We start from the raw sequence: 57301 nt of genomic DNA, 5'->3' as shown, positions 1-57301 counted from the left end.
GCCCTTCCGGTCCGCCGGTCAACGCGATCAGTCCGGCGCTCTCGCCGTCCAGCCACGCGATCTTGATGTGCGGGGTCTCGTTGACCGGTGTTTCCAGGAACGCACGGGAGTTCAGTTTCATCAGGCTACGGTAGCCGTCCTCGCTGGTTGCGAGGAGAACGAGCCGCGCCGGCGCCAGTGCATTACGCGCACTCGGATCCTGATCGCCGAAATCGGTTGTCATCGCGCAGCCGGTAATCGGCTGGATGCCGTAACCGGCGAGTTTGTCGGAAAATTCCAGCGCGCCGAACATGTTGTCATTGTCGGTCAGCGCCAGCGCAGGCTGATGGTCAGCCTTGGCCAGTTCCAGCAGCTTACCGATGGTCATCGACCCCTGCAGCAGCGAATAGGCCGACTGCACGTGCAGATGCACGAATCCGGGATCGAGTGCGGACGACTTCGGCGAAGCGGTTTTGGACATACGGACCCTGGCAACCTTCGCAGGTCTGATTCATCGAACCAATGAACCGACTGCGATAAAAGAACGACTCATTAAACGTCGATGGTGGTGCCTTGTACTATGGGTGTCCACGCAGAAGACGCGGACCCGTCCGACAATGCCGGGTCCATCATCGTTTTCCCCAGCCCCGGCTGTTCCGGGGCCGGCAAGTTCCTACATCTGAGGAATGACCTGCGCCCAGATCGCAATCATTCCGACGAAAAGCACAACCGAGGTCAGCGCAGCAGCTTCTTCAACGAATGTCTTCAACATGACCGAACTCCCTATCGACGCTCTATCGACTCTATGAGAACGTAATAAGAACATTGTTCCTTTTTTGTTCTCAGAGTCAAGGGTCGGGAATCCGCCCTGAAGAGCAATGCTAACGAAACGTAAACGGCCCGCGACTTTCGTAAATCCATCAACAGCTACGCAGTAACGTGAGTTGACGGACGCAGCTGGAAACGGTCTGGCTTCACCACCAAGAAATCCGGGGATCGACCCGGCAGGAGAACACCATGCGCAGCTACCTTTTGGCCCTCGCCGTGCTCGGCGCCGGCTTCGCCGTCCAGTCCGCTCCTGCGGAAGCCGGGGGAAATTATCCGTTCTGCCTTCAGGGCCGCGACATCTCCACCGGCCAGGGCGATTGCAGCTTTGCGACCTATCAGCAGTGCCAGGCCACGGCGGCAGGGACCTACGCTGGCTGCTACGCCAATCCGTACTACGTGTATGACGAAGAGCGGGTCTATCAGCCGCGCCGCCGCCCTGCACCGCGGCCGTACTACTGAGCTGCCGGGTTCAGTCGAGCTCGATGACGTGACCGTCCTGGAGCGAAACTCGGCGATCCATCCGCGCAGCCAGATCCATATTGTGCGTCGCGATCAGCATCGCGACGCGCGTCGCCCGCACCAACTGGGTCAAAGCTTTGAAGACATGATCCGCGGTATGCGGATCGAGATTTCCCGTCGGCTCATCCGCGAGCAGGACCCGAGGCGCGTTGGCCACCGCGCGCGCAATCGCCACGCGCTGCTGCTCGCCCCCCGATAACTCCGCCGGCCGGTGGGTCACGCGTTCCGCCAATCCGAGATAGGCCAGGATTTCCTTCGACCGCTTCACGGTTTCCTTTTTCGGCAGGCCGCGGATCATCTGCGGCATCATCACGTTCTCAAGCGCCGAGAACTCCGGCAACAGCCGGTGGGACTGGTAGACGAACCCGATATCGGTGCGGCGGATCTGCGTCCGCTCAACGTCGGACAGCCCCGAGGTCGCGGTGCCGCCGACATAGACCTCGCCCTCGTCGGCCTGCTCCAGCAGACCGGCGATATGGAGCAGCGTCGATTTGCCGGTGCCCGACGGCGCGACCAGCGCAACGGACTGCCCCTCCCACAGCGCCAGACTGGCGCCGTCGAGAATGGTCAGCGTGGCTTCGCCCTGTTTGTAGCGCCTGCGGACGTCGTGCAGATAAACGACCGGAACGCCATTTTCCCCCTGCTCCATCTGTGCGCTCATTCGTACCTGAGCGCTTCGATAGGATCGAGACGCGCCGCCCGCCATGAGGGGTACAGCGTCGCCAGGAACGACAGCGTCAATGCCATGATCACCACCGCGGCGGTCTCTCCGACATCGACTTCAGCCGGAAGCTTGGAGAGGAAGTAAAGCTCGGGCGAGAACAGTTCGGTGTTGGTCATCCAGGAGATGAACTGCCGGATGGTCTCGATGTTGAGACAGATCACCAGTCCCAGCAGGAAGCCCACAAGCGTGCCCACCACGCCGATAGCAGCTCCGGTAATCAGAAACACCCGCATCACCGAACCCTGCGACGCGCCCATGGTGCGCAGGATCGCGATGTCCTGGCCCTTGTCCTTCACCAGCATGATCAGGCCTGAGACAATGTTCAGCGCCGCCACCAGCACGATCAGCGTCAGGATCAGGAACATGACGTTGCGCTCGACCTGCAGCGCATTGAAGAACGTGGAATTGCGCTGCCGCCAGTCGACAAGGAAGATCGGCCGCTGCGCCGCCTCCGTCACCGACTTGCGGAAGACGTCGATCCTGTCGGGGTTGGTCGTAAAGACCTCGATGGCGGTAACGTCATTGGCGCGGTTGAAATAGGCCTGAGCTTCCGTCAGCGGCATGAACACGAACGACGCGTCGTATTCCGACATACCGATCTCGAACACCGCCGCCACCTTGTAAGGCTTGATGCGCGGCGTCGTGCCCATCGGCGTGACCGCGCCGCGCGGGGAAACCAGCGTGATGCTATCCCCGGCCCGCAGCGACAACTGGTCGGCCAGCCGGCGGCCGATGGCGACGCCCTGACCTTCGTCGAACCCTTCGAGCGTGCCCTGCTTGATGTTCTTGGCGATCGACGTGACGGCGTTGAGATCCTGTGCGCGGATGCCCCGGATGAAGACGCCCGCGGCATTGAACGGCGACGAGCCGAGGCCCTGTCCGTCGACCACCGGCGCCGCGAGGCGGATGCCGTCGGCCTTGCTGATGCGCTCGGCCACGTCCTTCCAGTCGGTCAGCGGCGATTCAAGCGGCTGGACAACGATATGGCCGTTCAAACCGAGAATCTTGTCGAGCAGTTCCTTGCGGAAGCCGTTCATCACCGCCATCACAATGATGAGCGTCGCCACCCCGAGCATGATGCCGAGAAACGAAAAGCCGGCGATGACGGAAATGAAGCCTTCCTTGCGGCGCGCCCGCAGATAGCGGGTCGACAGCATCCATTCGAATGGCGCGAAAGGTGGGGTCCGAACTGGCTCGCTCATGTTGGTTCCATAGTCCGGATTTTCACACGAATCGGGCTAATTCTAGTCGCGGCCCGCAGCGACCGCGACCTTACCGAAGATTATTCAGTGGACGGATCAGGACTGGGTGAATCGGTTGATCGCCTCATCCAGGCTCATGAACTCGCGCGATCCGTCGCTGCGGCGCTTGATTTCCACCTTGCCCTCGGCGAGCCCCTTAGGGCCGATCAATACCTGCCAAGGGATACCGATCAGGTCGGCAGTGGCGAACTTGCCCCCCGGCCGCTGGTCGGTGTCGTCGTAAAGTACGTCGACGCCCTTGGCATTCAGCGCCGCATAAAACTTCTCGCAGGCCGCCCCGGTCTCCGGGCTGTCCTGCTTGAGATTGAGGACCGCGACCCTGAATGGCGCGACTTCCTCCGGCCACTTGATGCCGTTCTCGTCGTGGCAGGCCTCGATGATCGCGCCGACCAGACGCGAGACGCCGACGCCGTAGGAGCCGCCATGGATCGGCTTCTCCGCGCCGTCCGGGCCGGACACCAGAGCCTTCATCGTGTCGGAATACTTGGTGCCGAAATAGAATATCTGCCCAACCTCGATGCCGCGGGTCTGCACCCGCTTGTCGGCGGGCACTTCGCTCTCGTAGCGCGCCGCGTCGTGGACATCCTCAGTGGCCGCATAGAGATCGGTCCACTGCTTGATGATCGGCGTGAGATCGCCGTTGTAGTCCACGTCCGCGCCCGGCACCGGCAGATCGAGAACGTCCTTGTTGCAGAACACACCGGACTCGCCGGTTTCCGCCAGAACGATGAACTCGTGGGACAGATCGCCGCCGATCGGACCGGTCTCGGCCCGCATCGGGATCGCCTTCAGGCCCATGCGCGCGAAGGTGCGCAGGTAAGCCACAAACATCCGGTTGTAGGACAGCCGCGCCGCCGCTTCGTCGATGTCGAACGAATACGCATCCTTCATCAGGAATTCGCGGCCGCGCATCACGCCGAAACGCGGACGCTGCTCGTCGCGGAATTTCCATTGGATGTGATAGAGATTGAGCGGAAGGCTCCGGTATGACTTCACGTAGGACCGGAAGATTTCCGTGATCATTTCCTCGTTGGTCGGACCGTACAGCAACTCGCGCTTGTGGCGGTCCTGGATGCGCAGCATCTCCGGCCCGTAGGCGTCGTAGCGTCCGCTCTCGCGCCACAAGTCCGCAAGCTGCAGGGTCGGCATCAGGAGTTCGATGGCGCCGGCGCGATTCTGCTCTTCGCGCACGATCTGCTCGATCTTCTTCAGCACCCGGAAGCCCAGCGGCAGCCATGCATAGATGCCAGCCGCCTCCTGCCGCATCATCCCCGCGCGCAGCATCAGGCGATGCGACACGATCTCGGCCTCCTTCGGCGTTTCTTTGAGAATTGGCAGAAAAAAACGCGACAATCGCATGGGAACACTCAGAGTTTCGGGATTGATCCGGGAATCGGCGGGAAAGCTTGGGAACCTTTTCAGTGAAAGCGGATCAAATGGCAAAACACAAGAGGAAGCATGGGTGTGGCTTTTGGGGGATTTGCGGTTCCCGCCCCCCATGGTAACAGCCTGATGGGGTTTCATATGGCTGCAACACGGATCAGATCGATAGGACGATGGGCTGCGTTTGTCGCGGTCTATGCGCTTGTCTTCAACGTGATGCTGACCAGCGCCCTGCTGGCCTCGATCTCGCCGCTCAAGTTCAACGCCCTCCACGAACTCTGCCTCAACGGCAGTTCAGCGATTCCCGACGCCGACGGCAACAGCGATCCCGCCAAGCCGATCGTCCGCTGCCCGCTGTGCCTGTCGAGTGCCGTGGCAACGGCTGACCAGCCGCCGCAGACCCCTGCGCTGGCGATCCGCATCGCGCTGCGCGTTCTGTTCGAACCTGCGCCCAACGACCCTGTCGCTGTCCGCTTCGCGCAGAGCGATCACCAGCCCCGCGGCCCTCCCCACCTGAGCTGACGACCTGGCGCTTTCGCGCATCCGTTCAATCGTCAACATCATTGGTGGGACTTAAACCCATGTTTTCCGTTTCCATACGGGCGCGCAGCATCCTGCTGGCGTCCGCCGCGACCGTCTCAACGATCCCGCTCGCCCACGCGCAAACCGCGCCTCAGGAACTTCCGCCTGTTGTGGTGCAAACCGAACGACAGCCGCGTCCGGTTAGGAACCGCGTCGCAACGCCGGCACCGGTTCAGTCCGGTTCAGCCTCAACCGCGCCCACCGCTGCACCCGCACCGCTCGGCGTAAAGACTGCGGATCAGGCGCGTCAGGACATCCAGCAGACACCCGGCGGCGTCGCCGTCGTTGCGGCGGAAGAGTACAAGAACAACTCTGTCGCCAGCACCATCAAGGACATCCTCGGCTACGTGCCCGGCGTGTTCGCACAGCCGAAATGGGGCGACGACACCCGGCTTTCCATTCGCGGCTCGGGCCTGTCGCGCAATTTCCATCTGCGCGGCATCCAGCTGTACATGGACGGCATTCCGATCAACACGTCCGACGGCTATGGCGACTTCCAGGAAATCGACCCGACCGCCTACAAGTATGTCGAGGTCTACAAGGGCGCGAACGCCTTGCAGTTCGGCGCGAACTCGCTCGGCGGCGCGATCAATTTCGTGACGCCGACCGGCCGCGATTTTGGCGTCAACAGCGCCGGGATCGACATGGGCTCGTTCGGCTATCGCCGCTTCCAGGGCAGCGTCGGTGGCGCGAACGGTCCGTGGGACGCGTTCTTCACCGCATCGAACCAGAGCGCCGAAGGATTCCGCGATCACAGCTACGGCCACTCGACCCGCGCCAGCGGCAATATCGGCTATCAGTTCTCGCCGGATTTCGAGACGCGCTTCTATATCAACGCCAATGACATCCGGCAGCGCATTCCGGGCTCGGTAACGAGGGCATCCGCGCTCACATCGCCCGAGACTGCGGCAGCCGGCAACGTCATCAACGACCAGCAGCGCAACATCGACAGCGGGCGTCTGGCTAACAAGACGACGGTCCGGTTCGGTGCGACCACGGTGGAGTTCGGCGCTTTCGCGGTGGACCGCCACCTGATGCATCCGATCTTCCAGTGGCTGGACTATCAGTACAAAGACTACGGCGGCTTCGGCAAAGTCACCGACGACCGGGTCATCGGCGGCTTCCGCAACCGGCTGGTGGCGGGCGTCAACGTCGTCAACGGCGAGATCGACAACAAGCAGTATCAGAACATCGGCGGCTACAAAGGTGCGCTGCTGTCGTCATCGCTCGACAAGTCGAAGAATACCTCCGCTTATGTGGAGAACTCGTTCTACTTCCTGCCGAACGTCGCTGCCATCGGCGGCACCCAGTTCCTGTACGCGACGCGCGATCGCACGGCCCGGTTCGGTGCGACATCGAGTGGCTCGACGGAGTTCAACCTGTGGAGTCCAAAAGCCGGACTGCTCTGGGATATCGATCCGACATGGCAAGCCTTCGCCAATATTTCGCGCAGCGCCGAAGTGCCGAGTTTCGGCGAAAGCTCGGCTGCTCCCGCGATTCCGTTTTACTTGATCCAGCCACAGACGGCGACGACCTACGAGATCGGGACACGCGGCAGACGTCCCGATCTGACTTGGGAACTCACCGGCTATCGCGCAGAGATCAAGAACGAACTGCAATGCATGTATGGCGCGCCGGGACAGTGCAACGTGGTCAATGCCGACCGCACGGTCCATCAGGGGATCGAGGCTGGCCTCGGTGTCGCGGTGCTCAAGAATGTCTTCACGCCTGACGCGGACAAGGTGTGGATCAACCTCTCCTACACCTACAACGACTTCCGCTTCGACAACGATCCGGTGTTCGGCAACAACCAGCTTCCTGGCGCGCCGCGTCACTTCCTGCGCGCCGAAGCGCTCTACAAGCATGCCAACGGCTTCTACATCGGGCCGAATATCGAATGGGTTCCGCAGGCCTATTACGTGGATAACGCCAACTCGTTCACCACGCAGACTTACGCGATCTGGGGCCTGAAAGCTGGCGTCGATGACGGCAAGTACTCAATGTATCTCGAGGCACGCAACATCGCGAACACAGCGTATATCGCGAGTACTAGCATTGCGCGAAACGCAAACGCCACGTCCGCGTTGTTTGAGCCCGGCACCGGCCGCGCGGTGTATGCCGGCATGAAGGTGCGATGGTAGCCATCTGGGGCGGACAAAGCGCTTCCCGGCGGTGAGTAATCGCCGGGAAGAAATGTTTCACGAAGCACGCGGTGGATATTCTTCGATGCAAGTACGTCTCATAGGATTTTTGCTGTTGCTCGGGCTGGCCGTGGTGTCCGGCAACGCAAGCGCGGGACCGCAGGAAACTGCGATCTCAGCCATGCTGCACCACATGTTCGACAAACCTGACGCGAGGCTGACGGTCGGTCCTGTTGTGATGTCCGGCAATCACGCTATTGCCGACTGGTCCCAGGGTGAGATGGGCGGTCGTGCCTTGCTGCACAGCAGACACAACGAATGGCGTATCGTTCTCTGCACCGGTGATGAAATCAAAAATCAAGGCGCAATGATCAAGGCCGGTGTGCCCGCCGAAGACGCTTTGCGTCTTGAGCGCGATCTCGCCAATGCAGAAGCGGCGCTCGATCCAAAACAACGAGCTCAGTTTTCGAAATTTGAAGGCCTGGTCATGATGGACCACGATTCGGCGCACAAGCACTGACCCGGTGGCAGCGCGCGATATGCGATGGTAGTCGTCCACCATTTTTCATTCGCTCAGCGCGAGCGAGGCAAAAACGCCGCCAAACGACTCGTTTTCGACTTGAATCTGTAAATTGTGCACTGCCGCAAAAGTAGACATTTAGTGCTGAAAAACGTGACAAGTCAGAATCCTTCCGCTACAAAAACGCGTCAGCGCGATACGGCTATTCGTCGCATCGTCTGGTGGTCCAAGTCTCGGGAGGAGCCCCTGACGCGCATAAGCAGCGTCGCCCCGTCTAACCAAGGATAAATCCAACTTTTTCGGGGAAAATAGGGTCGACACAATTTTTGGAGCAGGGCTTAGGCCCTGCTCTTTTTTCTTTCGCGCATGTTTGATCGTCTGTGCGCGAACGCCGTACCCCGGAATCACAATCGATCGGGATGAATTATATCGCCGGTAGCGCAGGCCTCGTGCCTCACGGTTCGCTTCGCGAACCGCGCCGCTAAAGCGGAATGCCCATGAGCTGCGACAGGCGCTCGATATTCAGGTAACCGGCCCTGAAGGCCCACATCCCGATCGCGAAAATCACTGCCGAGATCGCCGTGGTCCACAGCAGCTTGCGTCCCATCCGCGCCACGCTGGGCGCGCCGGGATCGGTGCCGGCGATCTCCTCACCGTTCTCCATCTGGCTGCGCACGCCGAACGGCAGCACTGCGAACAGCACCACCCACCAGAGCACGAAGTAGATCGCGAACGCGGTTGAGATCGAATAGACCATCTAGTTTCTCAAGACTGTTCGATTTCGACGAGCGCGCCGGAGAAGTCCTTCGGATGCAGGAACAGCACCGGCTTGCCGTGCGCGCCGATCTTCGGATTGCCGTCGCCCAGCACGCGAGCCCCCTCCGCGATCAGCGTGTCGCGCGCGGCGATGATCTCCGGCACCTCGTAGCAGATATGGTGGATGCCGCCATCGGGATTACGCTCGACAAACTTCGCGATCGGCGAATCCTCGCCGAGCGGCTGGATGAATTCGATCTTGGTGTTGGGCAGCGTCGCGAACACGGTGATGACGCCATGCTCGGGCAGCGGCACCGCGCCGGAAATTTCCGCGCCGAAGGCCGTGCCATAGATCTTGGCTGCTTTCTCGGCATCCTTCACCGCAATCGCCACGTGATTGAGACGGCCCAGCATGTCTTGCTCCTGACTATCGAACGGAAATCAAACCATCAGCACGTGCACGACGCAAAGCGGCTTCTTGCCCCACTGGTCGTTGATTTCGGAGCGGACCGCGCGCCGCACGGATTCGGAAATCGCATCGGGATCGCGGCGCCGCGCGCGCGGGAGGTTCTCCACTGTGGAAACAACGAGGTCGAACACCTCGTCCGCGATGACCTCGCCTGCCTTATTCTTTTCCGGAATGCCGACGAGATCAACCTCGGGATCGTCGGCCAGATCGCCCTTGTCGGTGACCGCGATGGCGACGAAGGCGCAGCCGGCAAATGCCAGCCGCCGCCGCTCGATCACGGCGCGGGCCTTTTCCGCTTCAAGAATGTTACCGTCCTTGTAGATCCGCCCGCTCGGCAGCTCCTCGATGATCGCCGGATCGCCCGGACCCAAGCGCACCAGATCGCCGTTCTTGCAAATCAGCACCTTCGGCACGCCGCACTCGCGGGCGAGCTTGGCATGCTCGGATAAATGCAGCGCCTCGCCATGCGCCGGGATCAGCAGCTGCGGGCGCACCCACGAGATCATGTCGCGCAGTTCGTCGCGCCTCGGATGGCCGGAGACATGCACCATGTGAGTCCGGTCGGTGATGACCTCGACGCCCTGCATGATCAGACCATTGATGATCGCACCCACGGCCTTCTCGTTGCCGGGAATGGTCCGCGACGAAAAGATCACGGTATCGCCCTTGTTCAGCGTTACCTGCGGATGATCGTCGTTGGCAATGCGGGCCAGCGCGGCGCGCGGCTCGCCTTGGCTGCCGGTGCACAGCGCCAGCACCTTGTCCGGCGGAAAGTTTCCATAGTAGTCGGCGCTGCGAAACGCCTGCACGCCGTCGAGATAGCCGGTTTCGCGTGCGACCTGCACCACCCGCTCCATCGCGCGCCCGACCACGACGACCTCGCGGTCGGCTGCCTTCGCAGCGTCCGCAACGGCGCGCAGCCGTGCCACGTTGGACGCGAACGTCGTCACCGCGACGCGCCCCTTCGCTGCCTTCACCAGTTCGGTGATGTTCTTCGCGACTTCCCGCTCCGACGGCGAGCGGCCTTCGCGCACCGCGTTGGTCGAGTCGCCGATCAGCGCCATGACGCCCTCATCACCAAGCTCGCGCAGCCGCTTCTCGTCGGTCGGTTTGCCGATGATCGGCGTCGGATCGATCTTCCAGTCGCCGGTGTGCAGCACGGTTCCGGCGGACGTGCGGATCGCCAGCGCGTGTGACTCCGGAATCGAATGCGCCACCGGAATGAATTCCACGCTGAACGGACCGATCTGGACGGTGCCGCCCGACGGAATCACGGTGACAGGAATCTTCGGCGGATTGCGCTCGCTGGCGCATTTGGCCTCGAACAGCGCCGCGCTGAACTGGGTCGCATAGATCGGGCATTTCAGTTGCGGCCACAGATCGATAATCGCGCCGAAATGATCCTCATGGGCGTGGGTCAGAACCAGCCCGACCAGATTCTTCCGCTCCTTCACCAGGAAGCGAATGTCCGGCATCACCACATCGATGCCCGGCAGGTGTTCCTCGTTGCCGAACGACACGCCGAGGTCGATGGCGAGCCAGCTTCGCTGCTGTCCCTTGCCGAGGCCGTAGATCGACAGGTTCATGCCGATCTCGCCGATACCGCCGAGCGGCGCGAATGTGAGTTCGTCAGGTCGCGACATATCAGGCTGCTCCAGACGATTTGGCGGATCCGAAATGGACATCGCCGGCGGCGATGGGCGTGCGCTTGCCGTCATGGCCGGCGATGATCAGGCATCCGGTCTCGTCGATGGTTTCGAAGATACCCTCGACGCTTGTTCCGCTCGACTGGATCGAGACCGCCTCGCCGAGCCCGGCCGCGCGATCCAGCCAACGGCTGCGGATTTCACCGAAGCCCCGGCCGTTGTCCCAGATGCCGCGAAACTCGGCCCATGCATCGGACAGCGCCATGAACAGGTCCCCGGCCCCCGCAGTGATGCCGAGCGCCGCCAGCGAGGTTGCCGGATACGGCGTCCCTTCCGGCGCGGAGATTACGTTGGTTCCCATGCCGACGGCGACGCACAGATCGCGCCCAAAGGTTTCGGCTTCGAGCAGGATGCCGGACAGCTTTTTGCCGTTTGCCAGAACATCGTTCGGCCATTTCAGCAGAAACTGGACGGACGCCCCTGATCGCATCCGGTATTCCATGCTCATCGTCTGCAAGGCAGCTTCGAGCGCGAGCCCGGCAGCAAATCCCAGCGTCGCGGCGACAGGTGGCTGAACATCAACCGATTCAAGAATGGTCGCGGCAAGGTTTCCCCGCGGAGAAACCCATTCGCGCTGGCGGCGGCCACGTCCGGCGGTTTGCAGATCTGTCACCAGCCAGAGAGGCCCGCGCTCGCCTGCCCTAGCCCGCTCGAGCGCCTCGGCATTGGTCGAACCAATGCTGTCGAACGCCTCAACGCGATAGTTCTGGGCTCTGGCCCGTGGACCGAGCGCGAACGCCATTAAAACAGCGACTTCGCGGCCACCGTGGCAGCATTCACCAGCGGCGCGGGATAGACGAAGAACAGCAGGTTGAAGATGCCGGCGACAGCCAGCACCACCCGAAGCTCGATACGCATCGGCTCCATCCCTTCCTTCGGCTCGTCGAAGTACATCACCTTGACGATGGTGAGATAGTAGAACGCGCCCACCACGCTGGTCACCACGCCGATCACCGCGAGCGTAAACAGCCCCGCCTTGATCGCAGCCAGGAACACATAGAACTTCGCGAAGAAGCCGGCGAGCGGCGGAATGCCAGCCAGCGAGAACAGTAACATCGCAAAGAAGAACGCCAGCATCGGGTTGGTCCGTGACAGGCCCGCGAAATCGCTGATGGTTTCGACCGCCCGGCCATTGCGCTTCATGGCCAGGATGATGGCGAAGGTGCCGAGCGTCATGGCGACATAGATCGCGATATAGACCAGCACCCCCTGCGCGCCCTGCTGCGTTCCGGCAGCGAGACCGACCAGCGCAAAGCCCATGTGGCCGATGGACGAATAGGCCATCAGGCGCTTGATGTTCTTCTGGCCGATGGCCGCGAACGAGCCCAGCGCCATCGATGCGATGGAGACGAACACCACGATCTGCTGCCACTGCGGCACGATTCCGGGGAACGCCGTCAGCGCCACGCGGGTGAACACGGCGAGCGCGGCGACCTTCGGCGCGGACGCAAAGAACGCGGTGACAGGCGTCGGTGCGCCTTCATAGACGTCCGGCGTCCACATGTGGAACGGCACCGCGGAGACCTTGAAGCAGAGACCTGCCAGCAGGAACACCAGTCCGAACACCAGGCCGATGTTGCCGCTCTTCGCTTCCGCGGCGATGCCTGCGAAGCTCACGGTGCCCGTGAAACCGTAAATCAGCGACGCGCCGTACAGCAGCATGCCGGACGACAGCGCGCCGAGCACGAAATACTTCAGGCCCGCTTCCGTCGATTTGGTGTCGTCGCGATGGCTTGCGGCCACGACGTAAAGCGCAAGGCTCATCAGCTCGAGGCCGAGATAGAGCATGATCAGGTCGCCGGCGGAGATCAGCACCATCATGCCGGTGGTGGAGAGCATCACCAGGATCGCATACTCGAAAATCTTCGCCTGCTCGGCGAGGTACGCACGCGACAGGATCAGCGTGACGCCGGAGCCGATCAACGCCAGGATTTTCAGGAACCGCGCATAGTCGTCGACGATGAAACTGCCGCCGAAGGTGGTCAGCTTGCCAGCCGGCAGCCACAGTTCGAGACCGCCCGTCACAACGAGCAAAACCACAGCGATGCCGGTTACCAGCGACGTCGTCTGCGGTCCGCGAAACGCGCCGAGCATCAGGAGCGCCATGGCGCCAGCGGCCAGCACCAGTTCCGGCAGTACGGGAAGCAGCGAATATCCTGCGAAAGTCATCGACCGGGTGTCCCGTTACTGAACCAGCGCCGCCGCTTTCACGGCGGTGATGGCGGTGTTGTAGTTCGTGACGAGCTGCTGCACCGAGGCCGCCGACATATCGAGGACCGGCTTCGGGTACACGCCAAAGAGAATGGTGAGAATGACCAGCGGCGCGAGAATAATCCCTTCCCGCAGCGTCAGATCCTTGATGCTGGCGAGCGACGGCTTGTCGAGCAGGCCGAACACCACCTTGCGATAAAGCCACAGCGCATAGGCCGCCGACAGGATCACGCCCAGCGCGGCCACCGTCGCAGTCGGAATGCTGACCTTGAACGTGCCGATCAGGGTCATGAACTCGCCGACGAATCCCGATGTGCCCGGCAGACCGACGTTCGCCATGGTGAAGACCATGAACACGAAGGCATAGAGCGGCATCCGGTTCACGAGGCCACCATAGGCGGCAATCTCGCGGGTGTGCAGCCGGTCGTAGACCACGCCGACACAGAGGAACAGCGCGCCCGAGACGATGCCGTGCGACACCATCTGGAACACGCCGCCGGCGACGCCCTGCATGGTGCCCGCGAAAATGCCCATGGTGACGAAGCCCATGTGAGCGACGGACGAGTAAGCAATCAGCTTCTTGATGTCTTCCTGCATCAGCGCGACCAGCGATGTGTAGACGATCGCAATCGCAGACAGCGTGAAGACCAGCGGCGCAAAGTCATGTGACGCCAGCGGGAACATCGGCAACGAGAAACGCAGGAAGCCGTAGCCGCCCATCTTCAGGAGAATCGCCGCCAGCACGACGGAGCCCGCGGTCGGTGCTTCGACGTGTGCGTCCGGCAGCCAGGTGTGCACCGGCCACATCGGCATCTTCACTGCGAACGAGGCGAAGAACGCCAGCCACGCCCATGTCTGGAGGCTGCGCGGCACGGCGGTGTTCATCAGCGTCGGGATGTCGGTGGTCCCGGCGTTCAGATACAGCGCCATGATGGCGAGCAGCATCAGCACCGAGCCGAGCAGCGTGTAGAGGAAGAACTTGAAGCTGGCATAGACCCGGCGCGGGCCGCCCCAGACGCCGATGATGAGGAACATCGGGATAAGGCCGCCTTCGAAGAACAGATAGAACAGCACGAGATCGAGCGCGGAGAACGTACCGACCATCAGCGTTTCGAGGAACAGAAACGCCATCATGTATTCGCGCACGCGCAGCGTGACCGACTTCCAGCTTGCCAGGATGCAGAACGGCATCAGCGCCGTGGTCAGGATCACGAACGGCAGCGAAATGCCGTCGACGCCCATGTGATAGGTGATGGTGTTGGCGAGCCACGGCGCCTTCTCGACGAACTGGAAGCCGGGATTCGACGGATCGAACCGCATCACCAGAATGAGCGACACCGCGAAAGTGATGATCGTGGTCCACAGCGCGATCCAGCGCGCATTGCCGCGCGCGGCTTCGTCGTCACCGCGGCTGAGGTAAATCAGGATCGCGCCGACGATCGGCAGGAACGTGACGACGGAAAGAATGGGCCAGGTTGTCATCATTGGCCCCCGAGACCGAAGATAAACCACGTGATGAGACCGGCCACGCCGATCAGCATCGCGAATGCATAGTGATAGAGATAGCCGGTCTGGAGCCGGACGACGTTGCGCGTGACATCGAGCACGCGCGCGGATACGCCGTCAGGACCGAACCCGTCGATGATGAAGCCGTCGCCCTTCTTCCACAGGAAGCGCCCCAGCCACTTGGCCGGCCGCACGAATAAGAAGTCATACAGCTCGTCGAAGTACCACTTGTTGAGCAGGAAACGGTACAGGCCCGGATGCTGGTTCGCGAGTTCGACCGGCAGATAGGGCTTGCGGATATAGAACAGCCACGACACGAAGAAGCCGACCACCATCATCACCGTCGGCAGGAACGCAATCGTCGCCGGAATATGATGCATCTCCTCGATGATCTTCGGATTCATCTTCAGCGACTCGCGGAAGAATTCATGAATGCCGTGGCCCGCGAACAGTTCCTTGAACGGGAAGCCCGCGAGGATCGAGCCCACCGCCAGCACCGCGAGCGGGATCAGCATGGTGTACGGGCTCTCGTGCGCGGCCTCGTAGTGCTTCTGGTCGTGCGGCTCGCCATGGAACGTCTTGAAGATCAGGCGCCATGAATAGAAGGAGGTGAGGCCCGCGGCGATCACGGTGCAGAGAAAGCCGTAAAGAGCGAACGGATTGTGCGCCACGAAGGCGGACTCGATGATCGCGTCCTTGGAGAAATAACCGGCCGTCAGCGGGAAGCCCGTCAGCGCCAGCGTGCCGATCACCATGGTGATGTAGGTGAACGGGATCTTGTCCTTCAGGCCACCCATGTTGCGGATGTCCTGCTCGTGATGCATCGCGACGATCACCGAGCCCGATCCCAGGAACAGCAACGCCTTGAAGAAGGCGTGGGTGAACAGGTGGAACATGCCGACCGAATAGGCCCCTGCTCCCATGGCCACGAACATGTAGCCGAGCTGCGAACAGGTCGAATAAGCAACGATGCGTTTGATGTCGTTCTGCACGAGGCCGATGGTGGCGGCGAACAGCGCAGTGGTCGCGCCGACCAGCATCACGGCGGCCTGCGCGTTCGGAGCGAGTTCGAACAGCGGCGACAGGCGCGCCACCATGAACACGCCGGCGGTGACCATGGTCGCGGCGTGGATCAGCGCCGACACCGGCGTCGGGCCTTCCATGGCGTCCGGCAACCAGGTGTGCAGCAGGAACTGCGCGGACTTGCCCATCGCGCCCATGAACAGGAACAGGCAGATCAGCGTGAGCGCATCGACGTTCCAGGCGAAGAAGTGAATGGTCTTGCCTGTCAGGCCGGGGGCCGCGGCGAAGATCGTGTCGAAATCGACCGAGCCGACCATCATGAAGATCGCGAAGATACCGAGCAGGAAGCCGAAGTCGCCGACGCGGTTGACCACGAACGCCTTGATGGCGGCGGCATTGGCCGACGGCTTCTGGAACCAGAAACCGATCAGCAGGTAGCTTGCCAGGCCCACGCCTTCCCAGCCGAAGAACATCTGCACGAGGTTGTCGGCGGTTACCAACATGAGCATCATGAAGGTAAACAGCGACAGATAGGCCATGAACCGCGGACGGTTCGGGTCCTCGTTCATGTAGCCGATCGAATACAGGTGCACGAGCGACGACACCGAGGTGACCACCACCAGCATCACTGCGGTCAGCGTATCGACGCGCAGCGCCCAGTTGACGACGAGATCACCCGAGCCGATCCAGGTGAAAAGCTGAGCGCGCGCGTCGTGATGCAGGAACCCGACATCGACCAGCGTCATCCATGACAGCGCGGCGGAAATCAGCAGCAGCGCGGTCGTGACGATCTCGGCGGTGCGTGAGCCGGCCGCCGGCGGTTCGACCGGACCATGATCGTCATGCCCGTGGTCGCCGTGTCCGTGATCGTCATGGGCCGCGTGAGCGTGAGTTGCGCCGTGCCCGTCATGACCATGGGCGTGATCCATCTCGTCGCCGCTCGGATTGCGTGCATGGGCGCCCAACAGCGCCACCGCGCCCGCAATGAGCGCGCCGATCAGCGGCAGGAAAACAATAGCCTGAATCATGGCGCGATTCTCTCAAGACGCATGATCTGGTCCGAAAACCGGTGTCCACCCGCCGGGTCGTTGCCCGAGGGCATGCTTTTCGGGATCATGCGTTAACCCTTCATCAGATTGATGTCTTCGACCGCGATCGAACCGCGATTCCGGAAGAACACCACCAGTACGGCAAGCCCGATCGCCGCTTCAGCCGCGGCAACCGTCAGCACCAGAAGCGCGAACACCTGCCCCACGATGTCGCCGAGGAACGACGAGAACGCCACCAGGTTGATGTTCACGGCAAGCAGAATGAGTTCGATCGACATCAGGATGACAATGACGTTCTTCCGGTTCAGGAAGATGCCGAGAATGCCGATCGTGAACAGGATAGCGGCGACCGCGAGATAGTGACCGAGACCGATTGTCATCGCACCCACTCCCCGGAGTCCGCGTCCTGAAGTCCCTGCCCCGGCGCGACCTTGCGCACATCCATCGCAGCAGCCTTGGTGCGCGCGTTCTGTGCGTTGATGTCCTGCCGCTTCACGCTCGGCTTGTGCCGCAGCGTGAGCACGATGGCGCCGATCATGGCGACCAGCAGCACCAGACCCGCCAGTTGGAAGTAAGGCAGATACTTCGTGTACAGCACGAGGCCGAGCGCCTCTGTGTTGGTGACCCCGCCGGGGATCGGAGACGTGATCGCCTTCGAGATCGTTGGGTTGATCGCCCAGCCAAGCGCCACAAGAAGCAGTTCGGCGAGGAACACCGCGCCGATCAGCAGGCCGACCGGCAGATACTCGATGAAGCCCTGCCGGAGTTCGGCGAAGTCCACGTCCAGCATCATAATGACGAACAGGAACAGCACCGCGACCGCGCCGACGTAGACCACGATCAGGATCATCGCGAGGAATTCCGCGCCGAGCAGCATGAACAGTCCCGCCGCGTTCACGAACGCAAGGATCAGGAACAGCACGGAGTGCACAGGGTTGCGCGAAGTCACAACCATGATCGCCGACGCCACGCAGACGCCAGCAAAGAGATAGAAAAAGAGCGCGGGACCGATCATACCCTCACCTCACCGGTACGGCGCGTCGAGTTCGATGTTCTTCGCAATCTCGCGCTCCCACCGGTCGCCGTTGGCGAGCAGTCTCGCCTTGTCATAATAAAGCTCCTCGCGCGTTTCCGTCGCGAATTCGAAATTCGGGCCCTCGACGATGGCATCGACCGGACATGCCTCCTGGCAAAGCCCGCAATAGATGCACTTCACCATGTCAATGTCATAGCGCACCGTGCGGCGCGTGCCGTCATTGCGGCGCGGACCGGCTTCGATGGTAATGGCCTGCGCCGGACAGATCGCTTCGCACAGCTTGCAGGCGATGCAGCGTTCCTCGCCGTTCGGATAACGGCGCAGCGCATGCTCACCACGGAAGCGCGGCGAGATCGGCCCCTTCTCGAAGGGGTAGTTCAGCGTCGGCTTCGGTTTGAAGAAGTAGCGCATGGCGAGAACGAACGCCGAGACGAACTCTTTCAGCAGGAGCGAATTGGCTGTGGATGCTATGCCCATGATGCCCTCACTTCGGCGCCAGGTTCGCGAATTGCAGGACACCGGCGACGATGACGACCATCGCCAGCGACAACGGCAGGAAGACCTTCCAGCCCAGCCGCATCAGCTGGTCGTAGCGGTAGCGCGGCACGATCGCCTTCGCCATCGCGATCAGGAAGAACATGAAGAACAGCTTCAGCACGAACCAGATCACGCCCGGCACCCAGGTGAACGGCGCGAACGGGATCGGCGACAGCCAGCCGCCGAGGAACAGGATCGTCGCCAGCGCACACATGGTGCAGATCGCGACGTATTCGCCGAGCATGAACAGCAGATAAGGCGTCGAGCCGTATTCGGTCATGAAGCCCGCGACCAGTTCGGATTCCGCTTCCACCAGATCGAACGGCGGACGATTGGTTTCCGCCAGCGCCGAGACGTAGAAAATCACGAACATCGGGAACAGCGGCAGCCAGTACCAGCCGAGAATGCCGAGCTTGGTGTCCTGCGCCGCGACCACCGCCGTCAGGTTCAGCGAACCGACGCACAGCAGCACGGTGATGATGACGAAGCCGATGGAGACTTCGTAGGACACCATCTGGGCTGCGGAGCGAAGCGCGGCAAGAAACGGATACTTCGAGTTCGACGCCCAGCCGGCCATGATGATGCCGTAGATCGACAGCGACGAGATCGCGAAGATGTAGAGAATGCCGACATTGATGTCGGCGATCACCCAGTTGAGATTGACGGGGATCACCGCCCACGCAGCCAGCGCCAGCACGCAGGTCACCAGCGGCGCAAGAAGGAACACGGCCTTGTTCGCGCCGTCCGGAATGGTCGGCTCCTTCAGCACGAACTTCAGAAGGTCCGCGAAGGATTGCAGCAGACCCCATGGACCCACCACGTTGGGGCCGCGGCGGATCTGCACCGCCGCCCAGATCTTGCGGTCGGCCAGCAGAATGTAAGCGATGGCAACCAGCAATAGCACGAGCAGCAGCAGGCTCTGCGCGACCATGATGATGATCGGCCACAGATAGCCTGTCCATAACTCGCTTGCGAAGAATTCGGTCATCGGGTCACGCTCACTCCGCCGCCGTTAGAATCTGCCCGGAGGCGAGCTTGGAACATTCGGCCATCACTGCGGATGCCCGCGCAATGGGATTGGTCAGGTAGAAGTCCTCGACCGGGCTCTTGAAGGCGCCCTTCTCGACCGAGCCGCCGCGCGCCGCAAGCGCTTTCACGCCTGCCGCATCGCCCGCCTCGATCTGGTCGATCCGCATCAGGTGCGGTGCGGCCTTGAAGATCGCCTGACGCAGTTGCCCGAGCGAGTCGAACGGCAGCTTCTTGCCGAGAACATCGGACAGCGCGCGGATGATCGCCCAGTCCTCGCGCGCGTCGCCCGGCGGGAACGCGGCGCGGTTGGCCATCTGCACCCGGCCTTCGGTGTTGACGTAAAGACCGGCCTTCTCGGTATAGGCGGCACCCGGCAGGATCACGTCGGCGCGGTGTGCGCCCTTGTCGCCGTGCGTGCCGATGTAAACCACGAAGGTGCCATCCGCCGGGCTGACATCGTCTGCGCCGAGCGAGAACAGCACATCGAGCGTGCCGAACGCGGTCATCTGCGCGACGCTCAGGCCGCCCGCCCCCGGCGTGAAGCCGATGTCGAGCGCACCGACCCGCGAGGCAGCATTATGAAGCACCGCAAATCCGTTCCAGCCGTCCTTCAGCGCGCCGAGATCGACGGCGAGCTTGGCCGCCTGCGACAGCACCGCTGCGCCATCGTGACGGGCGGCAACGCCCGCGCCCACCAGCACGATCGGATGCTTCGCGCCCTTCAGGACATCGGCGAAGGAATGCTTGCCGGCAGCGAGGTCGCTCAGCGTATCGGTGCCCGCGCCGAGATGCTCGTAATCATAGGTCAGGTCGGCGCTGTCGCCGATCACGCCGATCTTGAGCGCGCCCGTGCGCCAGCGCTTGCGGATGCGTGCGTTGAGAACAGCCGCTTCCTTGCGCGGGTTGGAACCGACGATCAGCAGCGCGTCCGCCTGTTCGATTCCTGCGATAGTCGGATTGAAGATGTACGACGCGCGGCCCGCCTTCGGATCGAACCCACCGCCGTCCTGGGTGGCGAAATTCGCCGACCCGAATGAGGTGAGCAGTTCCTTGAGCGCGAACATCTCCTCGACCGCGGCGAGGTCACCGGCGATTGCGCCGGTGCGACGGCCGTCGGAGCGCGCAACCGCCTTGGCGATGGTCGCGAAAGCCTCGGTCCAGCTCGCTGCGCGCAGTTTGCCGTTCTCGCGAATGTACGGCCGATCCAGGCGCTGCGTGCGCAGACCGTCGACGATGTGGCGCGTCTTGTCGGAGATCCACTCCTCGTTCACGTTTTCATTGACGCGCGGCAGAATGCGCATCACTTCGCGGCCGCGTGTATCGACGCGGATCGCGGAGCCAATCGCATCCATCACGTCGATGGACTGGGTCTTGCCCAGTTCCCACGGACGCGCGGCAAATGCGTATGGCTTCGAGGTCAGCGCACCGACCGGGCAGATGTCGACGAGGTTGCCCTGCAGTTCGGACGTCAGCGCACTCTGGAGATACGTCGTGATCTCGACGTCCTCGCCGCGGCCGGTCAGGCCCAGTTCCGGCACGCCGCAAACTTCAGTGGTGAAGCGGACGCAGCGCGTGCACTGGATGCAGCGGTTCATCGAGGTCTTCACCAGCGCGCCGATGTACTTGTCCTCGACCGCGCGCTTGTTCTCCATGAAACGGCTGGTGTCGACGCCGTAACCCATCGCCTGATCCTGGAGATCGCACTCGCCGCCCTGATCGCAGATCGGGCAATCGAGCGGATGGTTGATCAGCAGGAATTCCATCACGCCTTCGCGTGCCTTCTTCACCATCGGCGATTTGGTCTTGACCGCCGGCAGTTCGCCGTTCGGACCCGGGCGACAGTCGCGCACGGCCCAGGCGCAGCTTGCGACCGGCTTCGGCGAACCGGCGACCTCAACGAGACACATGCGGCAGTTGCCGGCGATCGACAGCCGCTCGTGGTAGCAGAAGCGCGGAATCTCGGCGCCCGCCGCCTCGCACGCCTGCAGCAGCGTGTACTCGGCAGGAACGTCAATTTCTTTTCCGTCGACGAGAATTTTGGTCATCGCCATTACTCCGCCGCGACCATGTTGATCGGATCGAGAACGCCGACGTCATCGATGGTCGACTTGCGCGTGAAATCGTCAATGCGCCGTTCGATCTCCGGACGGAAGGCGCGGATCAGACCCTGGATCGGCCAAGCCGCCGCGTCGCCGAGCGCGCAGATGGTGTGGCCTTCGACCTGCTTGGTGACTTCCAGCAACATGTCGATCTCGCGCTTGTGGGCGCGGCCTTCGACCATGCGCGACAGCACGCGCCACATCCAGCCAGTGCCTTCACGGCACGGCGTGCACTGGCCGCAGCTCTCATGCTTGAAGAAGTAGGAAATGCGCGCGATGGCCGCGACCACGTCCGTCGACTTGTCCATCACGATGACGCCGGCGGTGCCGAAGCTCGACTTCACTGCGCGGGTGCCGTCGAAATCCATGATCAGATCCTGGCAATCCGCCGCCGGGATCAGCGGGCACGATGCGCCGCCGGGAATGATCGCCAGCAGATTGTCCCAGCCGCCGCGAATGCCGCCGCCGTGCTTCTCGATAAGTTCCCTGAACGGAATGCTCATGGCGTCTTCGACGACGCACGGCGTATTGACGTGACCGGAGATGCCGTAAAGCTTGGTGCCGACATTGTTCGGACGGCCGATGGCGGCGAACCACGCCGCGCCCCGGCGCAGGATGTCCGGCGCGACCGCGATCGACTCGACGTTGTTCACGGTGGTCGGGCAACCATAAAGACCGACGTTGGCCGGGAACGGCGGCTTCAGGCGCGGTTGACCCTTCTTGCCTTCGAGGCTTTCGAGCAGCGCGGTTTCCTCGCCGCAGATGTACGCGCCGGCGCCGTGGTGAACGTAAAGATCGAACGGATAACCGTGAACGTTGTCCTTGCCGATCAGCTTCGCCTCATAGGCCTGATCGACCGCCGCCTGCAGATGCTCGCGCTCTCGGATGAACTCGCCGCGCACATAGATGTAAGCGACATGCGCGCCCATCGCGGCGCTGGCAATCAGGCAGCCTTCCACCAGCAGATGCGGATCGTGCCGCATGATCTCGCGATCCTTGCAGGTGCCCGGCTCGGACTCGTCGGCGTTGACGACGAGATAGCTCGGACGTCCGTCGGCGTTGTCCTTCGGCATGAACGACCATTTCATGCCGGTCGGGAAGCCCGCCCCGCCGCGCCCGCGCAGGCCTGACGCCTTCATTTCGGCGACGATCCAGTCGCGGCCCCGGTCGATGATCGCCTTGGTGCCGTCCCATGCGCCACGGCGGCGCGCGCCCTCCAGGCCCCAGTCGTCGAGCCCGTAGAGATTGCGGAAGATGCGGTCCTTGTCGTCGAGCATGATCGCTACCTTAAGACCCCGAGCGCTTCGATTGCTGATAGGCGAGCCCGCCCGCCATCGCACCAAAGCCGATCGCCCAGAACACGGCGGACTGGAGTTCGGTTTTCAGAATGTAGAAATTCAGAAAGAAGATGAAGACGGCAGCGCAGGCCGCGTGAAGCGCGATGTAACGAATTGTGGCGCCGGTCATGACTTGTCTCCCTTCGGAGAACTCGCCGCTTCGCCGTTTAGCGAGGTCAGACCGGCGACCGGTGCCGCGAACTGGCGATCGATCTGCGGGCCGGGCTTGGGCGGATTGCCGGTCTCGAAGCCGTCGAGCACTCTGTTCAGACTATCCGGCGTCAGATCCTCATAGGTGTCCTTCCAGATCATCACCATCGGCGCATTCACGCAGGCGCCGAGGCACTCGACCTCTTCCCACGAGAAGTTGCCGTCGGCCGATACGTGGAACGGATCGTGATGGATACGGTTCTTGCAGACCTCGATCAGGTCTTTCGCGCCGCGCAGCATGCACGGCGTCGTGCCGCAAACCTGCACATGCGCCTTCTTGCCGACCGGCTCGAGCTGGAACATCGTGTAGAACGTGGCGATTTCCAGCACGCGGATGTAGGGCATGTCCAGCAGGTCGGCGACCGCACGGATCGCAACCTCGGACACCCAGCCGTCATGCTGTTCCTGCACACGCCACAGGATCGGGATCACCGCGGACTGCTGACGGCCCGGCGGGTATTTCTCGATCTGGGCTTTCGCCCACGCCAGATTCTCCGCGCTGAACGCGAAGCTTGCGGGCTGCACCTCTTTCGGAGCCAAACGGCGGACGGCCATCGTTTAAGTCTTTCGATCTTTCATTGCGCCAAGTCTTGTTGCGTCAAATCTCATTGCGTCATGGCGCGGCGCGCGTTGCCTGAATTCATGCTGTAGATACGCTGCTCCCAGAACGCGCTCGAGGTCGCGAACACGTTATAGCCAACGTGCGAGGCGACCTTGATGCGGTCGAGCGTGGACAACTGGGTCAGCGCTTCGAAGCGATCCGTTGCCGGATCGTGGATGATTGCCTTCATCGGCGTCTGCTCGAGAATGTAGCGCGACACGCTGTGGGTCGGATCGTTGCCGTGTTCCTCGCAGACCACGACCGAATCCGTCTCCAGAATCCGCTTGCCGCCCTTCATGGCATCGATCTCGACGCCTTCGACGTCGAGCTTGATGATGTATTTGCCCTGCGCCGGGATCTTGCCATCCTCGATCAGGTTATCGAGTGCAAGCACCTGCACCTCTTCGCCGCCCGCATCGGGACCGCCTGCGATGCTGAACGCCTCGTGACGGTCGCCCGACAGGCGCGCCGTGCCGCGTGCGGAGCCGATGGCGGCGTTGATCGCCTCGAACCGGCCGTTGTTGATCTTCGCATTGTGCGCCAGCCGTGGATAATTCCGCGACGACGGCTCCATCGCGATCGACGGGCGCGAGCCGAAACGCTGGCTGGACACCATAACCGACCAGTAACCGTAGTTCGCGCCGCAATCGATCAGCGTATAGTTGACGTCCTTGGAGTCGAGCAGGAACAGTTCAAGCTCGTCCTCGTACTTGAAGGTGCGGTTGAGCAGCTTGCTCCAGTAGCCGTCGCCGTATGGGAATGAGAACGCAGCGTCCGGATTGAGCATGACATTGATGTCGCGCTCGGGAAGAAACAGCGTCTTCAGCAGATTGGCCGCGCTGTTGTAACCGCGATGGGAAATGTACGCGCCGACCTTCGATCCTGCGAGCAGCGCAAAGCCGATGCTGCGCTCCCACGGCGTCGCACCGGTCATTTCACCGGTGGTACGATCGAAGATGATCGGCTGCTGCGCCATCAGCGGTCCACCTCGCCGAACACGATGTCGAGCGAACCGAGAATGGCCGAGACGTCCGCCAGCAGATGGCCCTTGCAGATGAAGTCCATTGCCTGAAGGTGTGCGAAGCCCGGCGCACGGATCTTGCACTTGTACGGCTTGTTGGTGCCGTCGGCGACCAGAAACACGCCGAACTCGCCCTTCGGCGCTTCGACCGCGGCGTAGACTTCGCCGGCGGGGACGTGAACGCCTTCGGTATAGAGCTTGAAGTGGTGGATGAGCGCTTCCATCGAGCGCTTCATCTCGCTGCGGCGCGGCGGCGCGATCTTGTTGTCCTCGACGACAACCGGCCCCTGCCCCTCGGGCGCGCGCAGCTTCTCGATGCACTGCTTCATGATGCGCACCGACTGGCGCATTTCTTCCATGCGGATGCAGTAGCGATCGTAGCAGTCGCCGTTCTTGCCGATCGGAATATCGAAATCCATCTCGGCGTAACATTCGTAAGGCTGCGACTTGCGCAGATCCCATGCCGCGCCCGAGCCGCGCACCATCACGCCGGAGAAGCCCCACTCCCACGCCTGATCGAGTGTCACCACGCCGATATCGACGTTGCGCTGCTTGAAGATGCGGTTGTCGGTGAGCAGCGTTTCGAGATCGTCGACGACCTTGAGGAACGGATCGCACCACGCGTCGATGTCGTTGATCAGCGCAGGCGGCAGGTCCTGATGCACACCGCCGACGCGGAAGAACGCCGCGTGCATGCGCGAGCCGGAGGCGCGCTCATAGAACACCATCAGCTTTTCGCGCTCTTCGAAACCCCAGAGCGGCGGTGTCAGCGCGCCGACGTCCATCGCCTGCGTGGTCACGTTCAGCAGATGCGACAGGATGCGGCCGATCTCGGAATACAGCACGCGGATCAGCTGGCCGCGGCGCGGCACGGTGATGCCGAGCAGCTTTTCCGCCGCGAGGCAGAATGCATGCTCCTGATTCATCGGCGCGACGTAGTCGAGCCGGTCGAAATACGGAATCGCCTGAAGATAGGTCTTCTGCTCGATCAGCTTTTCGGTGCCGCGATGAAGCAGACCGATATGCGGATCGACGCGCTCGACGACTTCGCCGTCAAGCTCAAGCACCAGACGCAGCACGCCGTGCGCGGCCGGATGCTGCGGCCCGAAGTTGATGGTGAAATTGCGCTCGCCGGTAGCTTCGGCGTTCAGAACGTCGGTCATCAGCCACCTGCCTTTGGTGCTGGCGCCGACGCGGGCGCAGCGGCCTTCTCATCGCCCGGCAGCGCGTAGTCCGCGCCTTCCCATGGCGAGAGGAAGTCGAACTTGCGGAATTCCTGATTAAGTCGGACCGGCTCGTAGACAACGCGCTTCTCGGCGTCGTCGTAGCGGACCTCGACGAAGCCGGTCAGCGGGAAGTCCTTGCGCAACGGATGACCGTCGAAACCGTAGTCGGTCAGCAGGCGTCGCATGTCGGGATGGCCGATGAAGATCACACCGTACAGATCGTAGGTCTCGCGTTCGAACCAGTCCGCGCCCGGAAACACCGAGATGATCGACGGCACCTGCGTGGTCTCGTTCGCCTCGCCGCGCAGACGCAGCCGCGTGTTCAGCACCGGCGACATGAAGTGATAGATCACATCGAAGCGGTTCTCGCGGCCCGGATAGTCCACCGCCGTCACGTCGGTGACGTTCACGAAGCGGAAGCGCGGATCGGTCTTCAGCACGCGGACGACGTCCACGATCTTTGCAAGATCGACCGAGATCGCGAGCTGATTGAATGCAACCGAATGCCCGAGCGCCGCGCCGGGAAGCGCGGCCACGATCGTCTGGCCAAGAGCGTCTAGTTTCGCATCATCCATGTGCGATTACCGTTCAATCGTTCCGGTGCGCCGGATCTTCTTCTGCAACAGCAGCACGCCGTAAAGCAGCGCCTCCGCGGTCGGCGGACAACCCGGAACATAAATGTCGACAGGCACGATGCGATCGCAGCCGCGCACCACCGAATACGAGTAGTGATAGTAGCCGCCGCCGTTGGCGCACGACCCCATCGAGATGACGTAACGCGGCTCCGGCATCTGGTCGTAGACCTTGCGGAGCGCAGGCGCCATCTTGTTGGTCAGCGTGCCGGCGACGATCATCACGTCGGACTGGCGCGGCGAAGCGCGCGGCGCGAAGCCGAAGCGCTCGACGTCGTAGCGCGGCATCGATACCTGCATCATCTCGACTGCGCAGCATGCGAGGCCGAAGGTCATCCACATCAGCGAGCCGGTGCGCGCCCAGGTGATCAGGTCGTCGGTCGCGGCAACGAAGAAGCCCTTGTCGGACAGTTCGCTGTTGATCTCGAGAAAGTACTTGTCGTCCGCGCCGACCGGCTGGCCGGTACGCGGATCGAGAATCCCGGTTGCCGCCTGCGAGACCGCGGGCTGCATGATCGAAGGCGCCGTGTTGGGGCTCAATCCCATTCGAGCGCTCCCTTCTTCCATTCATAGGCGAAGCCGACGGTCAGCACGGCGAGGAACACCATCATCGACCAGAACCCGGCGAGGCCGAGCTTGCCGAATGCCACTGCCCACGGAAACAGGAAGGCGACTTCGAGATCGAAGATGATGAAAAGGATGGCGACCAGATAGAACCGCACATCGAATTTCATGCGCGCGTCGTCGAATGCGTTGAAGCCGCATTCATAGGCGGAAAGCTTTTCCGGATCGGGCTGCTGATAGGCGACGATGAACGGTGCGATCAGAAGCGCGAGACCGATCACGGTCGCGACTCCGATAAACACCACAAGTGGCAGGTAATTCTGCAGAATTCCGCCCATCGGCGATCCTCATGCTGCCCGAATTTGTCCCGCGGATTCGCGAAACATTGGAATGGTTCGAAAGGGATAGCGCAGCGCAACAGGGAGGGCAAGACAAGCTGTTTTGAGGCCTGATCCGCTCTGATCGCCGATCGGAAACCCGGTGGCACCGGGCCTCCCGGCACCCAAAGCTCCACCGATGGACCCATCTGCGGCGCTTATTAGCAGCGACGCGAGACGGGGGAACGACGCCGGGAACAACGCAGTCTACGACCTTCGGCGTAGACCGCGAGCATCTGCCTTTTATGACAGCAGACGCGCGATTTCCTTGCCGCATGCAACCGTGTCGGCCTGTCCGCCGAGATCGCGCGTCCGCAGCCTCTCGTCGGCCAGAACGGTCTCGATCGCCGACACAATCGCCTTGCCCGCTTCAGGCTCGCCGAGATGGTCCAGCATCATCGCGACCGACCAGATCTGGCCGACGGGGTTGGCGATTCCCTTCCCGGCGATGTCCGGCGCGGAGCCGTGAACCGGCTCGAACAGCGAGGGAAACTTGCGTTCCGGATTGAGACTGCCGGACGGAGCAATGCCGATGGTGCCGGTGCAGGCCGGGCCGAGATCCGACAGGATGTCTCCGAACAGGTTCGAGCCGACCACAACGTCGAACCAGTCAGGGTGCAGGACGAAGTTCGCGGCCAGAATATCAATATGATACTTGTCCCACTTCACGCCCGGATAGGCCTTGGCCATCTCCTCCACCCGCTCGTCCCAGTACGGCATCGTGATCGAAATACCGTTCGACTTGGTGGCAGAGGTCAGGTGCTTCTTGGGGCGGGTTTGCGCAAGCTCAAAGGCGAACTTCAGGATCCGGTCGACGCCGGTACGTGACATGACGCTTTCCTGAATCACCACCTCGCGGTCGGTGCCCGGAAACATCCGCCCACCGATGGACGAATACTCGCCCTCGGTGTTCTCGCGCACGACGAAAAAGTCGATATCGCCGGGCTTTCTGCCGGCCAGCGGCGACTTCACGCCGGGCATCAGGCGAACAGGCCGAAGGTTCACATACTGGTCGAACTCCCGGCGAAACTGGATCAGCGAGCCCCATAGCGAAATGTGGTCCGGCAGGATCGACGGCATGCCCACCGCCCCGAAGAAGATCGCATCGTGGCTGCCGATCTGGGTCTTCCAGTCGTCCGGCATCATCTTGCCGTGCTTCTGGTAGTAGTCACAGGAGGCGAAGTCGAAACTGTCGAGGGTCAGTTCAAAATTGAACTTCTTTGCCGCCGCTTCCAGCACCCGCAGCCCCTCGGGCACCACTTCCTTGCCGATGCCGTCGCCGGGAATCACGGCCAGCCTGTATTTCCTGTTGGTTCCGGTGCTGGTGGTCGGCATTAAACGTTTCCCCACATGATTTTGAGCGCGGTCGATCCTGCGTCGCCGGGCACCAATACAGGAGATAGCGTCCCGGCTGAAATGACAATCGTGCTGGGTGGGGATGCCCGTGGCGCGGCCGTAGGAGCGGTCGATCCGGCCCCGTGCGGCACGCGCCGTCCGGGGCCGGCCGAAGTCAGGCGGAAAATTCCGCCCGGTGGAGTTCGACGAACTCAGGAACCGTCAGAGGCGGACGCCCTGTGACACGCTCGATGATATCGTTGGTGCCGGCGAAGATGCCGTCCTGATAGTCCTGCGCCACTTCGCACAGGTGTTGAACCAGGTGCTGCGGCGCATGCAGGCTTTCAAGCTGCGCCTTGAAGTCCGGAATGGACTGCGCGATGTAGCTGATCTGCTTGCCAAGCACCGTGCTGACCTGTGCAGCGATCTCATGGTGGTTCATTTCGGTGGAACCGTAGAGAGGATAGGTCTTTCCGGCATGAGGTGCCGGGTCCCTCAAAATCGCAGCGATCAACCGCCCCTGATCTTCTCCCGCGATCGGCGCGTGACGCCCCTCCCCGAATGGCAGCACGATCTGGCCCGTCGAAGCGATCCCGCTGCCGCGGCCGAAATACAGAAGCCACTGGGCGAAGAAGGTCGGGCGCAGATGCACGACCGGAATGCCGGACCGATCCAGCATCCGTTCACAGACCCAGTGCTGGCGAGCCGCGTTGCTCTTGGCATCCGAACGCGCCGAAATCTGCGACATGTTCACGATGAACTTCACACCCGCTTCTGACGCCGCCTGCGCGAAATACGCTGTCGCATCGACCAATCCACTCCGGATCGGATAGACAAAATAAGCTGCCGTCACACCCCTGGTTGCGGCCCGCACGGCAGCGAGGTCCAGCAGATCGCCGACCATCACCTCCGCACCGAGGTCCCGCAACGCATCGGCCCGCGCGTCATCCCTGTGAACGAACGCCCGTACCTGGGCGCCCGCTTGTCTCAATTCGCGAACGGCGGCCTTCCCTGTCGAACCCGTCGCACCCGTCACCAGCATTAAATCGCTCATTTTCATCTCCTCCCAATATTAGGAGCATATGCTCCTATTATCCAAACCGGTCTTTGGCAAGGGCTTGACAAAAACAGGAGAATGTTCACCTAATTTTTGATCCCGGCTGCGACGGCCGGAACTCTTGAAACAGGAAGCGGACAGGTGATGGCGCAACCGGGACTGGACACGTGCAACTGCTTCGCCGTGCGCAAGGCGGCGCGCCGCATGACCCAGATCTACGACGCCGCGCTTGCGCCCTCAGGCGTGCGGGTGACGCAGTTCATGCTCCTGATGGCGCTGAACAAGGAAGGCGGCCTGTCGGTGAACCGGCTGGCCGAACTGATGGTGATGAATCGCACCACGATGGGGAAGAATCTCCGCCCCCTCGAACGCGATGGCCTCGTCGACGTCAGGGTTTCAAAAGAAGACCGTCGCAGCCGCGACATCCTGCTCACGCGAAAAGGCCGCTCCCTCCTCGACAAAGCTTATCCGCTCTGGCGGAACGCCCACGACAGCTTCGAACAGAAGCACGGCGCGAGGTTTGCGGAGCAATTTCGCTCCGTACTCAGCGCGGTCACAGGCTGATCGTGTAAAAAGTCTGCAGTGCTTGACTTGGCAGGGCGGCACCTTTAAGTCCGGGACCCTGCGGTCCGCTGATGCGGCCTTGCGGGAGTAGCTCAGTTGGTTAGAGCGCCGGCCTGTCACGCCGGAGGTCGCGGGTTCGAGCCCCGTCTCTCGCGCCAAATTATCTCATAAAAACAATCAGTTCCTACTTCGCACGTTCGCGCCGGACTACACCGTCCGTCCGGGATCGGGCCGACGCGCCGCGCCCGTTCCGAGGCCACATTTGCGAGGGTGTTGTTGCATTTCCCCTTGTGTGTCAGGCTCTTTTCCACCGCCGATTTAAATAAGGCGCTATTTACAGGCAAAACTCGTAGTCAGGACGCTCCCGAATCAAATAAGCCCTGATGTACCGTTGGTTTTGTGAAGCCTAGTATCCACGAGGAGGGCCAAATATGGCAAAGAAAGCAGCTACCCCAGCGACCATTACCCTGAAGCACCTTGCCGCTGCTCTCGCCGAAGAGCACGAGTTGTCGAAGAAGACCGCTGAAACCATCCTCGGCGACCTCGTCACCAAGATCACCAAGCACCTGAAGAAGGGCGAGCGTATCCGCATCGTCGGCCTCGGCATCCTCCAGGTTCGCAAGCGCGCCGCCCGTATGGGCCGCAACCCGGCCACCGGCGAAGCGATCCACATCAAGGCGAGCAAGAAGGTTGCCTTCCGCGCTGCCAAGGAATTGAAGGAAGCCGTCTAAGTCCGGCATCCAGACTTTAAGGCCCGACGCCATTCCGGTACCGCCGGGATGGCGTTTTTCATTGAGCCAGGGCAGGCAGCATTTCGCCGTCACCGACTGCTCGTCATTGCCGGGCTTGACCCGGCATTCCATCTTTCACGAAATGCATTTCACGTCATGGATACGCGGGTCATAGGCGAGCGGAAGCGATGCCGTTCTTCAAACGGCTATGCCCGCGTATGACGATCGAAACCGGAGCCACCATCTTGCCCGTCATCTTCTCTCATACCGTTCTTGACCGTTTCCTGCGTTACGTCCGCATCGACACCCAGTCCGACGCATCGTCACCCACCTGCCCGTCCACCGAGAAGCAGAAGGACCTCGGCCGCCTGCTCGCGCAGGAGTTGCGCGATCTGGGACTCGCCGACGCCCATATGGACGAACTCGGCTATGTCTATGCGACGCTGCCCGCCAATACCGCGAAAACCGTGCCGGTCATCTGCTTCTGCTCGCACATGGACACTTCGCCGGACTGCACCGGCAAGGACGTCAAGCCGCAGATCGTTCGCAACTATCAGGGCGGCGACATCGTCTTGCCCGCCGATCCGTCGCAGGTTATTCGCGCGGCGGACAATCCGGCGCTCAAAGACCAAATCGGCAGCGACATCGTCACCACCGACGGCACCACCCTTCTGGGCGCCGACAACAAGGCCGGCGTCGCCGAGATCATGGATGCCATGCAGGTCCTGATCGCCAATCCACAGATAAAACACGGCGCGATCAAAGTTCTTTTCACACCGGACGAGGAAATCGGCCGCGGAGCGGACAAGGTCGATCTCAAGAAGCTCGGCGCCGCGTTCGGCTACACCATCGACGGCGAAAGCGCCGGCCATCTCGAAGACGAGACCTTTTCGGCGGACGGCGTGACCATCACCATTCAGGGCGTCAGCATCCATCCGGGTTTTGCCAAGGGGAAGATGGAGCACGCGCTCAAGATCGCATCGCGCATCGTCGACCGGCTGCCGAGGGACCTTGCCCCGGAAACCACCGAGGGCCGTGAAGGCTTCCTGCATCCGGTCGGGCTTCAGGGCGGCCTCGACAGCGCGACGCTGTCGCTGATCGTTCGCGATTTCACCGTGCAGGGCCTGAAGGAGAAAGAGGCGCTGCTGGAAGACATCGTGCGCGGCGTCATCAAGGACTTCCCGCATTCGACCTATAAATTCGAGGTCAAGGAACAGTACCGCAACATGAAGGAGGTGCTCGACCGTCATCCGGAAGTGGTCGAGCATGCGCTGGAAGCGATCGGCCGCGCCGGACTCCAGCCCGTCCTGAGCAGCATCCGTGGCGGCACCGACGGCTCGCGCCTGTCATTCATGGGGCTGCCCTGCCCGAACATCTTCGCCGGCGAGCACGCCTTCCACTCACGCCTCGAATGGGTCAGCGTTCAGGACATGGAAGCGGCGGTGCGCACCATCGTCCATCTCGCCGCGATCTGGGAGGAAAAGGCATGATCCGGATTGTGAACCGCCTCGCCGCGGTGCTCTCGGTCGCTCTCCTTGTGCCGCTCAACGCACAGGCGCAGGACCAACGGTTTGACATCACCGTGACCGCGGATGCCACCAAGACCAACGGCAGCCCGTGGGACGGCGTGCCCCGGCTCGGCAATTCAAAGCTCAACCTCAATGCGGCGCCCGACATCGCCGTGTGCCTTGTGCGCGCCAATGCAAAACCCGAATGCCTGTGGCGGCCGCAAGGGCGTCGCCTTCTCTCGATGTGCCAAAACGCGCTGACCTGCAAATTCGACAATGTCGCGCTTGCGCCGCTCCCGATCGGGCTGGTGTTCGTCGATATCGACGCGCGCAATCACGACATCATCGACGTAGCCGTCCTTACCGACAGAACCGACGCTAAGGCGAATGAGGACATCGCGGATTCCCTGCGCACCGCGATGAGCGTGCTGACGCCGCACCGCTCCGAGGACACCAAGGAGCGTCTCGTTCGCGGCGCGAAACTGCTTGCCCTTGCCGATTGTGCCGGCGGCAAGCCCTGCCGCCTGACGCAATCGCAGTTCGTGCTGACGAGGCGCTAGCGCAAGCATAGTTCGACATCAGATGTGCTCCCTCTCCCCAGTGGGGAGAGGGTTGGGGTGAGGGGCTCTAGGTCTATCGAGAAATTCTACGCCCTCCGCGCTTCGCGCGTCGACCTCTCGAAGTGCCCTAGCCCCTCATCCGCAGCTGAAGCATCGGCAGCACCTCATAACGCGCGCCGATGTTGGCCTTGACCATCGGGTCCTCCGCAACGATGACGCGGACATCGTCGGCGCTCTCGTCGTCGGCCATCTCGAACAGCGACATGCCCCAGCCGCCCGCCGGATCGGCCACCGGCCCGTGCGCGACAACGCCGCCCTGCTCCAGCAAGGCCTGCAAGAACTCGCCGTGCGATTTCATCAGCACCTTTTGCTCGGGGGTCATGGTTTTGAGGAAGTCCGGCCCCGGAGGAATAAAGCGGCAAAGGAAGTACTTCATCGATCACTCCGCGCTGACAGCAGTGAGAGGGGTAAGGACTTCGCGATGCTAGGGCACGCAACATGGCGGCGCCATGACAGGATGGCAAGCGCATGGGTGGTAGGCGGTGACGGATTCGAACCGCCGACCCTCTCGGTGTAAACGAGATGCTCTAACCAGCTGAGCTAACCGCCCTCAACGTTCGCCGAACGAGCGACGATGTCCGCGTGTTTTAGCCGGGCGGACACCTTCGGCGCAACCCGGCATCGCCGTCATTTGAGGACATCGGACATAAAAACGGCGCCCGAAGGCGCCGTTTTATCATCAATTCAGCGTATCGCTCAGTGCGCGGTGGTCAGGCCGCCTGTGGCCTCATCGGCCTCAGGGGTTGCCAGCGCCTTGACGTCCTCTTCCCAGACGATCGGGGTCGGAACCCGCACCAGCGCCTTGGCCAGCACTTCGTCCATCCGCGCGACCGGGATGATTTCCATGCCGCCCTTGATGGCGTCGGAAATCTCCGTGAGGTCCTTGGCGTTGTCCTCAGGAATGAAGACCGTCTTGATGCCGCCACGTGCGGCCGCAAGCAGCTTCTCCTTCAGACCGCCGATCGGCAGCACCCGGCCCCGCAGCGTGATCTCGCCAGTCATGGCGACATCGTGCCGGATCGGAATGCCGGTCAGCACCGAGACGATGGACGTCGTCATCGCGACACCGGCAGACGGACCATCCTTCGGCGTCGCACCTTCCGGCACGTGCACGTGGATGTCGCGGCGGTCGAACAGCGGCGGCTCGATGCCGTAGTTGATCGCTCGCGAGCGGACGTAGGACGCAGCAGCCGAAATCGACTCCTTCATCACGTCGCGCAGGTTGCCCGTCACCGTCATGCGGCCCTTGCCGGGCATCATGACGCTTTCAATGGTCAGCAGCTCGCCGCCCACCTCGGTCCACGCCAGACCGGTCACAACACCGACCTGGTCCTCGCTGTCGATCTCGCCGTAGCGATACTTCGGCACACCGAGGAACTCCTCGACCACGGCCGCGGTCACCTTCACCGACTTCTTCTTCGAGATCATGAGTTCCTTCACACCCTTGCGGGCCAGTGTCGAAATCTCACGCTCGAGGTTACGCACGCCCGCTTCGCGGGTGTAGCGGCGGATCAGGAACAACAGCGCTTCGTCGTCGATCGACCATTCCTTCGAGTTCAGGCCGTGCTTGGCGATCGCGTTCGGGATGAGATGCTTGCGGGCGATCTCAACCTTCTCGTTCTCGGTGTAGCCGGCGATGCGGATGATCTCCATGCGGTCCATCAGCGGTCCGGGAATATTGAGCGTATTCGCGGTCGTGATGAACATCACGTTGGAGAGGTCGTAATCCACCTCGAGGTAGTGATCGTTGAACGTGCCGTTCTGCTCGGGGTCGAGGACCTCAAGCAAAGCCGACGACGGATCGCCGCGGAAGTCGGCGCCCATCTTGTCGATCTCGTCCAGCAGGAACAGCGGGTTCGAGGTCTTCGCCTTGCGCATCGACTGGATGATCTTGCCGGGCATCGAGCCGATGTAGGTGCGGCGGTGTCCGCGGATTTCCGCTTCATCCCGCACGCCGCCGAGCGATACGCGCACGAACTCACGTCCGGTCGCCTTCGCGATCGACTTGCCAAGCGAGGTCTTGCCGACGCCCGGAGGGCCGACGAGGCACAGGATCGGTCCGGTCAGCTTGTTGGCGCGGGACTGCACGGCGAGATACTCGACGATGCGGTCCTTGACCTTCTCAAGCCCGTAGTGATCCGAGTCGAGCACTTCCTGCGCGGCAACGAGGTCCTTCTTGACCTTGGACTTCTTGCCCCATGGAATCGACAGCAGCCAGTCGAGATAGTTGCGCACGACCGTCGCCTCAGCGGACATCGGAGACATCTGCCGCAGCTTCTTCAGTTCATGCGCCGCCTTCTCGCGAGCTTCCTTCGAGAGCTTGGTCTTGTTGATCTTCTCTTCGAGATCAGCAAGTTCGTCGCGGCCTTCGTCGTCGCCGAGCTCCTTCTGGATCGCCTTCATCTGCTCGTTGAGGTAGTACTCGCGCTGGGTCTTCTCCATCTGGCGCTTGACGCGCGAGCGGATCTTCTTCTCGACCTGCAGCACCGAGATCTCGCTCTCCATCAGGCCCATCACCTTCTCAAGGCGCTGGGAGACGGACAACGTTTCCAGGATAGTCTGGCGATCGGAGATCTTGACGGCGAGATGCGACGCCACGGTATCCGCGAGCTTCGCGAAATCCGTGATCTGCTGAACGACCCCCACCACTTCGGCGGAAATCTTCTTGTTCAGCTTCACATAGCTCTCGAAGTCGGACACGACCGAACGCGACAAAGCCTCCGCCTCGACGCTCTTGGCATCGACGTCGGCAAGGGCCACGGCTTCGGCCTCATAGAAATCGGAGCGATCGGAATACTTGCCGGCCTTCGCGCGCTCCAGGCCTTCGACCAGCACCTTCACGGTGCCGTCGGGAAGCTTCAGGAGCTGCAGCACGCTGGCGAGCGTACCGATCTCGTAAATTGCATCCGGAGCCGGATCGTCATCGGACGCGTTCTTCTGCGTCGCGAGGAAAATCAGCGCATCGTTCTTCATGACCTCTTCGAGCGCCTTGATCGACTTCTCGCGGCCGACGAACAGCGGCACGATCATGTGCGGGAAGACGACGATGTCGCGAAGCGGCAGCACCGGATAGGAGTGGCTTTCGCCGTAAACGATGACTGGACGAGGCTTTGAGGCAGTTGTCATGCCCATAATCCTTTTGTTGCGCCCCCTTGCACGCAATCCGCCTTTCCTGACGCGACTGCCACAAGGTGCCTTGTGTGCCGGACAAAGAAGGAGCTCTTTTGAGCCAGCAGCCGCGGTGCGGCCTCTCCCTGTCCGGGTAGGTGTGCTCCGACTCGATAGACTTACCTTGCCGCAGCACACCATTAGGTGGCTATGGTGCATGGGGGTGTCAAGAGAGCGAAAAACCCCTGTCAGACTTGGGTTATTCTAAAGTCGCGTAAAACACGGAACCGGCTGCCGAGGGGTCTCGGCAGCCGGTTCCTGTTGAAAACCTCGGTGGTTTATGTGGCCTGCTCAGGCGCTCGCGCTGGTCTCAGCCGCGCGGTCAGACCGGTCGGCATAGATGTACAGCGGACGCGCCGTCGCCTCGACCACTTCGCGCGAAATGACGACTTCCTCGACGCCTTCAAGGCCCGGAAGGTCGAACATGGTCTCGAGCAGAATGCTTTCGAGGATCGACCGCAACCCGCGCGCGCCGGTCTTGCGCTCGATGGCCTTGCGGGCCACCGCGCCAAGCGCTTCGTCGGCGAAGGTCAGCTCGATATTCTCCATCTCGAACAGCCGCTGGTACTGTTTCACCAGCGCGTTCTTCGGCTCGACCAGGATCTTCTTCAGCGAAGCCTCATCGAGATCCTCGAGCGTCGCCACAACCGGCAGACGTCCGACGAATTCCGGGATCAGACCGTACTTGAGCAGATCTTCCGGCTCGACCTCGCGGAAGATTTCGCCCGTGCGGCGGTCTTCCGGCGCCAGAACCTGTGCAGCGAAGCCGATCGACGTGGTCCGGCCGCGCGAGGAGATGATCTTCTCCAGGCCCGAGAACGCACCGCCGCAGATGAACAGGATGTTGGTCGTGTCCACCTGCAGGAACTCCTGCTGTGGATGCTTGCGTCCGCCCTGCGGCGGCACGGAAGCGACCGTTCCTTCCATGATCTTCAGCAGCGCCTGCTGCACGCCCTCGCCCGACACGTCGCGGGTGATCGACGGATTGTCGGACTTGCGTGAAATCTTGTCGATTTCGTCGATGTAGACGATGCCGCGCTGGGCGCGCTCGACGTTGTAGTCGGCCGCCTGCAACAGCTTCAGGATGATGTTCTCGACGTCCTCACCAACGTAACCGGCTTCGGTGAGCGTGGTCGCGTCAGCCATCGTGAACGGCACGTCGAGGATGCGGGCGAGCGTCTGCGCGAGCAGTGTCTTGCCCGAACCGGTTGGACCGATCAGCAGGATGTTCGACTTCGCCAGCTCAACATCGTTGTGCTTGGTCTGATGGTTGAGGCGCTTGTAGTGGTTGTGGACCGCGACCGAGAGCACCTTCTTGGCGTGCTGCTGACCGATCACGTAATCGTCCAGAACCTTGCAAATCTCCTTCGGCGTCGGAATGCCGTCGCGCGACTTCACCAGCGACGACTTGTTCTCCTCGCGGATGATGTCCATGCACAGTTCGACGCATTCATCGCAGATGAATACGGTCGGGCCCGCAATGAGTTTGCGGACTTCGTGCTGGCTCTTCCCGCAGAACGAGCAATAGAGAGTGTTCTTTGAATCGCTCGTACCGACCTTGCTCATTCCTATCTCCGTCCGCCGCTCGATCTTGTTCTAGGGGCTTGCCCCATCCCGGCACACACCGAGATGATGTGTAGATAGGAGCAAAAACCGTACCAAAAAAGACCCGTCACCTCAGTTACCGTGCGAATCACGGCTCAATCGAATCCTGATCCACGGTCCCTAGCCAACCATGGTGACACCCGACTATCAAGAATTCGCTAACCGCCCAACCATTCAACTCCGTGATCTTGGCGCAATTTTGCGCGATTTCAGGAGCTTGGCCTGTCGAATTCATTGCAGCGTTGCGGGAATGACACGGGCCTCTGCCCGATGGAACTCCGCTGAGCGGACACCGGTTGGCAGCTATGTGCCCAGGATGCCCTTGAGGCCCGCATATATCGACCCGGCCGCTGTGGACAAGATGCCAAGCAGCGGGCCAGCCGTGCGCATCAATTCCTGAATGATTCTCGCCCGGCGCCGGAGCTGCTCCTCCCCGACATACGGCCCGAGAAAACGAGCTGCTTGGTAGGCGGCGGCATTCGGCCGATCCACCTGAGACAGGGAACTGGCCAGCAGTTGCAAGATCAGAATGCCGAGAATGTTGCCGGTCAGGAACGCCAGCGCGATGCTCGCCGAATACTCCAGCACCTCGCGCCATTCCACCCACGATCCCGGAAGGATCGGAACATGGTCGTTCAGGCCCGTCACGGTCAGCATACAGAACACGCTGAGCAGCGCCGTCAGGATGCCGACAACGGCGGCGCCGCGATAGCCGATTTTCTGAACCGCGTAGATGGCGAAGCCGAACGGCAACGGAATGATCACCGAGGCGATCCGCAGGTAGAGCGGCGACACGTTCAGTACGATGGTGACGATGATATGCGCCGCGACCAGCAGGATCGCCGGAATCAGGATGTAACCGATACTGTGAACCGCGAACGATCTGACAGGATGGCGCCGCCGGTAAAGCCGCGCGCTGACGTTGTCCAACTCGCGCCTTATCTTTTCGATGTCAGAGACGATGCTCTCGATTTCGCGAAGCACCGGGCGAACCACCCGCAGATCGCGAGAGCAGTGCTTGCAGACCAGTGCTTCGTCTTTCACCTTCTCGGCGCAGAAAGGGCATTCCATCAGAATGCCGGCGCGTAAGACGTGAAAGCAAAGAGCATGAAAGCAAAGGCCCCGGACATATCAACTCCGCCGCAGTGAGAGGCGTTGGCGGATCCGGAGCGCCTCAAGCTCCGCCTTCGCCTGCATCAGTTCTTCGCGGGCGAGAGCGCGCTTGCGCAGAAGATCATCCCGCTCGGCGATCAGCGTTTCGGGAATCGTGATGTCGCGCGAGCACGAACTGCACACTAGCGCCTCGGCGACTGTGGGCTGTGCGCAAAAGGGACAATGTGCCGGCATGCGGCTCAGGGCGCGACTTTAAGGGTGAAGCTGGTGGTCGCAGTGCGTCCCTCCGAATCCTTCACATCCACGCGAATGACATGATCGCCGGCCGGCAATTCCGCATCGGGCATGTCGATCCCGTCCGGCTTGACGAACGGCTTCATTCGCGGCGTCAGATCGACCGACGGGCTCTTGATGTAAGTTACCTTCAGCGAATCCGTATCGATCCTGGCCCCGCCAAATGACTCGAACTTCAATTGAAGACGCATCGGCGACTTCGCTGGATCGGCAGTCCCGACAAGGGCGACCTTGGGTCCGCGCGTGATGCCGCGGGTGGCAACCGCGACCGCGCCTGCGGGCGGAGGAAGCTTGGCCTCGTCGGCGGAAATCAGAACCGTGCCGGCGCTGACCGGGGGCGCAGCCATCAGGACGAAACCGGTTGCGAGCACCGCAACCTGCAACAACGACCGGCGCATCTCAAATCTCCTCAACCGCAATGCCGCAAGTCTACAGCACGACATCTTCCTCCGAAAGACACTTCGGCTGCCCTTCCTTAACGCCCGCCGCCGTCACCGATAATCGAATACGGCGCCCAGAACAGTGGATGCGCGTAGGCGAACTCTGTCTTGCCGTTCGCGCCGAGGTAACCCGGCCCGTCAGCCAGCGCCATCATCGCCTGCCGCAGCGCCTCGCCGCGTGTCAGCTTCGGATCATCGGCCTGCCGCTTGAACAGATCCGTCACCAGCTCGCGGGCCGACTGAGAATGCACCGACCAGTTGGTCACCAGAAGCGCACGTGTCCCGGCGTAGAAGAACGCCCGGCCAAGACCGGATGCGGCCTCGGCACCCGCGCCTGCTCCCGCTGCCGTATTACAGGCGGACAGCACGACCCAGTCGGCATCGAGCTTGAGCGACAGGATTTCCTCCATCGTCAGCAGCCCGTCGCCATCGCCGTCGGAGATCGCGGGCGCCGACAGCGCCAGCGCCGGTTGTGTCAAGCCATCCAGTTCGCCCGGCACCAGACCGTGCGTGGCGAAGGCGACAATCTTGAACCCCGAGAGGTCCATCGACTTCACCTTCTTCTCGTTCGCGTCCTTGCCGAGGTTGAGAACCTTGGTGGGATCGGCCTGGAGCGCGAGCGCGATCGAGGTCAGTTCTTCCGAGGTATCGGGCAAGCGCGGCAACTGTCCAAGCTGCGCACTGTCGACGCCCTCGAGCTGCGGGCTGTTGCGCCGCTTGAGCGGCAGGCCGCGCGTGGCGACCGAAGCATCGGCGACCTGTATCAGTTTGTCGGTCTTCGCCGCCTCATCCGCCTGCTCCTTGCTGAAGTAAGGATCACCGAACGCGATCAGGTCCTGCCGCGTGGCCTTGCCCGCCGGCAGCTTGCGCAACGTCTGCAAGGCAGACGCCGACGGCACCAGCGTTACCGCATGAGTCCGCGCCAGCCAGGGTACGTTGCGATAGCTCACGAACAGAGGGTCGTCATTCGTTTTGATTTCGGCGGCGGCGGTCGGCAGCAGCGAGAGCGGCAGCAGGCCGAGCCCGCCGTTGGTCACGACGATCAGGCTTTTCGCGGGCTTCCAGGCGCTCTCCAGCGGCTTCAGCAACTGATCGTACAGCTCCGACGCCAGTTTCACATCGAATGCCGGAATGTCCGAGATCATCGCCGCCTTCGGCTCCAGCGCCTCGCGCAGCTTGGTCACGGTCGCGTTCAGATCGCCGAGCGACATCTTGATCCGGGCGAACTGCACCGGGGCGTCCTTCCGCACCACCCAGATGAAGCTGTCGAAGCGGCCGAAGTAGAACGACAGCAGCGCCTCCTCTCCCGTGAGCTGTTTTTGCAGGTCGCTCGCGTTCGGCGGCGGCGGGTTCACAAGATTTCCGTAGTCGGGAAACTTCTTCGCAATCTCGCCTAGCGTCTGCGTCCGTGCAGCCTGCAATGCCGCGATTTCCGCCTGCGTTGCCTTGACGGCTTTCTCCTCGCGTTCGGCGGGCGGAAGGGTCAGCAGGTTGTTCAGCGTGGCGACCGCCGCACCGATCCGCTTTTCATTGTCCTGCGACGTGCGCATCAGCTTGGCGAGTTCAGGATTGCTGGTGGACGCACGGGCGGACGACGCCTGCAATGCGCGTTGCACAGATTGCCCGCGCAGCAGATCCGCATAGGCAAAGGTTTCCTCTGCAACATTGGGTGGCGCAGCCGCCGGATTGAGCGCCAGCGTGCGGAGATAACCTTCGACCACGAACCGGATGCGGCCTTCGCGCGCCGCGGCCGTCGATCCGCTGTCGTCGTCGCTGCCGCTGGATGCGGTCTGCAGGACCGGGATGGAATCCTTGTACGCCTGCAGCGCCTCGTTGGTCCTGCCCTTGCGCGCCAGCGCTATCGCATAATAGCCGCGCGCAACAGCGGTATTGAGGCTCTTGTCGCCCGAGCGTGCCCTTTCCCGTTCATACGATCGCTGAGCAATTTCAAGCGCGTTGTCGTAGTTGCCTTGCGTGAGCAGGATGGAGACACGGGCAAGGCCACCGCTCACCGCTTCACGGCGCGAGGGCTCCCATTTCGCTGTCCAGACGTCGACCTGATCGTAGAGCTTCGTGGCCTCTTCATACTTGCGCTCAAGATTCAAAATCTGCGCAAGGAAGACATTCGCATTGACCATCTGACCGGAGTCGTCGGCGTAGCCGAGCCCCTTGTAGATATCGATGACTTCGCGCTGAAGCCGTTCGGCCTCTGCGTAACGGCCCTGCTCTTGAACCACATAGACGAACACCGACAGAATGCCCGCGGTGTCGGCATGGAATTTACCGGACTTGCTGAGGCGGCTGAGCAACGCGCGCCGCACATCCGCCTCGCCTTCGCCGACGCGCCCCTGCTTGACCTTGGTACGGCCTTCAAACGCCGTGGCCCAATCGGCGAACCGCTCCATCTCGCCTTCGGCAGGTTTGCTTTCCCACTGCGACATGGTGGCGAGCGCGTTGGTGTAAAACACGGCGGACTTGCGATATGCGGCCTCGGCATCGGCAAAGCGGCCCCGCGCTTCGGCGACACGCGCATTGCCGTCTTCAACGGTCGCCTGCCAGCTCATTCCATAGATCGGGAAGACCGGCCAGCGCTGCGCCTCGGCCAGCAACGAACGATTGCGGGCGGCATAGGATTCGGCGGCGTTGATGTCGCCCGACCGGATCAACCCGATCGACTGCCCCAGGTACAGACTGAAAAGCCGACCCTTTCCTTTGGGCAGGCTGTTTGCGGCGGCGATCTGTCTCGCAGCGATAGCGTCAGCGCGCTTGTTCTCGCCGGCTTCACGAAGGCGTCGCATCAGGAACTGTTCGTAGCGGGCAAATATCTTGACGTCCTCGCCCTTGCCCAGAGCCACGGTCTGTTCGGCATCCCGAAGCGCTTCAGCGCTACGTCCGACAAGCGTTCGCGCCTGCCCGCGCTTGTAGTAAAACGCCGCAAGCTCGTTCCCCTTCAAACCGGCCGGCACCGGCGCATCGGCCGTCGCGGTCAATTCGGCGATCTTGGCAGGATCCGGCTTCTGCTGGTCGAGAATCGCCGTGATGTCCGACACCGTGCGCGGCGGCGCCACGAGCGTCGTCGCGTTTTTCGCAAGCGCCGCGGCGCCTGCGGCGATGTCCTCCTTCTTCGGCGCGGACACCTTCGCGGCGTCGAACAGCGCCGCCTTCGGCCGTGCGGCCATCATCGCATTGCGGACACACGGCGTGGCAGCGGCTTTCGCGCGCGCCATGCAGGCTTCATGCGGTCCGCCGCTCTGCTTGCACGCCATGTAGGTGGGTCGGCCGATCGAGTTGCGGCAGCTTTCGCGCGCCTGCTCGAGTTCAAGCGCGGAGGCTGGAACAGTGGTGATGAATGCGAGGAGCGAAACGATGAACGCGGCCGAGCCGCTCTTTGCTGCTGTCATCATGGGTCTGCTCCCGGACATTGTCGTTCCCACCGAAATGCGGCGTGTCCGGAGCGCAATTGGAGACCGTCCAAAAAATACAGATCGAAATAAGACGGGCCAAAAGTCCCGGATCAATTGAGATAATTAGCGGCCAATAACAGATTGCGGTCAAGTACGGCCGCGGATGAAACCGCAAAAACCACCTATCCAATTGGGTAGTGCCATCCAAACGAAAACGGACGCCCGAAGGCGTCCGCATTGACTGTCACAACCAGGCCGGGAACCTGAGTTACGGCGCTTTCGGCGCTGTTTCCTCGGCGCGCTTGTCGATCACCTTGTCAACCAGACCGAAGTCCTTCGCCATTTCAGCGGTGAGGAACTTGTCGCGCTCCAGCGCGTCCTCGATCGCCTTGTAGGGCTGGCCGGTGTGCTTGACGTAGATCTCGTTCAGCCGCTTCTTCAGGTTCAGGATTTCCTGCGCGTGCAGCATGATGTCGGTGGCCTGGCCCTGGAACCCGCCCGACGGCTGGTGGACCATGATCCGCGAGTTCGGCAGCGAGAAGCGCATGTCCTTCTCGCCGGCGGCGAGAAGCAGCGAACCCATCGATGCCGCCTGCCCCGTGCAGAGCGTGGAGACCGGCGGGCGGATGAACTGCATGGTGTCATAGATCGCCAGACCCGATGTCACCACGCCGCCGGGCGAGTTGATGTACATCGAGATTTCCTTCTTCGGATTCTCCGCTTCCAGGAACAGGAGCTGCGCGACGATCAGCACCGACATGCCGTCCTCGACCGGACCGGTCACGAAAATGATGCGCTCTTTCAGGAGGCGCGAAAAAATGTCGTACGCCCTCTCGCCGCGGTTGGTCTGCTCGACCACCATCGGCACGAGGTTCATGTAGGTTTCAACGGGATCGCGCATTTATCACCTGAAGGTTAGTTGAGGCGCAGCCGGACGTCTTGGGGACTTGAAGGGTTCCGGCGGACGATGTGCCTCGTGATGCAGAAGGGTCGGACCCTACAGATATAGCAAGGTAGCCCGGCCACAAGAGCGGGAAAAAGCCCAATAAGGCCTAAGCCCGGCCAGTTGAAGCCGATTCGGCCGGGGGCGAAAAGCGACGCGGCCGGATCGGAAGGGCTTATTCGGCCCGTATCGTTAATGGTTTTTCGGCCGCCGTGGGCTTGATCCGCGAGGTAATGGCCGCACGGACCCGACCTGCTATCGTCGGCCGCTTCTCACGGTCAGGACCATCCGCTCATGCTTTACGCCGAAGATCTCACGGTCGGGCAACGTTTTCCGTTTCGCGCCTATCCGATCGGGCAAGCCGAAATCATCGAGTTTGCGGAGCGTTTCGACCCGCTCTTTATCCATGTCGATCCGGTCGCCGCCAGGAACGGGCCCTTCGGCGGCATCATCGCCAGCGGATTGCACACCACGGCGATCTATCAGCGGCTGATTGTCGAGGCGATGTGGTGGCAGGTCGCCGGCGTTGCGGGCACCCGCATCGAATCCAGATTTCAGAGACCGGTCCGCCCCGGCATGACGCTCACGGGGCACGCAGAGATCGCCGAGATAGCGCTTCGGCCCGAACGAAAGAATGCCGTCATCACGATCCGCAGCCAGCTGACCGACGGAACCGATACGGTTCTGTCGGTCGTCCTGGATGCCGTAATCCATTTGCGGCCCGATCACCCCAGCCGTAGCTGACGATGACCGGTTCGGTCGCAGCGGCCGCTATCAGGCGGCCGTCTTGTCTTCTTCTTCCTTGAGCAGGTCGTCGCGCGAGACCTTCTTTTCGGTCACGTTGGCAAGCTCGAGGATGAAATCGACGACCTTGTCCTCGTAGATCGGTGCGCGAAGCTGGGCCAGCGCGTTCGGGTTGCTGCGATAGAAATCCCAGACTTCCTTCTCGCGGCCCGGCGACTGGCGCGCACGGTCGATCAGCGCACGGCTGACTTCATCGTCGGTGACGGTGATCTTGTTCTTCTCACCGATCTCGGAGAGCACGAGGCCGAGGCGAACGCGGCGGTCCGCGATCTTGTGATACTCTTCCTTCGCCGCCTCCTCGGTGGTGTTCTCGTCGGCAAAAGTCTTGCCGGTCGATTCCATCTCGGCCTTGATCGAGTTCCACATCAGGTTGAACTCTTCCTCGACCAGCGACGGCGGCGGACCGAACTTGTGCGTCTCGTCGAGCTTGTCGAGCAGCATGCGCTTCACGCGCTGACGCGAGGCGCCGGAGAATTCCTGCACGAGACGCTCGCGCATGGCTTCCTTCAGCTTGTCGAGCGATTCCATGCCGAGGTTCTTGGCGAACTCGTCATCGACCTTCGACTCCTGCGGAGCTTCGATCAGGCTCGCGGTGGTCTCGAATTCCGCGTCCTTGCCGGCGAGATTCGGCGCGGCATAGTTCTTCGGGAACGACGCCTTCACGGTGCGGGTTTCGCCCGACCCAATGCCGATGAGCTGGTCTTCGAAGCCCGGAATGAAGGTGCCCGAGCCGATCACGACCTGGATGTTCTCGCCGGTGCCGCCGTCGAACGCCACGCCGTCGATGGTGCCCTTGAAGGCCACGGTGACGCGATCGCCCTTCTCGGCCTTCGCGCCTTCCGCCTTCGCCTCATAGGGGCGGCTCTGGTCGGCGATGCGCTTCAGCGCTTCGTCGATGTCGGCATCGGTCACTTCCGCCACCGGCTTCTCGACATTGAAGGTCTTGAAGTCAGCCAGTTCGATCGCCGGCACGACTTCGATCGCGACCGAATAGTTCAGGTCGGACTTGCCCGCGAGAATGTTTTCGATTTCCTTTTCCTCGGTCGGCATCGTGACCTTGGGTTCGGTCGCGAGACGGAAACCGCGCTCGGTGAAAATTCCGGCGTTGGTGTCGCGGATCAGCTGCTCGACGGTCTCGGCGGCGACGGAGCGGCCGTAGACCTTCTTGAGGTGAGCGACAGGCACCTTGCCGGGACGGAAACCGTTCAGCCGGACCTTGTCTTTCATGTCGACAAGACGGGCATCCACCTTGGCATCGATATCCGATGCGGGAACGCTGACCTTGAACTCGTGCTTCAATCCCTCGGCGAGGGTCTCGGTGACCTGCATGGCGTCAATCTTCTTCCGGCTTGACCCGGCGCCGCCGGGTCGTTGTCAATCGATTGGATACAAACCATCCGGCAGTGGAGCCGTTCGGAATGCATCGGTGGTGCGGCGGACACGTTCCCGCGAGGGACGCCTCCTCCAGAATTTCGCGCAAACGAAAAATCGCGCCTGGTGCGCTCGGAGGGACTCGAACCCCCACATCTTTCGACACTGGAACCTAAACCCAGCGCGTCTACCAATTCCGCCACGAGCGCGCAGTGGTTGTCTGTCCCGGCACAGCCGCGAGCGGCGGGCTTATAACATGGTGTACCCGCTTCGCGAGCCAAAAAAATGGCTTTCGCAACGCGGCCTTAGGGCGCGCAGGCAGGTCCGCCGCCGCGGCCAAGCGCCCGCTGGACATGGGGTGCGGAAAATGGTCCGCATGGACCATGAAAACGACCATGACAAATCAGGTTTTTTCGCCCTCCAGACGGGTTTTGCTGGCCGGACTGGGCGGAACCGCCCTTGCTTCCGGGCTGCGGCTCCCTGCCACGGCACAGAGCGGCACCCCCCTGTCCCTGCGGGCACGGCCCGCGACGCCGGGCGCGGGACTGCCCAAGAGCCAGATCTGGGCACTCGATACAGGCACATCCGGACCGATGCGATTCTCCAAGGGCGACCTCGCCGTTACGCTTTTAAATGAACTCCCCGCTCCTATCGTCCTGAACTGGCTCGGAATCGATGGCGCGCAGGCGGCATCCCCACTGACCGGACAGGCCCCGGTCCCACCGGGCGGACGGGCGGCATTCACGGTGCCGCTGCGCCAGTCCGGAACATATCTGGTCAATGCCCTGCTCGCCGGTGAAGCCACCGGGCAACCCACCGCCGCCCGCGCGCTGATCGTTGAAGACAATCCAAAGATCGCGGCCGACCGCGATGAGGTTCTGCTGATCGAGGAATGGCGCGTGAAGCCGGACGGCAGCGCGATCCTGCCGGGAAACAATCCTGACGGCACTACCGCAGCCTACACCGTCAATGGACAGGCAAGCCTCGACATCACCGCAAAACTCAACGAGCGGTTGCGCCTGCGTATCGTCAATGGATGCGCCCGCGCTCCCCTCGGCCTGCGGATCGAGAATCATGACGTGCGCGTCATGGCCATCGACGGCCTTCCTGCCGAACCCTTCCTCGCGCGTGACGGCCAGCTTGTGCTCGCACCCGGATCGCGGATCGATGCCTTCATCGACGCGACACGCGCGCCAGGGACGGTCTCGCAGATCATCCTGCATGACGGCACCGCGCCGAAGACGATTGCGCGGCTGACGACCTTGAGCGACGCGCCCGTTCGCCCGGCGCCATTACCCTCAGCACCCGCCTTTCCGTCCAATGGGATGCCCGAACGGCTGAACCTTCAGGGCGCGTTGCGCAGCGATCTCTCGCTCGATCCGAACGCACAATGGATCGCTCCATCAGAGTTCGATGCCGCGGCAAAGCCCGCCTACAGCGTCAAGCGCGGCCGCACCGTCGTACTGGCGATCGCAAATCCAACCTCCGCGCCGGTCGCTTTCCGCCTGCACGGGCATCACTTCCGCCTGCTCGACCGGCTCGACGACGGCTGGAAGCCGTTCTGGCTCGACACCCTGATGCTGGACAAAGGACAGACCCAGCGCATTGCATTCCTCGCCGAGTATCCGGGACGCTGGCTGATGGAAGCCACCGCGATCAACTGGACCGCGCCGAAACTCGTGCGGAGTTATGCGGTGGAGTGAACTCAGTCGTCATTGCGAGCGAAGCGAAGCAATCCATTCTTTCTCATACCCAAAGAGTGGATTGCTTCGTCGCTACGCTCCTCGCAATGACGACATCAGCTTTTTAAACCGGCGCAGGCAATCCGTGCACCAGCAGGCCGACGGTGTCCGCACCGGCGATGCGATCCTTTGAAATCTCCTGATAGCCGGGAGAATCGAGAAAGGCTCTCGCCTGCGGCTCGTCGGCGAACGACATCACCACAACCTTGCTGCCGGTCCATTCCCCATCGAGAACCACGGGCTTCTCGTCCGCTGCCAACAGCCTGCCGCCGGAGTCCTTGAACACGTCGAAGAACTTCGCCTGATACTTCCGGTACCTGTCCTCGTTCGTGAACTTCAACTGAGCAATCACGTAAACCGTCATTCTCTCTCACCTGTTTGATGCTTTGGATCGGATAGCGAAAGCCGCCGTGTCTTCGCGAGAACTATCGACAGCGTTTGTGAAACGATCCGGCTCAGTACGCGATGCCGATCTCGTCGTAGAGGTTGCGCAACACCATGGGCAGCATCTCCGGAAGATCCTCGGCGATCAGGCCCGGTCCGAACTCATGCCCCGCTTCACCGTGCATCCACGCACCGATGCAGGCCGCTTCAAATGCCGGAACACCCTGCGCGAGCATCCCGCCGATGATCCCGGCCAGCACGTCGCCCGATCCCGCCGTTGCCAGCCACGGCGGCGCATTGGCCGTAATGGCGGCGCGCCCATCCGGCGCCGCGACAACGGTGTCAGCTCCCTTCAGAAGCACTATGGCGCCCGACTGGATGGCAGCTAGCCGCGCCCGTTCAAGCTTCGACGCAAGTGGATCATCGGACTGCAACGCACTGAACAACCGTCCGAATTCGCCATCATGGGGGGTGAGGACAACCTGTGGATCATTTTGCTTTTTGATCTCGGTAAACAGCCGCTCGGGAGCCTTGGCGAAACTCGTCAGCGCGTCGGCATCGAGCACCAGGGCACGCTGGGCCGACAGCGCCGCCTGCACGATCTCGCGCGTGCGCTCACCGATCCCTGCCCCCGGCCCGATCACGCAGGCCCTGAGCCGCTTGTCGGACAGCAATTCGGCGAACTGCTTCGGCGTCTCGGTCTCGCGCACCATCACCGCCGTCAGCGCGGCTGCATTGACCGCCAGCGCGTCGCGCGGCGACGCCACCGTGACAAGCCCCGCGCCGGCCCGCAGGGTGGCTCGCGCAGCAAGGCGCGCGGCTCCCGTCGAAATCAGGTCGCCCGAGACAACCACGGCGTGCCCGCGCGCGTACTTGTGGCTCTCGACCTGCGGAAATGGAAACACTTCGGCCCACAGGTCCGGAACGTTCTCGAACGTCTTGGGCGCAATCCTGTCGAGCACGTCCGCATCGATACCGATGTCGGCGACATCGACTTCGCCGCAGTGAATGCGTCCCGGCAGCAGCAGATGTCCGGGCTTGCGGCGAAAGAACGTGACAGTGGCGGACGCATCGACAGCGATGCCCATCACTTCACCGGTATCGCCGTTGATGCCGCTCGGCAGATCGACGCTCAGGATCGGAGCGCCGCTGGCGTTCATCGCCTCGATCATCGCACGAGGGTCGCCCTTCACCGGCCGATTGAGACCCGCTCCGAACAGCGCGTCGATAATGAGATTGGGTTTGCCGATCGCCTGCGGGTCGCACGGCAGGACAGCGCCCGTCCATTCCTCGGCGGCGAACGCGGCATCGCCCTTCAGCGTGGCGCGGTCGCACAGCAGAATGACGGAAACATCTCGCCCGCGCGCCGCCAGTTCCGCCGCGGCGATGAAGCCATCGCCTCCATTGTTGCCACGGCCCGCGACGACCACGATCCGGCCCTGCTCCGCCATCGCCTCCGCCGCCATCGCGACCGCCTGGCCTGCGCTGCGCATCAGGGAGAAGCCGCTGGTGCCACCCATGATCGCGGCTTCATCGGCCCTTCCCATCTCGGCGACTGTCAGGATTTCCATGTGCCATTCGCCTGTTCGGTTCGCCTCATCCAGAGGCACTCTGATAGGAGGAAAGTGAAAAACGGCAGTCTAATATTTGTGCAATTGCCTAATTCATAGACTTTCACTCTCGCAGCATTAGCCGCACAAACAGGCAAAGCGCCCCCTAACGGAATGATCTTGTTGCTCAATTCAACGTCTTAATAAATTGGCACAGACCCTGCTTTTAGGGGGGAGACTTTCGGATTGTCTTGCTCACCGGCACACGCCCGGCGGGCCAGCTCTCGTTTCCCGGGCGTTCACCTGCTCGCGGCCACGGTGTGACGACGAACCGACGTGACGAGCGCGTCCATCGCGCGATATGGAAGTACAGACAGGCCAGTAGAAGTGCCGGGGAGACGTTCAGTGAAAAAGATCGAGGCCATCATCAAGCCCTTCAAGCTCGACGAGGTGAAAGAGGCCCTTCAGGAAGTCGGAATTCAGGGCATCACGGTCACCGAGGCCAAGGGCTTCGGGCGGCAAAAGGGCCACGCCGAACTGTACCGCGGCGCCGAATACATCGTGGACTTCTTGCCCAAGGTGAAGATTGAGATTGTGATCGGCGCCGATCTTGTCGAGAAAGCCATAGACGCGATCAGGCGCGCCGCGCAGACTGGCCGTATCGGCGACGGTAAGATATTCGTATCCAACGTCGAGGAAGCCATCCGCATCAGAACGGGAGAGTCCGGCCTCGACGCCATTTGAAGCTGATTTCAGGCGAGTGTCCTGAAATCCGAAGCCCGCCCTCGCCTCGCTGGCAGTCTCTGCCGGCCGGGGCCCTCACCGCATTCAGACTATTTCCACGACGAACGCCAAAGCAGACATAAGGGGTATCCATGAAGACCGCCAAAGACGTCCTCAAGTCGATCAAGGACAACGACGTAAAATACGTCGACCTGCGTTTCACCGATCCGCGCGGCAAGTGGCAGCACGTGACCTTCGACGTCTCGATGATCGACGAGGACATCTTTGCCGAAGGCACGATGTTCGACGGCTCGTCGATCGCCGGCTGGAAGGCCATCAACGAGTCCGACATGACGCTGATGCCCGACCCCGCGACGGCAACCATCGATCCGTTCTTCGCCGAGACCACCATGGTCATCGTCTGCGACATTCTCGAGCCGTCCACCGGCGAGCCTTACAACCGCGACCCGCGCGGCATTGCCAAGAAGGCCGAAGCCCAGGTCAAGGCGATGGGCGTTGGCGACACCGTGTTCGTCGGCCCCGAAGCCGAGTTCTTCGTGTTCGACGACGTGCGCTTCTCCGCGAATCCGTACAACACCGGTTTCAAGCTGGACTCGTCCGAACTGCCGACCAACTCGGACACCGAGTATGAAGGCGGCAACCTCGGCCACCGCATCCGCACCAAGGGCGGGTACTTCCCCGTCCCGCCGCAGGACTCGGTGCAGGACATGCGCTCGGAAATGCTCGGCTCGATGGCCAAGATGGGCGTCAAGGTCGAGAAGCATCACCACGAGGTGGCGTCGGCCCAGCACGAACTCGGCATGAAGTTCGACACGCTGACCCACATGGCCGACCAGATGCAGGTCTACAAGTACTGCATCCATCAGGTCGCGCACATCTACGGCAAGACCGCCACCTTCATGCCGAAGCCGGTTTACGGCGACAACGGCTCGGGCATGCATGTGCACCAGTCGATCTGGAAGGACGGCAAGCCGACCTTCGCCGGCAACAAGTATGCCGACCTGTCGGAAACCTGCCTCCATTACATCGGCGGCATCATCAAGCACGCCAAGGCCATCAACGCCTTCACCAACCCGTCGACCAACTCCTACAAGCGTCTGGTCCCGGGCTATGAAGCGCCGGTGCTGCTCGCCTACTCGGCGCGCAACCGTTCGGCCTCCTGCCGCATCCCCTACACGACCTCGCCGAAGGCGAAGCGCGTCGAGGTGCGTTTCCCCGATCCGATGGCGAATCCGTATCTCGCCTTCGCGGCGATGCTGATGGCCGGCCTCGACGGCATCAAGAACAAGATCGACCCGGGTCCGGCGATGGACAAGGACCTGTACGATCTGCCGAAGGAAGAACTGAAGACCATTCCGACGGTGTGCGGCAGCTTGCGCGAGGCGCTGGAAAGCCTCGACAAGGACCGCGCGTTCCTCAAGGCCGGCGGCGTGTTCGACGACGACTTCATCGACAGCTTCATCGAGCTGAAGATGACCGAAGTCGCCCGTTTCGAAATGACCCCGCATCCGGTCGAATTCGACATGTACTATTCGCAGTAAGCTTCTTCAGCTTACGCAAATGGAAAGGCGCTCCGAAAGGAGCGCCTTTTTTTGTTTGTGACCAGATATGGTTCGACGCAATCACATATCCCATGTCGTCCCCGCGAAAGCGGGGACCCATAACCACCGAAAGTTATGGTGACGACGCGATGATCGCTTCAGCATTTCCCTCAAATCGATAATTCAGGGAGTATGGGTCCCCGCTTACGCGGGGGACGACAGGAAGAAGGCCGTTCATGCCTTCCTGCTTTTACCGGCTTTCGTTCGCGCCGACGCCGCTGCTTTCTTTGCAGGAATTTTCTTCGCAGATGCCTTTTTCTTCGCCCGCTTCGCCCGATTGAACTCAATCGCCGCCTGCACCAGTTTCTTCAGCGCGGCCGCATCGACCTTGTCGCCCTCGACAAAATCGATCGCCCGCCACACCTTGCCCTCTAAGCCTGCGTTGAAAAGCCTGTCGGGATCGGCGAGGGACGCACCGTGCGAAAACGTCAGTTTCACCTTGTCCTTGTGCGCGTTGCCGATTGCAATGATGCCGTCGCATTCCCACACCGGGCTTCCCATCCATTTCCATTCCTCGGCGATTTCCTTGTTCGCACTGAGGATGGCCTTGCGCACGGCGGCGAGCGTCCTGCCGCGCCAGTCCGCGGTGGCAGCGATCAACTGATCGATCTTTTCCGATGGAGTCATGGGATCATCAAACCTGCTTGCCCGCGCCTCGCGCACCGGCGAGGTAAGGCAGCGCGAACATATACAGGCCGGTGAACATCAACAGGAACAGCGGCAGCAACGGCGAATAGACGATCCAGGCGGGCGGCTCGCCCAGCGCCATCGCAACGAAATTGGCGACGACCGTCAGGGTGAAAATGATCGACAGCCAGCGATGAACTTGCCGGATAGTCTTGCTCATTGAAATCTCCATGCCGATGTTTCGGTGCGCCTGCGTGCCTCACGCGGCCCGCGCCAGCACCTGCTCCAGATTTCCGAAAAATTGCTCCCAGCCGTGGCGCGCGCCGCCGAACGCCTGCTTCTGATCCGGCCGGAAGCCCGCCTGCTCCATGCGCAGATGAGTCCCCGACGCCGTCGGCGTGAGCGTGAACGTCACTACGCTGGTCAGATTGAACGCCGCGTCGTCGTGCGCAAAATTCCAGGTGTAGGACAGTGTCCTGTTCGGCTCGACGGCGAGCACCTCGCAGTCCAGCACGCCGCCCCACTCGCCTTTGAGATTGAAGCTGTGGCCAACGACAGGCTTGAAGTCGTTCTTCATCAGCCACTCCTCGATCAGGTGCGGTTGTGTCAGCGCGCGCCAGAGTTTTTCCGGCGGAAACGCAAATTCCCGTTCGACAACGACGGAGCGCGTCTCGGTCACGGTGTTGCTCATTGGTCCATCCTTTTCAGCAAATTTTCGAGATCGTCGAAGCGGCTCTCCCAGAAACCGGCCATCCGGCTGGTCCAATCGAGCAGCGGTGCCAACGCGCTTGGCCTTGCGCTGTAATGGGTCTGGCGTCCCTCATGCCGGTCGCTCACCAGCCCGGCCTGCTTCAGAACGCCGAGATGCTTCGAGACGGCCGGTTGCGAGACTCCGGCCTGCGCGGTCAGCACCCCGACGGTCTGCTCCCCGCCGCGGCACAGCCGCTCGAAGATCGCCCGGCGGGTCGGATCGGCCAGTGTTTTGAAGAGGATGTCCTGAGCGTTCTGCATGTCTGAGATCAATAACCCGATGGCTATGTATTGATCTATAGCCAACGAGTTATGAGTGCGTCAAGCGGAACCGGAGTCGCCCAAGACGCCATCGCCTCAACCGTGGAACCCGGTGGTCATCTCCGGTCGGCAGCGAACAGAACATCGCCGTGTTTATGCGGCATGAGCGTCGATTAATTCGATGAAACAAGGACGATAATGAATATCCGTACGATTGCCGTTTTCCTCGCCCTCGCCTTGACGCCATGGTCAGCCCTCCAGGCCGCTACGCCAGCGCCCGCTCCCCCCGCGGCGAAGGAAGCCGAAAGCCCCGCTGCAGCACTGGCACCGGCGAAGGAAACGCTTCCCAGCGTGCCGACCCCGACCTACCCGAGCGCCATCGCCAGTCTCAACGGTTGGAAGCAGTTGCTCGACGCGGCCGAATGGCAATTGCAGCTGGGCATGACGGATGATGCCAGACTGACCCAGATCCGCGACGGGATTACCGAGGCGCAAAAGGCAGCACGCGACCTCATCGCCTCCACGACGCTGCGGCTCAATGAGGCAACCGAACGAGCCGCCGAACTGGCGCCGGGCGAAAAGGATACAACGCCGCAGTCCGACGACGTCAAACTGGAACGTGCCAAGCTGCTGGCCGAGATTTCCGCGCGCCAGAGCATCGTTCAGCAGGCCAACCTGATCAACGTACGGGCGCAGCAATCGCTCGATCTCATCTCGGAGCGCCGCCGTGCCAAGTTCACGGATACGGTTTTCAAGCGCTCCCCCAGTCTGATCAATCCATCGTTCTGGGTCAGTGTGGCTGGGGCCATTCCTCCCGCGACAAGCCGTTTGATTGAAGTTGGGTCGCGGTGGATCGGCGTCATGGCGGAGCAACCGCTTCGCGCCGCTTCCGGCTTCGCAATTGCCGTCGTTGTCCTGCTCGGCTTTTTCCTGTCGCCGTGGCGACGCTGGCAGGCGCGCTGGACAACCCGCGATGCCGTGATCACGGAGCCTTCAGCCCTGCGCAAGACAAGCTCGGCGGCGGTTATCGTTCTCGCCAATACCCTCATCCCCGGCACCTGCCTGCTCGTGCTCTATCAGGCGCTGATTGCGCTGGGTGTTCTGCCGGACGAAGTCAGCGCCATCGCACGGCCGCTGTTTGCCGTGATCACCCTTGCGTTCTTTTTCTACAGCCTTGCAACAGCGACGCTGGCGCCGGATCGACCTGCCTGGCGGTTGATCGATCTCGACGACGAGGTCGCCGGCAAGCTGGTCCCGGTGGCGACTCTGCTTGGCGTCGCGGCCTGCTTTGGCGTCCTGCTTCAGGGCCTGAATCGCGCGATCGGCGCCCCCGCCGAGCTATCGGCAGCCAGCGACGGCGTGGTCGCCCTGACGAAAGCTTTCCTGTTCATGGCGGCCTTGCGCATCGCTGCCAACACTGGAGACGATGGCGACAACGAAGAAGAGTACGCAGCAACGACCGTCACAGGCTCGGCATGGCGTCTCCTGATTCCGCTCGGCTGGTTGCTCGCGGCCACCGCCGTGCTTGGGCCGCTGGTTGGCTTCGTCTCGTTTGGCGGGTTCGTCGCAGCAGAGATGACACTTGTCGTCGTCGTCCTGATGGCGGCTGTTCTGCTCAGCCGGTTTGCCGATGCGTTGATCGCTGCGACGTTTTCCTATTATGGAGCCGTGGGCCGGTTTCTGCGGCAGACGGCGGGACTAAGTGGCCCTGCGGTCCGCCAGATTGCCGCGTTGCTGAATGGCTTCGTCCAGTTGGCCTTGATTGCATTCGCCGTGTTCGTGGTCCTCGCCACGTGGGGGATCAATCTCGACGATGTGTTCGGATCGCTGTCGGCGGCGTTCTTCGGATTCTCGATCGGCAAGTTCACGATCTCACCCTCCGCAATTCTCGGTGCGATCCTGGTGCTGATCATCGGCGTGGCGGCAACCCGGGCGATCCAGGGCTGGCTCGAATCCCGTTTTCTGCCCGAGACCAATCTCGACTTCGGCGTTCGCAGCTCCATCCGGACCGGGGTCGGCTACATCGGCATCATTCTGGCGGTCTTCATCGCGCTGTCGTATGTCGGCCTCAATCTACAGAACATCGCCATTGTGGCCGGCGCACTGTCGGTCGGTATCGGCTTCGGTCTGCAATCGATTATCAATAACTTTGTATCGGGCCTGATCCTGCTGGTGGAGCGGCCGATCAAGGTTGGCGATCGCATCGAGGTCGGCGCCCGCATGGGCGTCGTCAAGCGCATCAATGTGCGTGCGACCGAGATCGCGACCTATGACAATGTCTCTGTCATCGTTCCCAACGCCGACTTGATCAGCGGTCAGGTCGTCAACTGGATGCACGGCAGTCATACGGCGCGCCTGTCGGTGAAAGTCGGAACATCCTACAATGCCGATCCGGATCACGTCATCGCGGTCCTGCTCGATATCGCCGGCAACCATCCACGAACAATGAAATCGCCCGCACCATTTGCGAACCTCGGCAACTTCGGCGCCGATGCGCTGGAATTTACGGTGTTCTTTCATGTCGCCAATATCGGCGCTGACGGAGGTGTCGCTGACGAGATACGGCTCGAAATCCTCAGGCGGTTTCGCAAGGAAGGCATTGAAATGCCTTTCGCCCAGCGCGATCTCCACATCCGCGATCTCGGCCGGATCGAAGCCATGGTGCGCGCGGCTGGTAGACGCAACCGCCCCGACTCCAGGCTTGAGACGGCCGAGGCCACTGCGGGCGATCGGGTCAGGGCCGACAACGGCAAAACCGATCGCGTCAGAGGCGACCGTTCCAAGGCTGATGCCACCAGGACAGATGGGAAAAGAACCGGCAAGGAAAGCTGGCAGTAAGCGCGGCGCGGATTGCGCGAGACATCAACATCCGAAATCGTCCGTCACTGCGAGCGAAGCAACCAGACTGCATAACTCGATTGTTGCTCGTCATTCCGGGATGCGCCGCTTGGCGCAGGCCCGGAATCCATCCTGCGGAAATCTGTCTTGGGGCCATGGATTCCGGGTTCGCGCGAAGCCGCGCGCCCCGGAATGACGGCGGAAAGCATTGCCGGCGTCCGGCTCGAAACATTTCGTGATGGGGATACGTATCCCCGTGCTCTGAAGCGCGCTTAAGTTCGCCATGTCCTGTTTGTGAGGGGCGCTTCTCGAGGGCGCTTTGAAGCGGAGCAGGATGCGGTGCCTGCGCGTGTGTCTCGCAAACACAACGTCCGGGAGGCTGGGGTCACCGTCCGGGCCAACTACGTGGCTCTGCCGTTCGCGGCTGGACGCGGAGCGGACGAAGGCGGCGAAAGCCGTCCGGATCAGGGGTCGAGTACCTCCCCCGTCCGCACCCGGAAGTACGGTCCCCTCGCCCAAA

At 62.0% G+C, this 57301-nt stretch carries 54 protein-coding genes and 3 tRNA genes (1 of these 57 cut by a window edge); 14 read left to right on the top strand and 43 right to left on the bottom strand.

Annotation, left to right across the window (positions count from 1 at the left end; genetic code table 11):
* Positions 1–460, bottom strand: partial view of a DNA polymerase III subunit alpha gene (dnaE, locus tag I554_RS0102335; protein ID WP_024575312.1) — the 5' end (the start) only. 3068 nt of this gene lie to the left of the window's left edge; 460 of the gene's 3528 nt are visible here — the first part of the coding sequence; it begins with the start codon at positions 458–460; the stop codon falls past the left edge of the window.
* A gap of 536 nt (positions 461–996) precedes the next feature.
* Here dnaE and I554_RS0102325 point away from each other — a divergent pair.
* Entirely contained in the window at positions 997–1266 is a 270-nt protein-coding gene (locus I554_RS0102325; protein ID WP_024575311.1) for a DUF3551 domain-containing protein, read from the top strand.
* 10 nt (positions 1267–1276) lie between these two features.
* Here I554_RS0102325 and I554_RS0102320 read toward each other — a convergent pair whose 3' ends face one another.
* The 3 genes from I554_RS0102320 to proS form a co-directional block, all read right to left on the bottom strand.
* Entirely contained in the window at positions 1277–1975 is a 699-nt protein-coding gene (locus I554_RS0102320; RefSeq protein ID WP_024575310.1) for an ABC transporter ATP-binding protein, read from the bottom strand.
* Positions 1976–1983: 8 nt separating this feature from the next.
* A complete protein-coding gene (locus I554_RS0102315) occupies positions 1984–3252 on the bottom strand; it encodes a lipoprotein-releasing ABC transporter permease subunit (RefSeq protein ID WP_024575309.1) in 1269 nt (422 codons plus the stop codon).
* Between the two features lie 96 nt (positions 3253–3348).
* Complete coding sequence (proS, locus tag I554_RS0102310; protein WP_006020747.1) at positions 3349–4671, bottom strand: proline--tRNA ligase; 1323 nt, start codon at positions 4669–4671, stop codon at positions 3349–3351.
* Positions 4672–4836: 165 nt separating this feature from the next.
* Between proS and I554_RS0102305 the strand changes: the two genes are divergently transcribed.
* Genes I554_RS0102305 through I554_RS0102295 form a run of 3 tightly spaced genes read left to right on the top strand, consistent with a single transcriptional unit; the run spans position 4837 to position 7938 of the window.
* Complete coding sequence (locus I554_RS0102305; RefSeq protein WP_024575308.1) at positions 4837–5217, top strand: hypothetical protein; 381 nt, start codon at positions 4837–4839, stop codon at positions 5215–5217.
* 59 nt (positions 5218–5276) lie between these two features.
* The gene (locus tag I554_RS0102300) at positions 5277–7418 is read left to right on the top strand and encodes a TonB-dependent receptor (protein WP_024575307.1); all 2142 of its coding nucleotides are present in this window, start codon (positions 5277–5279) and stop codon (positions 7416–7418) included.
* Between the two features lie 52 nt (positions 7419–7470).
* Positions 7471–7938, top strand: a complete 468-nt coding sequence (locus tag I554_RS0102295) for a copper uptake system-associated protein (protein WP_244432702.1) — start codon at positions 7471–7473, stop codon at positions 7936–7938.
* 481 nt (positions 7939–8419) lie between these two features.
* Here I554_RS0102295 and I554_RS0102290 read toward each other — a convergent pair whose 3' ends face one another.
* From I554_RS0102290 to I554_RS0102185, 22 genes are all read right to left on the bottom strand, one after another.
* Positions 8420–8695: a DUF1467 family protein gene (locus I554_RS0102290; RefSeq protein WP_024575305.1), complete on the bottom strand. Its 276-nt coding sequence runs from the start codon at positions 8693–8695 to the stop codon at positions 8420–8422.
* Between the two features lie 8 nt (positions 8696–8703).
* The gene (mce, locus tag I554_RS0102285; protein WP_024575304.1) at positions 8704–9108 is read right to left on the bottom strand and encodes a methylmalonyl-CoA epimerase; all 405 of its coding nucleotides are present in this window, start codon (positions 9106–9108) and stop codon (positions 8704–8706) included.
* A gap of 27 nt (positions 9109–9135) precedes the next feature.
* Complete coding sequence (locus tag I554_RS0102280) at positions 9136–10806, bottom strand: ribonuclease J (RefSeq protein WP_024575303.1); 1671 nt, start codon at positions 10804–10806, stop codon at positions 9136–9138.
* Position 10807: 1 nt separating this feature from the next.
* Positions 10808–11611 carry a biotin--[acetyl-CoA-carboxylase] ligase gene (locus I554_RS0102275; RefSeq protein WP_024575302.1) on the bottom strand — a complete coding sequence of 268 codons (804 nt, stop codon included), beginning with the start codon at positions 11609–11611 and terminating at the stop codon, positions 10808–10810.
* Complete coding sequence (nuoN, locus tag I554_RS0102270) at positions 11611–13038, bottom strand: NADH-quinone oxidoreductase subunit NuoN (protein ID WP_024575301.1); 1428 nt, start codon at positions 13036–13038, stop codon at positions 11611–11613. Before nuoN ends, I554_RS0102275 begins: the two co-directional genes overlap by 1 nt.
* Positions 13039–13053: 15 nt before the next feature.
* The gene (locus tag I554_RS0102265; RefSeq protein ID WP_024575300.1) at positions 13054–14562 is read right to left on the bottom strand and encodes an NADH-quinone oxidoreductase subunit M; all 1509 of its coding nucleotides are present in this window, start codon (positions 14560–14562) and stop codon (positions 13054–13056) included.
* The gene (gene nuoL / locus I554_RS0102260) at positions 14562–16637 is read right to left on the bottom strand and encodes an NADH-quinone oxidoreductase subunit L (RefSeq protein ID WP_024575299.1); all 2076 of its coding nucleotides are present in this window, start codon (positions 16635–16637) and stop codon (positions 14562–14564) included. Before nuoL ends, I554_RS0102265 begins: the two co-directional genes overlap by 1 nt.
* A 92-nt stretch (positions 16638–16729) precedes the next feature.
* Complete coding sequence (gene nuoK, locus I554_RS0102255) at positions 16730–17038, bottom strand: NADH-quinone oxidoreductase subunit NuoK (protein WP_024575298.1); 309 nt, start codon at positions 17036–17038, stop codon at positions 16730–16732.
* On the bottom strand, positions 17035–17673 hold the full coding sequence (locus tag I554_RS0102250) for an NADH-quinone oxidoreductase subunit J (RefSeq protein WP_024575297.1): 639 nt from the start codon (positions 17671–17673) through the stop codon (positions 17035–17037). The genes nuoK and I554_RS0102250 overlap by 4 nt, the downstream gene beginning before the upstream one ends.
* Positions 17674–17682: 9 nt before the next feature.
* The gene (gene nuoI / locus I554_RS0102245; protein ID WP_002711590.1) at positions 17683–18171 is read right to left on the bottom strand and encodes an NADH-quinone oxidoreductase subunit NuoI; all 489 of its coding nucleotides are present in this window, start codon (positions 18169–18171) and stop codon (positions 17683–17685) included.
* A gap of 7 nt (positions 18172–18178) precedes the next feature.
* Positions 18179–19219, bottom strand: coding sequence for an NADH-quinone oxidoreductase subunit NuoH (nuoH, locus tag I554_RS0102240; RefSeq protein ID WP_024575296.1), 1041 nt, complete (start codon positions 19217–19219; stop codon positions 18179–18181).
* Between the two features lie 10 nt (positions 19220–19229).
* The gene (gene nuoG, locus I554_RS0102235; protein ID WP_024575295.1) at positions 19230–21305 is read right to left on the bottom strand and encodes an NADH-quinone oxidoreductase subunit NuoG; all 2076 of its coding nucleotides are present in this window, start codon (positions 21303–21305) and stop codon (positions 19230–19232) included.
* Positions 21306–21310: 5 nt separating this feature from the next.
* On the bottom strand, positions 21311–22636 hold the full coding sequence (gene nuoF / locus I554_RS0102230; RefSeq protein ID WP_024575294.1) for an NADH-quinone oxidoreductase subunit NuoF: 1326 nt from the start codon (positions 22634–22636) through the stop codon (positions 21311–21313).
* Positions 22637–22646: 10 nt separating this feature from the next.
* Entirely contained in the window at positions 22647–22826 is a 180-nt protein-coding gene (locus I554_RS0102225; protein WP_024575293.1) for a hypothetical protein, read from the bottom strand.
* Positions 22823–23461, bottom strand: a complete 639-nt coding sequence (gene nuoE / locus I554_RS0102220; protein ID WP_024575292.1) for an NADH-quinone oxidoreductase subunit NuoE — start codon at positions 23459–23461, stop codon at positions 22823–22825. Before nuoE ends, I554_RS0102225 begins: the two co-directional genes overlap by 4 nt.
* A 50-nt stretch (positions 23462–23511) precedes the next feature.
* A complete protein-coding gene (locus I554_RS0102215) occupies positions 23512–24483 on the bottom strand; it encodes an FkbM family methyltransferase (protein ID WP_024575291.1) in 972 nt (323 codons plus the stop codon).
* Positions 24483–25691 (bottom strand): NADH-quinone oxidoreductase subunit D, encoded by a 1209-nt coding sequence (locus tag I554_RS0102210; protein ID WP_029659784.1) that lies wholly within the window; start codon positions 25689–25691, stop codon positions 24483–24485. Before I554_RS0102210 ends, I554_RS0102215 begins: the two co-directional genes overlap by 1 nt.
* A complete protein-coding gene (locus I554_RS0102205) occupies positions 25691–26329 on the bottom strand; it encodes an NADH-quinone oxidoreductase subunit C (protein WP_024575289.1) in 639 nt (212 codons plus the stop codon). Before I554_RS0102205 ends, I554_RS0102210 begins: the two co-directional genes overlap by 1 nt.
* Before the next feature lie 6 nt (positions 26330–26335).
* Positions 26336–26932 carry an NADH-quinone oxidoreductase subunit B gene (locus I554_RS0102200; protein ID WP_024575288.1) on the bottom strand — a complete coding sequence of 199 codons (597 nt, stop codon included), beginning with the start codon at positions 26930–26932 and terminating at the stop codon, positions 26336–26338.
* Positions 26923–27288 carry an NADH-quinone oxidoreductase subunit A gene (locus I554_RS0102195; protein ID WP_024575287.1) on the bottom strand — a complete coding sequence of 122 codons (366 nt, stop codon included), beginning with the start codon at positions 27286–27288 and terminating at the stop codon, positions 26923–26925. The genes I554_RS0102200 and I554_RS0102195 overlap by 10 nt, the downstream gene beginning before the upstream one ends.
* A 282-nt stretch (positions 27289–27570) precedes the next feature.
* Positions 27571–28662: a tartrate dehydrogenase gene (locus tag I554_RS0102190; RefSeq protein ID WP_024575286.1), complete on the bottom strand. Its 1092-nt coding sequence runs from the start codon at positions 28660–28662 to the stop codon at positions 27571–27573.
* 175 nt (positions 28663–28837) lie between these two features.
* A complete protein-coding gene (locus I554_RS0102185) occupies positions 28838–29716 on the bottom strand; it encodes an NmrA family NAD(P)-binding protein (RefSeq protein ID WP_024575285.1) in 879 nt (292 codons plus the stop codon).
* A gap of 96 nt (positions 29717–29812) precedes the next feature.
* On the opposite strand from I554_RS0102185, the gene I554_RS0102180 reads away from it, so the two are divergent.
* From I554_RS0102180 to I554_RS0102160, 5 genes are all read left to right on the top strand, one after another.
* Entirely contained in the window at positions 29813–30283 is a 471-nt protein-coding gene (locus I554_RS0102180; RefSeq protein WP_244432701.1) for a MarR family transcriptional regulator, read from the top strand.
* An 81-nt stretch (positions 30284–30364) separates the two neighbouring features.
* A tRNA-Asp gene (locus I554_RS0102175) sits at positions 30365–30441 on the top strand.
* Between the two features lie 273 nt (positions 30442–30714).
* Positions 30715–31014, top strand: coding sequence for an HU family DNA-binding protein (locus I554_RS0102170; protein ID WP_024575283.1), 300 nt, complete (start codon positions 30715–30717; stop codon positions 31012–31014).
* A gap of 245 nt (positions 31015–31259) precedes the next feature.
* Entirely contained in the window at positions 31260–32504 is a 1245-nt protein-coding gene (pepT, locus tag I554_RS0102165; RefSeq protein WP_024575282.1) for a peptidase T, read from the top strand.
* A complete protein-coding gene (locus tag I554_RS0102160) occupies positions 32501–33082 on the top strand; it encodes a hypothetical protein (protein WP_024575281.1) in 582 nt (193 codons plus the stop codon). Before pepT ends, I554_RS0102160 begins: the two co-directional genes overlap by 4 nt.
* A 127-nt stretch (positions 33083–33209) precedes the next feature.
* Here the strand turns inward: I554_RS0102160 and I554_RS0102155 are convergent, their stop codons facing one another.
* The 9 genes from I554_RS0102155 to I554_RS0102115 all read right to left on the bottom strand — a co-directional run bounded on the left by I554_RS0102155 (position 33210) and on the right by I554_RS0102115 (position 44067).
* Positions 33210–33518: a YciI family protein gene (locus I554_RS0102155; RefSeq protein WP_024575280.1), complete on the bottom strand. Its 309-nt coding sequence runs from the start codon at positions 33516–33518 to the stop codon at positions 33210–33212.
* Positions 33519–33615: 97 nt separating this feature from the next.
* Positions 33616–33692: transfer RNA gene (locus tag I554_RS0102150), tRNA-Val, on the bottom strand.
* Positions 33693–33838: 146 nt separating this feature from the next.
* Positions 33839–36268, bottom strand: coding sequence for an endopeptidase La (lon, locus tag I554_RS0102145; RefSeq protein WP_024575279.1), 2430 nt, complete (start codon positions 36266–36268; stop codon positions 33839–33841).
* Positions 36269–36601: 333 nt separating this feature from the next.
* Entirely contained in the window at positions 36602–37876 is a 1275-nt protein-coding gene (gene clpX / locus I554_RS0102140; protein ID WP_024575278.1) for an ATP-dependent Clp protease ATP-binding subunit ClpX, read from the bottom strand.
* A 342-nt stretch (positions 37877–38218) separates the two neighbouring features.
* Entirely contained in the window at positions 38219–38986 is a 768-nt protein-coding gene (locus I554_RS0102135; RefSeq protein ID WP_024575277.1) for a hypothetical protein, read from the bottom strand.
* A 60-nt stretch (positions 38987–39046) separates the two neighbouring features.
* Positions 39047–39211 (bottom strand): hypothetical protein, encoded by a 165-nt coding sequence (locus I554_RS0102130; protein ID WP_244432700.1) that lies wholly within the window; start codon positions 39209–39211, stop codon positions 39047–39049.
* Between the two features lie 56 nt (positions 39212–39267).
* On the bottom strand, positions 39268–39720 hold the full coding sequence (locus tag I554_RS0102125; RefSeq protein ID WP_024575275.1) for a hypothetical protein: 453 nt from the start codon (positions 39718–39720) through the stop codon (positions 39268–39270).
* Between the two features lie 77 nt (positions 39721–39797).
* Positions 39798–43166, bottom strand: a complete 3369-nt coding sequence (locus tag I554_RS0102120; protein ID WP_024575274.1) for a CHAT domain-containing tetratricopeptide repeat protein — start codon at positions 43164–43166, stop codon at positions 39798–39800.
* Positions 43167–43434: 268 nt separating this feature from the next.
* Complete coding sequence (locus I554_RS0102115) at positions 43435–44067, bottom strand: ATP-dependent Clp protease proteolytic subunit (protein WP_024575273.1); 633 nt, start codon at positions 44065–44067, stop codon at positions 43435–43437.
* A gap of 336 nt (positions 44068–44403) precedes the next feature.
* On the opposite strand from I554_RS0102115, the gene I554_RS0102110 reads away from it, so the two are divergent.
* The gene (locus I554_RS0102110; protein WP_024575272.1) at positions 44404–44853 is read left to right on the top strand and encodes a MaoC/PaaZ C-terminal domain-containing protein; all 450 of its coding nucleotides are present in this window, start codon (positions 44404–44406) and stop codon (positions 44851–44853) included.
* A 30-nt stretch (positions 44854–44883) separates the two neighbouring features.
* On the opposite strand, the gene tig is transcribed toward I554_RS0102110, so the two are convergent.
* Entirely contained in the window at positions 44884–46242 is a 1359-nt protein-coding gene (gene tig / locus I554_RS0102105; RefSeq protein ID WP_024575271.1) for a trigger factor, read from the bottom strand.
* A 166-nt stretch (positions 46243–46408) separates the two neighbouring features.
* Positions 46409–46493 (bottom strand) — tRNA-Leu (locus I554_RS0102100).
* 186 nt (positions 46494–46679) lie between these two features.
* On the opposite strand from I554_RS0102100, the gene I554_RS0102095 reads away from it, so the two are divergent.
* Entirely contained in the window at positions 46680–47987 is a 1308-nt protein-coding gene (locus tag I554_RS0102095; protein WP_024575270.1) for a multicopper oxidase domain-containing protein, read from the top strand.
* Positions 47988–48090: 103 nt separating this feature from the next.
* Here the strand turns inward: I554_RS0102095 and I554_RS0102090 are convergent, their stop codons facing one another.
* The gene (locus tag I554_RS0102090; RefSeq protein WP_024575269.1) at positions 48091–48390 is read right to left on the bottom strand and encodes a DUF1330 domain-containing protein; all 300 of its coding nucleotides are present in this window, start codon (positions 48388–48390) and stop codon (positions 48091–48093) included.
* Positions 48391–48481: 91 nt separating this feature from the next.
* Complete coding sequence (locus I554_RS0102085) at positions 48482–49981, bottom strand: bifunctional ADP-dependent NAD(P)H-hydrate dehydratase/NAD(P)H-hydrate epimerase (RefSeq protein ID WP_024575268.1); 1500 nt, start codon at positions 49979–49981, stop codon at positions 48482–48484.
* A gap of 384 nt (positions 49982–50365) precedes the next feature.
* Between I554_RS0102085 and I554_RS0102080 the strand changes: the two genes are divergently transcribed.
* Positions 50366–50704 (top strand): P-II family nitrogen regulator, encoded by a 339-nt coding sequence (locus I554_RS0102080; protein ID WP_024575267.1) that lies wholly within the window; start codon positions 50366–50368, stop codon positions 50702–50704.
* 131 nt (positions 50705–50835) lie between these two features.
* The gene (glnA, locus tag I554_RS0102075) at positions 50836–52245 is read left to right on the top strand and encodes a type I glutamate--ammonia ligase (protein WP_024575266.1); all 1410 of its coding nucleotides are present in this window, start codon (positions 50836–50838) and stop codon (positions 52243–52245) included.
* A 234-nt stretch (positions 52246–52479) separates the two neighbouring features.
* Here the strand turns inward: glnA and I554_RS0102070 are convergent, their stop codons facing one another.
* Genes I554_RS0102070 through I554_RS0102055 form a run of 4 tightly spaced genes read right to left on the bottom strand, consistent with a single transcriptional unit; the run spans position 52480 to position 53943 of the window.
* On the bottom strand, positions 52480–52932 hold the full coding sequence (locus tag I554_RS0102070; RefSeq protein WP_024575265.1) for a DUF1801 domain-containing protein: 453 nt from the start codon (positions 52930–52932) through the stop codon (positions 52480–52482).
* Positions 52933–52939: 7 nt separating this feature from the next.
* Entirely contained in the window at positions 52940–53152 is a 213-nt protein-coding gene (locus I554_RS0102065; protein ID WP_029659782.1) for a hypothetical protein, read from the bottom strand.
* A gap of 39 nt (positions 53153–53191) precedes the next feature.
* A complete protein-coding gene (locus I554_RS0102060; RefSeq protein WP_024575263.1) occupies positions 53192–53623 on the bottom strand; it encodes an SRPBCC domain-containing protein in 432 nt (143 codons plus the stop codon).
* On the bottom strand, positions 53620–53943 hold the full coding sequence (locus I554_RS0102055; protein WP_024575262.1) for a metalloregulator ArsR/SmtB family transcription factor: 324 nt from the start codon (positions 53941–53943) through the stop codon (positions 53620–53622). The genes I554_RS0102060 and I554_RS0102055 overlap by 4 nt, the downstream gene beginning before the upstream one ends.
* A 198-nt stretch (positions 53944–54141) precedes the next feature.
* On the opposite strand from I554_RS0102055, the gene I554_RS0102050 reads away from it, so the two are divergent.
* Complete coding sequence (locus I554_RS0102050; RefSeq protein WP_152527638.1) at positions 54142–56781, top strand: DUF3772 domain-containing protein; 2640 nt, start codon at positions 54142–54144, stop codon at positions 56779–56781.
* Positions 56782–57301 lie beyond the last annotated feature (520 nt).

The organism is Afipia sp. OHSU_II-C1, assembly GCF_000497575.1.
Lineage (GTDB): Bacteria > Pseudomonadota > Alphaproteobacteria > Rhizobiales > Xanthobacteraceae > Afipia.
Note: the sequence above shows the minus strand (reverse complement) of the source record. Positions and strands in the feature narration are given on the sequence as shown.

Excerpts from the sequence above, each read along its gene's own strand:
- I554_RS0102055 (WP_024575262.1), bottom strand. The coding sequence starts at position 53,943 with ATGCAGAACGCTCAGGACATCCTCTTCAAAACACTGGCCGATCCGACC.
- mce (WP_024575304.1), bottom strand. The coding sequence starts at position 9,108 with ATGCTGGGCCGTCTCAATCACGTGGCGATTGCGGTGAAGGATGCCGAG.
- nuoI (WP_002711590.1), bottom strand. The coding sequence starts at position 18,171 with ATGGGCATAGCATCCACAGCCAATTCGCTCCTGCTGAAAGAGTTCGTC.
- I554_RS0102170 (WP_024575283.1), top strand. The coding sequence starts at position 30,715 with ATGGCAAAGAAAGCAGCTACCCCAGCGACCATTACCCTGAAGCACCTT.
- I554_RS0102200 (WP_024575288.1), bottom strand. The coding sequence starts at position 26,932 with ATGGGATTGAGCCCCAACACGGCGCCTTCGATCATGCAGCCCGCGGTC.
- I554_RS0102195 (WP_024575287.1), bottom strand. The coding sequence starts at position 27,288 with ATGGGCGGAATTCTGCAGAATTACCTGCCACTTGTGGTGTTTATCGGA.
- nuoF (WP_024575294.1), bottom strand. The coding sequence starts at position 22,636 with ATGCTCGACGACAAGGACCGCATCTTCCGCAATCTCTACGGGCTCGAC.
- I554_RS0102290 (WP_024575305.1), bottom strand. The coding sequence starts at position 8,695 with ATGGTCTATTCGATCTCAACCGCGTTCGCGATCTACTTCGTGCTCTGG.
- I554_RS0102215 (WP_024575291.1), bottom strand. The coding sequence starts at position 24,483 with ATGGCGCAGCAGCCGATCATCTTCGATCGTACCACCGGTGAAATGACC.
- I554_RS0102185 (WP_024575285.1), bottom strand. The coding sequence starts at position 29,716 with ATGAGCGATTTAATGCTGGTGACGGGTGCGACGGGTTCGACAGGGAAG.
- nuoL (WP_024575299.1), bottom strand. The coding sequence starts at position 16,637 with ATGATTCAGGCTATTGTTTTCCTGCCGCTGATCGGCGCGCTCATTGCG.
- I554_RS0102115 (WP_024575273.1), bottom strand. The coding sequence starts at position 44,067 with ATGCGCGATCCCGTTGAAACCTACATGAACCTCGTGCCGATGGTGGTC.
- I554_RS0102295 (WP_244432702.1), top strand. The coding sequence starts at position 7,471 with ATGTTTCACGAAGCACGCGGTGGATATTCTTCGATGCAAGTACGTCTC.
- I554_RS0102085 (WP_024575268.1), bottom strand. The coding sequence starts at position 49,981 with ATGGAAATCCTGACAGTCGCCGAGATGGGAAGGGCCGATGAAGCCGCG.
- tig (WP_024575271.1), bottom strand. The coding sequence starts at position 46,242 with ATGCAGGTCACCGAGACCCTCGCCGAGGGATTGAAGCACGAGTTCAAG.
- clpX (WP_024575278.1), bottom strand. The coding sequence starts at position 37,876 with ATGAGCAAGGTCGGTACGAGCGATTCAAAGAACACTCTCTATTGCTCG.
- I554_RS0102225 (WP_024575293.1), bottom strand. The coding sequence starts at position 22,826 with ATGACCGGCGCCACAATTCGTTACATCGCGCTTCACGCGGCCTGCGCT.
- I554_RS0102325 (WP_024575311.1), top strand. The coding sequence starts at position 997 with ATGCGCAGCTACCTTTTGGCCCTCGCCGTGCTCGGCGCCGGCTTCGCC.
- I554_RS0102070 (WP_024575265.1), bottom strand. The coding sequence starts at position 52,932 with ATGACTCCATCGGAAAAGATCGATCAGTTGATCGCTGCCACCGCGGAC.
- nuoN (WP_024575301.1), bottom strand. The coding sequence starts at position 13,038 with ATGACTTTCGCAGGATATTCGCTGCTTCCCGTACTGCCGGAACTGGTG.
- I554_RS0102275 (WP_024575302.1), bottom strand. The coding sequence starts at position 11,611 with ATGGCGTTCGCGCTCGGTCCACGGGCCAGAGCCCAGAACTATCGCGTT.
- I554_RS0102120 (WP_024575274.1), bottom strand. The coding sequence starts at position 43,166 with ATGATGACAGCAGCAAAGAGCGGCTCGGCCGCGTTCATCGTTTCGCTC.
- I554_RS0102135 (WP_024575277.1), bottom strand. The coding sequence starts at position 38,986 with ATGGAATGCCCTTTCTGCGCCGAGAAGGTGAAAGACGAAGCACTGGTC.
- I554_RS0102060 (WP_024575263.1), bottom strand. The coding sequence starts at position 53,623 with ATGAGCAACACCGTGACCGAGACGCGCTCCGTCGTTGTCGAACGGGAA.
- glnA (WP_024575266.1), top strand. The coding sequence starts at position 50,836 with ATGAAGACCGCCAAAGACGTCCTCAAGTCGATCAAGGACAACGACGTA.
- lon (WP_024575279.1), bottom strand. The coding sequence starts at position 36,268 with ATGACAACTGCCTCAAAGCCTCGTCCAGTCATCGTTTACGGCGAAAGC.
- I554_RS0102155 (WP_024575280.1), bottom strand. The coding sequence starts at position 33,518 with ATGAAGTACTTCCTTTGCCGCTTTATTCCTCCGGGGCCGGACTTCCTC.
- I554_RS0102280 (WP_024575303.1), bottom strand. The coding sequence starts at position 10,806 with ATGTCGCGACCTGACGAACTCACATTCGCGCCGCTCGGCGGTATCGGC.
- I554_RS0102265 (WP_024575300.1), bottom strand. The coding sequence starts at position 14,562 with ATGACAACCTGGCCCATTCTTTCCGTCGTCACGTTCCTGCCGATCGTC.
- I554_RS0102190 (WP_024575286.1), bottom strand. The coding sequence starts at position 28,662 with ATGCCGACCACCAGCACCGGAACCAACAGGAAATACAGGCTGGCCGTG.
- I554_RS0102305 (WP_024575308.1), top strand. The coding sequence starts at position 4,837 with ATGGCTGCAACACGGATCAGATCGATAGGACGATGGGCTGCGTTTGTC.
- I554_RS0102090 (WP_024575269.1), bottom strand. The coding sequence starts at position 48,390 with ATGACGGTTTACGTGATTGCTCAGTTGAAGTTCACGAACGAGGACAGG.
- I554_RS0102065 (WP_029659782.1), bottom strand. The coding sequence starts at position 53,152 with ATGAGCAAGACTATCCGGCAAGTTCATCGCTGGCTGTCGATCATTTTC.
- I554_RS0102110 (WP_024575272.1), top strand. The coding sequence starts at position 44,404 with ATGCTTTACGCCGAAGATCTCACGGTCGGGCAACGTTTTCCGTTTCGC.
- nuoG (WP_024575295.1), bottom strand. The coding sequence starts at position 21,305 with ATGACCAAAATTCTCGTCGACGGAAAAGAAATTGACGTTCCTGCCGAG.
- nuoE (WP_024575292.1), bottom strand. The coding sequence starts at position 23,461 with ATGGCCGTCCGCCGTTTGGCTCCGAAAGAGGTGCAGCCCGCAAGCTTC.
- I554_RS0102095 (WP_024575270.1), top strand. The coding sequence starts at position 46,680 with ATGACAAATCAGGTTTTTTCGCCCTCCAGACGGGTTTTGCTGGCCGGA.
- I554_RS0102050 (WP_152527638.1), top strand. The coding sequence starts at position 54,142 with ATGAATATCCGTACGATTGCCGTTTTCCTCGCCCTCGCCTTGACGCCA.
- proS (WP_006020747.1), bottom strand. The coding sequence starts at position 4,671 with ATGCGATTGTCGCGTTTTTTTCTGCCAATTCTCAAAGAAACGCCGAAG.
- nuoK (WP_024575298.1), bottom strand. The coding sequence starts at position 17,038 with ATGACAATCGGTCTCGGTCACTATCTCGCGGTCGCCGCTATCCTGTTC.
- I554_RS0102205 (WP_024575289.1), bottom strand. The coding sequence starts at position 26,329 with ATGGATGATGCGAAACTAGACGCTCTTGGCCAGACGATCGTGGCCGCG.
- I554_RS0102125 (WP_024575275.1), bottom strand. The coding sequence starts at position 39,720 with ATGCGCCGGTCGTTGTTGCAGGTTGCGGTGCTCGCAACCGGTTTCGTC.
- I554_RS0102300 (WP_024575307.1), top strand. The coding sequence starts at position 5,277 with ATGTTTTCCGTTTCCATACGGGCGCGCAGCATCCTGCTGGCGTCCGCC.
- I554_RS0102210 (WP_029659784.1), bottom strand. The coding sequence starts at position 25,691 with ATGACCGACGTTCTGAACGCCGAAGCTACCGGCGAGCGCAATTTCACC.
- I554_RS0102160 (WP_024575281.1), top strand. The coding sequence starts at position 32,501 with ATGATCCGGATTGTGAACCGCCTCGCCGCGGTGCTCTCGGTCGCTCTC.
- nuoH (WP_024575296.1), bottom strand. The coding sequence starts at position 19,219 with ATGACCGAATTCTTCGCAAGCGAGTTATGGACAGGCTATCTGTGGCCG.
- I554_RS0102315 (WP_024575309.1), bottom strand. The coding sequence starts at position 3,252 with ATGAGCGAGCCAGTTCGGACCCCACCTTTCGCGCCATTCGAATGGATG.
- I554_RS0102250 (WP_024575297.1), bottom strand. The coding sequence starts at position 17,673 with ATGATCGGTCCCGCGCTCTTTTTCTATCTCTTTGCTGGCGTCTGCGTG.
- I554_RS0102320 (WP_024575310.1), bottom strand. The coding sequence starts at position 1,975 with ATGGAGCAGGGGGAAAATGGCGTTCCGGTCGTTTATCTGCACGACGTC.